The sequence below is a fragment of the Mycobacterium sp. DHQP2018-32-09 genome, assembly GCF_058148405.1.
Window position 1 is genome coordinate 1 of record NZ_JBYVYK010000029.1, and the last position, 57,405, is coordinate 57,405.

At 67.8% G+C, this 57,405-nt stretch carries 51 protein-coding genes and 3 pseudogenes (1 of these 54 only partly in view); 36 read left to right on the plus strand and 18 right to left on the minus strand.

The window, feature by feature from the left end:
- From AC30CM_RS15340 to AC30CM_RS15365, 6 genes and pseudogenes are all read left to right on the plus strand, one after another.
- Window positions 1-194 (plus strand): annotated as a pseudogene (locus AC30CM_RS15340) (4-hydroxy-2-oxovalerate aldolase); the annotation flags it as partial.
- Between the two features lie 26 nt (window positions 195-220).
- Entirely contained in the window at window positions 221-736 is a 516-nt protein-coding gene (locus tag AC30CM_RS15345) for an SRPBCC domain-containing protein (RefSeq protein WP_490117755.1), read from the plus strand.
- Window positions 737-792: 56 nt separating this feature from the next.
- A complete protein-coding gene (locus AC30CM_RS15350; RefSeq protein ID WP_490117756.1) occupies window positions 793-1,647 on the plus strand; it encodes a mycofactocin-coupled SDR family oxidoreductase in 855 nt (284 codons plus the stop codon).
- A gap of 138 nt (window positions 1,648-1,785) precedes the next feature.
- On the plus strand, window positions 1,786-2,913 hold the full coding sequence (locus AC30CM_RS15355) for a hypothetical protein (RefSeq protein ID WP_490117757.1): 1,128 nt from the start codon (window positions 1,786-1,788) through the stop codon (window positions 2,911-2,913).
- Window positions 2,914-2,917: 4 nt separating this feature from the next.
- Window positions 2,918-3,700 carry an SDR family oxidoreductase gene (locus AC30CM_RS15360; protein ID WP_490117758.1) on the plus strand — a complete coding sequence of 261 codons (783 nt, stop codon included), beginning with the start codon at window positions 2,918-2,920 and terminating at the stop codon, window positions 3,698-3,700.
- Entirely contained in the window at window positions 3,697-4,842 is a 1,146-nt protein-coding gene (locus AC30CM_RS15365) for a sulfotransferase family protein (protein ID WP_490117759.1), read from the plus strand. Before AC30CM_RS15360 ends, AC30CM_RS15365 begins: the two co-directional genes overlap by 4 nt.
- Before the next feature lie 22 nt (window positions 4,843-4,864).
- Here the strand turns inward: AC30CM_RS15365 and AC30CM_RS15370 are convergent, their stop codons facing one another.
- From AC30CM_RS15370 to AC30CM_RS15385, 4 genes are read right to left on the minus strand one after another with little or no spacing between them, the layout of a single operon-like run.
- On the minus strand, window positions 4,865-5,731 hold the full coding sequence (locus AC30CM_RS15370) for an SDR family oxidoreductase (protein WP_490117760.1): 867 nt from the start codon (window positions 5,729-5,731) through the stop codon (window positions 4,865-4,867).
- Window positions 5,732-5,768: 37 nt separating this feature from the next.
- Window positions 5,769-6,602 (minus strand): mycofactocin-coupled SDR family oxidoreductase, encoded by an 834-nt coding sequence (locus tag AC30CM_RS15375; protein WP_490117761.1) that lies wholly within the window; start codon window positions 6,600-6,602, stop codon window positions 5,769-5,771.
- Complete coding sequence (locus AC30CM_RS15380) at window positions 6,599-7,441, minus strand: mycofactocin-coupled SDR family oxidoreductase (RefSeq protein WP_490117762.1); 843 nt, start codon at window positions 7,439-7,441, stop codon at window positions 6,599-6,601. The genes AC30CM_RS15375 and AC30CM_RS15380 overlap by 4 nt, the downstream gene beginning before the upstream one ends.
- The gene (locus AC30CM_RS15385; RefSeq protein WP_490117816.1) at window positions 7,441-9,060 is read right to left on the minus strand and encodes a flavin-containing monooxygenase; all 1,620 of its coding nucleotides are present in this window, start codon (window positions 9,058-9,060) and stop codon (window positions 7,441-7,443) included. The genes AC30CM_RS15380 and AC30CM_RS15385 overlap by 1 nt, the downstream gene beginning before the upstream one ends.
- Window positions 9,061-9,231: 171 nt before the next feature.
- On the opposite strand from AC30CM_RS15385, the gene AC30CM_RS15390 reads away from it, so the two are divergent.
- The 6 genes from AC30CM_RS15390 to AC30CM_RS15415 all read left to right on the plus strand — a co-directional run bounded on the left by AC30CM_RS15390 (window position 9,232) and on the right by AC30CM_RS15415 (window position 15,980).
- Window positions 9,232-10,311, plus strand: coding sequence for a 2Fe-2S iron-sulfur cluster-binding protein (locus tag AC30CM_RS15390; protein ID WP_490117763.1), 1,080 nt, complete (start codon window positions 9,232-9,234; stop codon window positions 10,309-10,311).
- A 98-nt stretch (window positions 10,312-10,409) separates the two neighbouring features.
- A complete protein-coding gene (locus AC30CM_RS15395; RefSeq protein WP_490117764.1) occupies window positions 10,410-11,591 on the plus strand; it encodes an acyl-CoA dehydrogenase family protein in 1,182 nt (393 codons plus the stop codon).
- Between the two features lie 31 nt (window positions 11,592-11,622).
- Window positions 11,623-12,531 carry a biphenyl-2,3-diol 1,2-dioxygenase gene (gene bphC, locus AC30CM_RS15400; RefSeq protein ID WP_490117765.1) on the plus strand — a complete coding sequence of 303 codons (909 nt, stop codon included), beginning with the start codon at window positions 11,623-11,625 and terminating at the stop codon, window positions 12,529-12,531.
- Window positions 12,528-13,997 (plus strand): FAD-dependent oxidoreductase, encoded by a 1,470-nt coding sequence (locus AC30CM_RS15405; protein WP_490117766.1) that lies wholly within the window; start codon window positions 12,528-12,530, stop codon window positions 13,995-13,997. Before bphC ends, AC30CM_RS15405 begins: the two co-directional genes overlap by 4 nt.
- Window positions 13,998-14,187: 190 nt before the next feature.
- Entirely contained in the window at window positions 14,188-15,042 is an 855-nt protein-coding gene (locus AC30CM_RS15410; RefSeq protein ID WP_490117817.1) for an IclR family transcriptional regulator, read from the plus strand.
- Window positions 15,043-15,053: 11 nt separating this feature from the next.
- Complete coding sequence (locus AC30CM_RS15415) at window positions 15,054-15,980, plus strand: alpha/beta hydrolase (RefSeq protein ID WP_490117818.1); 927 nt, start codon at window positions 15,054-15,056, stop codon at window positions 15,978-15,980.
- Here AC30CM_RS15415 and AC30CM_RS15420 read toward each other — a convergent pair.
- On the minus strand, window positions 15,957-17,195 hold the full coding sequence (locus AC30CM_RS15420) for an NADH:flavin oxidoreductase (RefSeq protein WP_490117767.1): 1,239 nt from the start codon (window positions 17,193-17,195) through the stop codon (window positions 15,957-15,959). The two genes, AC30CM_RS15415 and AC30CM_RS15420, sit on opposite strands and share 24 nt — an antisense overlap.
- Window positions 17,196-17,295: 100 nt before the next feature.
- On the opposite strand from AC30CM_RS15420, the gene AC30CM_RS15425 reads away from it, so the two are divergent.
- Window positions 17,296-18,279, plus strand: coding sequence for a Dabb family protein (locus AC30CM_RS15425; protein ID WP_490117768.1), 984 nt, complete (start codon window positions 17,296-17,298; stop codon window positions 18,277-18,279).
- 25 nt (window positions 18,280-18,304) lie between these two features.
- Here AC30CM_RS15425 and AC30CM_RS15430 read toward each other — a convergent pair whose 3' ends face one another.
- Together AC30CM_RS15430 and AC30CM_RS15435 are read right to left on the minus strand one after the other, a co-directional pair.
- Window positions 18,305-19,192 (minus strand): SDR family NAD(P)-dependent oxidoreductase, encoded by an 888-nt coding sequence (locus AC30CM_RS15430; RefSeq protein ID WP_490117769.1) that lies wholly within the window; start codon window positions 19,190-19,192, stop codon window positions 18,305-18,307.
- Window positions 19,189-21,114, minus strand: a complete 1,926-nt coding sequence (locus AC30CM_RS15435) for a flavin-containing monooxygenase (RefSeq protein ID WP_490117770.1) — start codon at window positions 21,112-21,114, stop codon at window positions 19,189-19,191. Before AC30CM_RS15435 ends, AC30CM_RS15430 begins: the two co-directional genes overlap by 4 nt.
- A 102-nt stretch (window positions 21,115-21,216) precedes the next feature.
- On the opposite strand from AC30CM_RS15435, the gene AC30CM_RS15440 reads away from it, so the two are divergent.
- From AC30CM_RS15440 to AC30CM_RS15490, 11 genes are all read left to right on the plus strand, one after another.
- Window positions 21,217-22,803 (plus strand): acyl-CoA synthetase, encoded by a 1,587-nt coding sequence (locus AC30CM_RS15440; protein ID WP_490117771.1) that lies wholly within the window; start codon window positions 21,217-21,219, stop codon window positions 22,801-22,803.
- 14 nt (window positions 22,804-22,817) lie between these two features.
- Complete coding sequence (locus AC30CM_RS15445) at window positions 22,818-23,939, plus strand: zinc-binding dehydrogenase (RefSeq protein WP_490117772.1); 1,122 nt, start codon at window positions 22,818-22,820, stop codon at window positions 23,937-23,939.
- A 2-nt stretch (window positions 23,940-23,941) separates the two neighbouring features.
- Window positions 23,942-25,366, plus strand: a complete 1,425-nt coding sequence (locus tag AC30CM_RS15450) for an aldehyde dehydrogenase family protein (RefSeq protein WP_490117773.1) — start codon at window positions 23,942-23,944, stop codon at window positions 25,364-25,366.
- Complete coding sequence (locus tag AC30CM_RS15455) at window positions 25,363-26,139, plus strand: crotonase/enoyl-CoA hydratase family protein (protein WP_490117774.1); 777 nt, start codon at window positions 25,363-25,365, stop codon at window positions 26,137-26,139. The genes AC30CM_RS15450 and AC30CM_RS15455 overlap by 4 nt, the downstream gene beginning before the upstream one ends.
- Window positions 26,136-27,290 (plus strand): acyl-CoA dehydrogenase family protein, encoded by a 1,155-nt coding sequence (locus AC30CM_RS15460; protein WP_490117775.1) that lies wholly within the window; start codon window positions 26,136-26,138, stop codon window positions 27,288-27,290. Before AC30CM_RS15455 ends, AC30CM_RS15460 begins: the two co-directional genes overlap by 4 nt.
- Window positions 27,287-28,351, plus strand: a complete 1,065-nt coding sequence (locus AC30CM_RS15465; protein WP_490117776.1) for an acyl-CoA dehydrogenase family protein — start codon at window positions 27,287-27,289, stop codon at window positions 28,349-28,351. Before AC30CM_RS15460 ends, AC30CM_RS15465 begins: the two co-directional genes overlap by 4 nt.
- Before the next feature lie 78 nt (window positions 28,352-28,429).
- Window positions 28,430-28,921, plus strand: coding sequence for a nuclear transport factor 2 family protein (locus AC30CM_RS15470; RefSeq protein WP_490117777.1), 492 nt, complete (start codon window positions 28,430-28,432; stop codon window positions 28,919-28,921).
- Window positions 28,918-29,781 carry an SDR family NAD(P)-dependent oxidoreductase gene (locus AC30CM_RS15475; RefSeq protein ID WP_490117778.1) on the plus strand — a complete coding sequence of 288 codons (864 nt, stop codon included), beginning with the start codon at window positions 28,918-28,920 and terminating at the stop codon, window positions 29,779-29,781. The genes AC30CM_RS15470 and AC30CM_RS15475 overlap by 4 nt, the downstream gene beginning before the upstream one ends.
- A gap of 1 nt (window position 29,782) precedes the next feature.
- Complete coding sequence (locus tag AC30CM_RS15480; RefSeq protein ID WP_490117779.1) at window positions 29,783-30,820, plus strand: alpha/beta hydrolase; 1,038 nt, start codon at window positions 29,783-29,785, stop codon at window positions 30,818-30,820.
- Complete coding sequence (locus tag AC30CM_RS15485) at window positions 30,810-31,886, plus strand: hypothetical protein (RefSeq protein WP_490117780.1); 1,077 nt, start codon at window positions 30,810-30,812, stop codon at window positions 31,884-31,886. Before AC30CM_RS15480 ends, AC30CM_RS15485 begins: the two co-directional genes overlap by 11 nt.
- Before the next feature lie 18 nt (window positions 31,887-31,904).
- The gene (locus tag AC30CM_RS15490; RefSeq protein ID WP_490117781.1) at window positions 31,905-32,687 is read left to right on the plus strand and encodes an SDR family NAD(P)-dependent oxidoreductase; all 783 of its coding nucleotides are present in this window, start codon (window positions 31,905-31,907) and stop codon (window positions 32,685-32,687) included.
- A 102-nt stretch (window positions 32,688-32,789) separates the two neighbouring features.
- On the opposite strand, the gene AC30CM_RS15495 is transcribed toward AC30CM_RS15490, so the two are convergent.
- On the minus strand, window positions 32,790-33,722 hold the full coding sequence (locus AC30CM_RS15495; RefSeq protein ID WP_490117782.1) for a hypothetical protein: 933 nt from the start codon (window positions 33,720-33,722) through the stop codon (window positions 32,790-32,792).
- A gap of 252 nt (window positions 33,723-33,974) precedes the next feature.
- On the opposite strand from AC30CM_RS15495, the gene AC30CM_RS15500 reads away from it, so the two are divergent.
- Window positions 33,975-34,586: a TetR/AcrR family transcriptional regulator gene (locus AC30CM_RS15500; RefSeq protein ID WP_490117783.1), complete on the plus strand. Its 612-nt coding sequence runs from the start codon at window positions 33,975-33,977 to the stop codon at window positions 34,584-34,586.
- A 51-nt stretch (window positions 34,587-34,637) separates the two neighbouring features.
- On the opposite strand, the gene AC30CM_RS15505 is transcribed toward AC30CM_RS15500, so the two are convergent.
- Both AC30CM_RS15505 and AC30CM_RS15510 read right to left on the minus strand, forming a co-directional pair.
- Window positions 34,638-34,949, minus strand: a complete 312-nt coding sequence (locus AC30CM_RS15505) for a ferredoxin (RefSeq protein WP_490117784.1) — start codon at window positions 34,947-34,949, stop codon at window positions 34,638-34,640.
- Window positions 34,946-36,094: a 3-ketosteroid-9-alpha-monooxygenase, oxygenase component gene (locus AC30CM_RS15510; RefSeq protein ID WP_490117785.1), complete on the minus strand. Its 1,149-nt coding sequence runs from the start codon at window positions 36,092-36,094 to the stop codon at window positions 34,946-34,948. The genes AC30CM_RS15505 and AC30CM_RS15510 overlap by 4 nt, the downstream gene beginning before the upstream one ends.
- Window positions 36,095-36,226: 132 nt before the next feature.
- Here AC30CM_RS15510 and AC30CM_RS15515 point away from each other — a divergent pair, with 132 nt between their 5' ends.
- Complete coding sequence (locus tag AC30CM_RS15515) at window positions 36,227-37,945, plus strand: 3-ketosteroid-delta-1-dehydrogenase (RefSeq protein WP_490117786.1); 1,719 nt, start codon at window positions 36,227-36,229, stop codon at window positions 37,943-37,945.
- A gap of 31 nt (window positions 37,946-37,976) precedes the next feature.
- Here AC30CM_RS15515 and AC30CM_RS15520 read toward each other — a convergent pair whose 3' ends face one another.
- Window positions 37,977-38,642, minus strand: coding sequence for a helix-turn-helix transcriptional regulator (locus AC30CM_RS15520; RefSeq protein ID WP_490117787.1), 666 nt, complete (start codon window positions 38,640-38,642; stop codon window positions 37,977-37,979).
- 125 nt (window positions 38,643-38,767) lie between these two features.
- Between AC30CM_RS15520 and AC30CM_RS15525 the strand changes: the two genes are divergently transcribed.
- From AC30CM_RS15525 to AC30CM_RS15535, 3 genes are read left to right on the plus strand one after another with little or no spacing between them, the layout of a single operon-like run.
- Window positions 38,768-39,316: a flavin reductase family protein gene (locus AC30CM_RS15525; protein WP_490117788.1), complete on the plus strand. Its 549-nt coding sequence runs from the start codon at window positions 38,768-38,770 to the stop codon at window positions 39,314-39,316.
- Window positions 39,313-39,966, plus strand: a complete 654-nt coding sequence (locus AC30CM_RS15530) for a PaaI family thioesterase (protein ID WP_490117789.1) — start codon at window positions 39,313-39,315, stop codon at window positions 39,964-39,966. Before AC30CM_RS15525 ends, AC30CM_RS15530 begins: the two co-directional genes overlap by 4 nt.
- Complete coding sequence (locus AC30CM_RS15535; protein WP_490117790.1) at window positions 39,956-40,603, plus strand: TetR/AcrR family transcriptional regulator; 648 nt, start codon at window positions 39,956-39,958, stop codon at window positions 40,601-40,603. The genes AC30CM_RS15530 and AC30CM_RS15535 overlap by 11 nt, the downstream gene beginning before the upstream one ends.
- A gap of 74 nt (window positions 40,604-40,677) precedes the next feature.
- Here the strand turns inward: AC30CM_RS15535 and AC30CM_RS15540 are convergent.
- A pseudogene (locus AC30CM_RS15540) lies at window positions 40,678-41,361 on the minus strand (aldo/keto reductase); the annotation flags it as partial.
- A 170-nt stretch (window positions 41,362-41,531) separates the two neighbouring features.
- Here AC30CM_RS15540 and AC30CM_RS15545 point away from each other — a divergent pair.
- The 6 genes and pseudogenes from AC30CM_RS15545 to AC30CM_RS15570 all read left to right on the plus strand — a co-directional run.
- Window positions 41,532-42,884: an ABC transporter substrate-binding protein gene (locus tag AC30CM_RS15545; protein WP_490117791.1), complete on the plus strand. Its 1,353-nt coding sequence runs from the start codon at window positions 41,532-41,534 to the stop codon at window positions 42,882-42,884.
- Complete coding sequence (locus AC30CM_RS15550; protein ID WP_490117792.1) at window positions 42,881-43,750, plus strand: carbohydrate ABC transporter permease; 870 nt, start codon at window positions 42,881-42,883, stop codon at window positions 43,748-43,750. Before AC30CM_RS15545 ends, AC30CM_RS15550 begins: the two co-directional genes overlap by 4 nt.
- Window positions 43,747-44,538, plus strand: coding sequence for a carbohydrate ABC transporter permease (locus tag AC30CM_RS15555; protein ID WP_490117793.1), 792 nt, complete (start codon window positions 43,747-43,749; stop codon window positions 44,536-44,538). The genes AC30CM_RS15550 and AC30CM_RS15555 overlap by 4 nt, the downstream gene beginning before the upstream one ends.
- Window positions 44,535-45,590 carry an ABC transporter ATP-binding protein gene (locus tag AC30CM_RS15560; RefSeq protein WP_490117794.1) on the plus strand — a complete coding sequence of 352 codons (1,056 nt, stop codon included), beginning with the start codon at window positions 44,535-44,537 and terminating at the stop codon, window positions 45,588-45,590. The genes AC30CM_RS15555 and AC30CM_RS15560 overlap by 4 nt, the downstream gene beginning before the upstream one ends.
- A 258-nt stretch (window positions 45,591-45,848) precedes the next feature.
- Complete coding sequence (locus AC30CM_RS15565; protein ID WP_490117795.1) at window positions 45,849-47,033, plus strand: acyl-CoA dehydrogenase family protein; 1,185 nt, start codon at window positions 45,849-45,851, stop codon at window positions 47,031-47,033.
- Window positions 47,034-47,155: 122 nt separating this feature from the next.
- Window positions 47,156-47,662 (plus strand): annotated as a pseudogene (locus AC30CM_RS15570) (SDR family oxidoreductase); the annotation flags it as partial.
- Between the two features lie 50 nt (window positions 47,663-47,712).
- On the opposite strand, the gene AC30CM_RS15575 reads toward AC30CM_RS15570, so the two are convergent.
- Window positions 47,713-48,663, minus strand: coding sequence for an acyl-CoA thioesterase (locus tag AC30CM_RS15575; RefSeq protein ID WP_490117819.1), 951 nt, complete (start codon window positions 48,661-48,663; stop codon window positions 47,713-47,715).
- A 120-nt stretch (window positions 48,664-48,783) separates the two neighbouring features.
- Between AC30CM_RS15575 and AC30CM_RS15580 the strand changes: the two genes are divergently transcribed.
- Window positions 48,784-50,925: an acetate--CoA ligase family protein gene (locus tag AC30CM_RS15580; protein ID WP_490117796.1), complete on the plus strand. Its 2,142-nt coding sequence runs from the start codon at window positions 48,784-48,786 to the stop codon at window positions 50,923-50,925.
- Between the two features lie 202 nt (window positions 50,926-51,127).
- On the opposite strand, the gene AC30CM_RS15585 is transcribed toward AC30CM_RS15580, so the two are convergent.
- From AC30CM_RS15585 to AC30CM_RS15605, 5 genes are all read right to left on the minus strand, one after another.
- Window positions 51,128-53,182, minus strand: a complete 2,055-nt coding sequence (locus AC30CM_RS15585) for a 3-hydroxyacyl-CoA dehydrogenase NAD-binding domain-containing protein (protein WP_490117797.1) — start codon at window positions 53,180-53,182, stop codon at window positions 51,128-51,130.
- Window positions 53,179-54,348 (minus strand): acyl-CoA dehydrogenase family protein, encoded by a 1,170-nt coding sequence (locus tag AC30CM_RS15590; RefSeq protein WP_490117798.1) that lies wholly within the window; start codon window positions 54,346-54,348, stop codon window positions 53,179-53,181. The genes AC30CM_RS15585 and AC30CM_RS15590 overlap by 4 nt, the downstream gene beginning before the upstream one ends.
- A 68-nt stretch (window positions 54,349-54,416) precedes the next feature.
- Window positions 54,417-55,571, minus strand: a complete 1,155-nt coding sequence (locus AC30CM_RS15595; protein ID WP_490117799.1) for an ABC transporter substrate-binding protein — start codon at window positions 55,569-55,571, stop codon at window positions 54,417-54,419.
- A 49-nt stretch (window positions 55,572-55,620) separates the two neighbouring features.
- Window positions 55,621-57,378: an ABC transporter permease gene (locus AC30CM_RS15600; RefSeq protein WP_490117800.1), complete on the minus strand. Its 1,758-nt coding sequence runs from the start codon at window positions 57,376-57,378 to the stop codon at window positions 55,621-55,623.
- Window positions 57,375-57,405 carry the final stretch of an ABC transporter ATP-binding protein gene (locus AC30CM_RS15605; protein WP_490117801.1) on the minus strand. The gene runs 1,094 nt beyond the window's last position, so 31 of the gene's 1,125 nt are visible here — the last part of the coding sequence; its start codon lies beyond the right edge, outside the window; the stop codon is at window positions 57,375-57,377. The genes AC30CM_RS15600 and AC30CM_RS15605 overlap by 4 nt, the downstream gene beginning before the upstream one ends.

The window sequence follows — 57,405 nt, forward strand, 5'->3', positions numbered from 1 at the left end:
GCTATTCGGGGGTGTACTCCAGCTTCCTCAAACACGCCATCCGCCAGTCCGAACGCTACGGCGTGCCCGCCCATCAGCTGCTGCACCGCGCCGGGCAACGCAAACTCATCGGCGGCCAAGAAGACCAGCTCATCGACATCGCACTCGAGATCACACGCGAACAAGACGCCGCCGCCCGGACGGCCGGCGCATAGGTACGACGACCAAGCGGAGGCCTTCGATGTCCGAACCGTTCATCCCCGACTACGACCCGGCGACACTCGTCCGGTCGGTCACGGTCGCGATCGCCGCGCCGAGCAGCGTCGTGTGGGACGTCCTCACCGATCTCGACCACTACCCCGAGTGGAACCCCTTCTGTTTGTCGGCGACGTCGACTCTGGAGATGGGTGCGCCGGTGGAGATGGTGCTCGCCGACTACACGGGCGCCGGCGGTACGTTTCCCAACACCGAGTACGTGTGTGCCGTGGTGCCCGAACGACTCTTGTCCTGGGAACTCCGCGCAACCCCCGAATCACCCTATGCCGCACGGCGTGACCAGGTCATCGAACCCTGCTCCGACGGGACGTGTCGGTACTACTCCACGGACGCCTTCCTCGGCGAATTCGCTCACGACATCATGGCCGAAACGGGCGATTGGGTCAGGCGCGCGTTCGACGACACGGCGGTGGCACTCAAACGCCACGCCGAATCCGTCCATGCCGCGCGCACGGCATCCCACACCCGACCGCGCCAGTAGCGCTCGCTCGCAACCGTTGTCGCTGCGGCCAATCGACCAGGAGAAGGACCCGACTCATGACCACGACCAAACCGTTGGACGGGCGCGTCGCGTTGGTGACCGGAGCCGCCCGCGGCCAGGGGCGCGCTCACGCGGTCCGTCTCGCCAACGACGGCGCCGACATCATCGCAACGGACGTCTGCGGGCCGGTCTCCGACAGCATCACCTACCCGTCGGCGACCTCGGCGCACCTTGCCGAGACGGTTCACGAGGTCGAAGCCACCGGTCGCGAGATCCTCGCGCGGGAAGTCGACGTCCGCGACCTGGCCGCCCAACAGCAGGTGGTTGCCGAGGGCATCGAACGGTTCGGACGACTCGACGTCCTCGTGGTCAATGCCGGGGTCCTGAGCTGGGGACGCTTGTTCGAGATGGCAGAAGAGCAGTGGGACACCGTCATCGACGTCAACCTGTCCGGCGCGTGGAAGACCGTGCGCGCGGCGGTCCCCGCGATGATCGAGGCGGGCAATGGGGGCTCCGTCATCATGGTGAGTTCCGTCGCCGGCCTCAAAGCCACCCCCGGCAACGGCCACTACTCCGCGGCCAAGCATGGCATGGTCGGACTCACCAATGCCCTGGCCCTGGAGGTCGGCGAATTCGGCATCCGCGTCAACTCGATCCATCCCTACTCCATCGACACTCCGATGATCGAGCCCGAAGCGATGACCGAGATCTTCACCAAGCACCCGAACTACCTTCACAGCTTCGCACCCATGCCCCTGCAGCCGCCGAGACGACGTGCCGACGGAGCGGCCGACCCGGGCTTCATGACACCCGAAGACGTCGCCGACGTGGTCGCATGGCTCGCGAGTGACGCGTCGGCCTCCATCTCGGGTTCGCAGCTCGCCATCGACCGCGGAGTGATGAAGTACTAGCTGCCACGGCCATCTCGACACTGCTCGGCGCTGCGGATGCCGAATCATGAGTGAAAAGACCAGGATTACCAACAAACCGTACCGCTGAGTGGACATCGCTGCGGCACATCGACCAGGACGCCTCCTAGCATCGCGAACATGCTTTCCGATCCCCTCGCACGCGCGATCGCCGCAGCCGAAGAATTGATCGCAACCGCACCTCATGTCGAGAACGAAGCCGACCTCCTCGAAGGTCTTCGGTACCTGGCCGGAGGCATCGCCGGCTGCACACACGTCGCGTTCAACCAGCATCCGGACCACCCGTTTCTGCTGTCGGGCACCGGGCCCTTCACCAAGATGGGACTCGACAACCCGGATACGCTCTACTTCGGCACCAAGATGGAAGGTGGCCGCGAATACGTCGTCACCGGCTCCCGGGGGACGACCACCGACCTCAGTTTCCAGTACCTCGCGGGCGAGTACACCGCAGACTCCGTACCCGAAAGCGAAGTCGCCTTCGACGACCGCGAACTCGACATCGCCCCGGACGGCAGTTTCGAATGGCGGTTCGTGCCCAAGAGGTCCGGGCAACTGGTGATCCGCGAGGTCTACGACGACTGGTCGCAGCGACGGGGATCGCTGGCCGTGCACCGAACCGATACCGTCGGCACGGCTCCGCCACCGCCGAGCCGAGACGACGTGCAGAAGCAGTTCCAAAGCGCCGCAAACGAACTCGTCAACCGGGTGCGCACCTGGCTCCAGTTCCCCAAGTGGTTCTACCTCAACCTTCCGGTCAACACCCTGGTGGCGCCACGCTCCACGCCCGGCGGATTGACCACGCAGTACTCCTCTGCGGGCCACTACGACATCCGCGAGGACCAGGCGCTGGTCATCTCGCTGCCGGCCAACGACGCCCCCTACCAGGGCTTTCAGCTAGGTAGCCTGTGGTACATCTCGCTGGACTACGTCAACCACCAAACCTCCCTGAACGGCGCTCAGACGCAGATCGACCCAGATGGCATGATTCGAATCGTCGTCGCCGAGAAGAATCCGGGGGTGACGAACTGGGTCGAAACACTGGGCCACATGCGCGGCTATCTGCAATTCCGGTGGCAGCGGCTGTCACGGGAGATGACGGCGGCCGACGGTCCCAGCGTCGAGGTGGTCGATGTCGCCGCGGTGCCCGACGCGCTCCCCTTCTACGAGGCCAACAAGATCTCCGAAGAGGCGTGGCGGCAGCGAATTGCTCTGCGGCAGCGGCAAATCGGCCAAAGGATGTTGGGCTGATCAGATGACCGGACTGCTGGATGACGCCGTCGTCGTGATCACCGGGGTGGGCCCCGGGTTGGGTACGACGCTTGCGCGTCGATGCGCCGACGAGGGCGCCAACCTGGTACTCGTCGCGCGTACCGCCTCCCGCATCGAGGAATTGACAAGTGACATCAGCGCTTCGGGGGGCCGGGCGCTGGCCGTGCCCACGGACATCACCGTCGAGGCCGACGTCGCCAACCTGGCTCAGACCGCTTTGGCCACCTACGGCAGGGTCGACGGGTTGATCAACAACGCATTCACGTACCCGTCGATGAAGCCGTTCTCCGGCACCGACTTCTCCCACATCAGGGATTCGTTCGAGCTGACCGTTCTGGGCGCGTTGCGGACCACGCAGGCGTTCACGACCGCGCTGGCCGAGTCTCGCGGCTCGATCGTCAACCTCAGTTCGATGGTCGTTCGACATTCCGACCCGACGTACGGCCCGTACAAGTTGGCGAAGTCGGCACTGCTGGCGATGTCACAGTCACTGGCAAGCGAACTCGGACCGTTGGGGATTCGGGTGAATTCGGTCGCTCCCGGATACATCTGGGGCCAGGTCCTCAGGGACTACTTCGCGCAGCAAGCCCTCGAGGCGGGGTGCTCGATCGACGACGTCTACGACGCCGCCGCGGCAGGGTCGGACTTGAAGCGGTTGGTGACCGAAGACGACGTCGCCTCGGCGATTCTCTTCCTGATCAGCAACATGGCCGGCGGGATCACCGGCCAAACCCTTGACGTGAACTGTGGGGAGTACAAATCATGACGACGAGAACCGACGTGGGCACGGTGGCGGACCTCTGCGCCGAGGCGATCGAGAGAGCCGGTCACGACGACTTCGGCAGCGATGAGGACGACTTTCGCGGCGCGTTGGACGTGCTGCTCGACTCCTACCGCAGAGAAGCGGATTTCACTCCGCTGGGCGCTACCATGACGCGGCACTACCTCCTCGGCGGGCTGGTCGCACGGCTGCTCAGCGAGGCCGCGTGGAAGCGCCATCCGGCGTCGGCGGACGTCGCGATAGAGCGTCCGATCTTCGTCACCGGCCTGCCTCGGACCGGCACCACCGCACTGCACCGCCTGCTCGGCGCCGATCCCGCCCACCAGGGGCTCGAGCTGTGGCTCGCGGAGTACCCCCAACCCCGTCCTGCCCGCGAAGAGTGGGAGTCCTACCCCGAATATCTGCGCTTGCGTGACTACTACGCGAAGGCGCACCGGGAGGATCCCGACTTCCTGGGGTTGCACTACATCGCCGAAGACGTTCTCGAAGAGTGCTGGCAGCTGCTCCGCCAATCCGTCCGTTCCGTGTCCTACGAGTCCCTGGCGCACGTTCCCAGTTATGCCCGGTGGCTCGAGAATCAGGATTGGACGCCGTCGTATCGTCGGCACCGTCGCAATCTTGCGCTGATCGGCCTCAACGAGCCGGAGAAGCGCTGGGTCCTCAAGAATCCCAGTCACCTGTTCTCCCTGGACGCCATCCTCACGGTGTACCCGGACGCACTGATCGTGCAGTGCCACCGACCCCCGGAGACCCTGCTCGCGTCGATGTGTTCACTCGCCCAACACTCCACCGAAGGGTGGTCCAACACCTTCGTCGGCGCGCAGATCGGCGAGGACGTCCTCCGAACATGGTCCACGGCAATGCAATCGTTCAACGAAGCGCGCGCCTCGTATGACCCCGAACAGTTCTTCGACGTCGACTACTTCGACTTCGTGGCGGACCCCGTCGCGACCGCTCACGGTGTGTATCGACACTTCGGATTGCCACTGACCGACGACGCCATACGGGCCATCGAACGCGCCTCCTTGGAAGGCAAGGAGGGCCCCGGTGCTCCCCGGCACCGCTATTCGCTGGCCGACTACGGATTGACCCCCGAACGGGTCGGCGCACACTTCCCGAAGGCGTGACAGCGCCTCGGCGGAGCAGCGGTCAACGGTATCGGCTGGCCGACTTGGAGAAGACGGCCAGCCGGTACAGGTATCGCGGGATCGCCGCCGCGGGGACCCGTCGGGGCCAGTGATCGGCGCGGAAGTACGCGTCCGACCCGCCGTCGACGAAGATGACGCTGCCACAGAGGAAGTCTGCGTCGTCGGACAGCATGAACCGAATCCAGGCAGCGAGGTGAGCGGGATCACCGAAGCCGCCGACGGGCACCGGAAACGTCCTCACCGCCTTGGCCTGTCGTGGCGTCGCCAGCTGCTCGCCCAGCAGCGGCGTGTCGATGGCCCCGGGCGCGATCGCGTTGAGCCGGATCCCGGCACCCGCCCACGCCGGCTGCACCGCCGTGCGGCGGACCCACCGCATGACGGCGATCTTGGACGCACCATAGGCCATGGCCGGTGCCGTCGAGCCGAACATCCGGACCGCGCGGAGCGCGGCGGCCAGATCGCCGCCCAGCAGGGCACGCACGGCGCGACGAGGCACCATCGGCATCGTCGTCGCCGAATTGCTGCCCACCACGACGACCTTGGCAGAGCCGGCAGCCTCGAGCGCGGGCCGCCAGGCCCGTACGAGTTCCACGACGCCGAAGTAGTTGACCGACAAGATGGCCGGGGCGCTGTCCTTCCCGGGTCGTGGCCCCACGCCGGCGGCCAGCACGGCGCCGTCGAGGCGCCCCCCGGCCGCCGACGCCACTGCCCCCGCGGCATGGACGCGCCCGTGCCGAGTGGACAGGTCGGCGACGATGTCGGCCTCGTGTCGATCGACCGTGATGACGCGATGCCCGTCTTCGCGAAGCCGTTGCGCCACGGCACGGCCCATGCCGGACGCGGCTCCGGTCACTGCATAGACTCCCACCACGCAACCTCTCTTCTCACGATGCCGGCGCGGGCGCTCAGCGTTGGGTGGCGCCGGCGTCGATGGGTATACAGGCTGCGGTGATGAACCGCGCCTCGTCGGAGGCCAGGAACACGCTGGCGTTGGCGACGTCGACCGGGTCGACCCACGGCACCGGCAGCAGGTTCATGCGGATCGCGGCTGCGGCGAACTCGGCACGATCCGGTGCGTGGTCGAGGTCGGGACGAAAGGCGGTGCGGACGGCGTCGTTCTGGATCAGAGGGGTATCGACGTTGGTGGGATGAACCGTGTTGACCCGCACCGAATATGGCGCCAAATCGTGGGCGAGGCTGCGCATGAGACCCACGACGCCGTGCTTGGCGGCGGTGTAGTGTGCGACGCCGGCCAGCCCACGCGATCCGGCGATCGAACTGACCAGCACGATCGATCCGCCACCGCGTTCGATGAGATGGGGCGCGGCGACTGCGCAGGTGTTCCAGACCCCGGTGAGGTTGACGTCGAGCATGGTGCGCCAGGTCGCATCCGACATGGCCACGGCCGGGGCACGAGACGTGATTCCTGCAGTGGCGCAGACGATGTCGAGACCACCGAAGCGCAATACCCCGCGGCCTGCGGCACCTTCCAGGGCGTCGGCGTCGCGCACGTCGACGACGCCCGTGGTGACGAGACCTCCTGCCTCCTCGACGAGGCGAGCCGTCTCGTGCAGGTCGGCCCGCGTGCTCGGCGGTACGCGCACGGTGTCGACGGGCCCGCACAGGTCCAGGGCGATCACGTTCGCGCCCTCCTCGGCGAAGCGCACGGCTTGGGCGCGCCCGATGCCGCGTGCCGCCCCGGTGATGAGCGCTACCTTGCCCTCCAGCCGCCCCGTCATACCGTGGTCTTCTGCGTCAGGCCCGCGTCGACGACCAGCTGCGCGCCGGTGATGTAGCGCGCTTCGTCGGAGGCGAGGAACACCGCGGCATTGGCCACGTCGACGCACTGCACCCACGGCACGGGGAGCAGATTGCGAGCGGTGAGCACTTCGGCGGCGTCGGCCTCGGTCGGGTCGGGCAGATCGGGTCGCAACCGTGTGAACGTCTCGGGGTTGCGCACCATCGGGGTGGCGACGGCACCGGGATGCACGGTGTTGACGCGGATGCGCTGCGGCCCGAGTTCGTTGGCCAGCGTGCGCGCCAGCCCCACCACGGCGTGCTTGCTGGCGGTGTAGTGGGCGCTTCCCGCGGTGCCGCGTATCCCGTTGGTGGAGCTGATGATCACGATGGCACCGCCACCATCGCCGCCATCACCACCATCACCGCTGGCCCCACCGTTCCCGATGTGCGGCACGCCCGCTCTGACGGTGTGCCACACCCCGGTGAGGTTGACGTCGAGGGTGCGCTGCCAATCTCGCGCGCTGATCTGCCATGCCGGTCCGCCGACGGTGTGGATGCCGGCGTTTGCGACGATGACGTCGAGTCGGCCCAACTCGGCCACTCCGGCGTCGATGACAGAGGTGACCTCGTCGAGGTCACTGACGTCGGCCAGGGCGGTGACCGCACGTCGGCCACGGTGGACCACCCCGGCCGCGGTCTCCCGCAGCCCGTCGGCGGCCTCGGGGCGATCTAGTGCCAGTACGTTGGCACCGGCGTCGGCGAACCGTTCGCAGTGCACGCGTCCCGTGCCGCCGCCCGCCCCGGTGACGAGGACCACCTTCCCCCGCAGACCGGACATCACGGTGCCCTGAGCAGCTCGAATCCCTTGTACCCGGCCGCGGCAACGTCGCGGCAGATGTCGAGGTACGTGCCGAAGCCACCGATGAAGAGCATGAACTGCCGTGGCTTGCCCGGCACGTTGGCGCCCATGTACCAGGAGTTGGCTCGGGTGAATAGGGTCGCCTCGGCGCGCTGCGCGCATTCGGCGACCCAGTTGTCGACCGCCTCGGGCGTTGCTTCGATCGCCGAATAACCCCCGCTGTCGAGGTAAGCGATGGCCTCCGCGATCCAGTTCACGTGCGCCTCGGCGTGCAGCACCATGTTGGCAAGCACCGCAGGCGCCCCCGGACCCGATACGAGGAACAGGTTGGGGAATCCGTCGGTGCCCAGCCCCAGGTACGTGCGCGGGCCGCCGGACCAATCGTCGACCAGCTTCCGTCCGCCGCGGCCGATGATGTCGATCTTGGCGAGCGTGCCGGTCATCGCATCGAAACCGGTCGCCAGGACCAACGCGTCGATGTCGTAATGCCGCTGTGAGGTGGTGATGCCGGTCGGATCGATCGACTGGATGGGCGTCCTGCGAACGCTGACGAGGGTGACGTTCGGCCGATTGAAGGTCTGGAAGTAGTTGGTGTCGGTGCAGATCCGCTTGGTTCCGATGGGATGGTCGGTGGGGATCAGCAGTTCGGCGACGTCGGCATCGTCGATGACTGCGCGGATCTTCTCCTCGTAGAACCTCCGGGCCTCCTCGTTGGCCTCCAGGGAGGTCATCTGGTCGCTGAAGGTCTTCGAGAACAGCACTCCGCCGAGTTCCCAACGTTTTTCGAAGGCCGCGCGACGCTCCTCCGGCGTCGCTTCCATGGTCAGCTTCGGGTGCGCGACGTGCGGCGAGCCCCCGCCGCTGCGCCAGGACATCTGGCGACGCTGCGCGTAGTTCGCCTTGATGTCGGCGACCTCGTCAGCGGTCAGGGGTCGGTTTCCGGCAGGCACGCTGTAGTTGGGAGTGCGCTGAAAGACGTAGAGGTGCTCGGCCTGCTCGGCGATGATCGGAATCGACTGAATACCAGAGGATCCGGTGCCGATGACCGCGACGCGCTTGCCGGTGAAGTCGACGTCGTCGTGCGGCCAGTGCGCGGTGTGGTAGATCTCGCCGGCGAACGTGTCCAGCCCCGGGAAGTCCGGCGTCATCGCCGCCGACAGCGGTCCGGTGGCCATCACGACGAACCGGGCATCGACCACTTCACCGGTGTCGGTGGTGACCGTCCACGTCAGCGTGGACTCGTCGAGCACCGCGCTCGTGACCCGGGCGTCGAAGGTGATGCCGTCTCGCAGGCCGAGTTCGTCGGCGACCCAGTTGATGTAGGCCAGGATCTCGCGCTGGGTGGCGTACTTCTCCGACCACGTCCACCGCTGCTGCAGGTCCTCGGAGAACGAGTAGCAGTAGTCGACGCTCTCCACGTCGCAGCGGGCGCCCGGGTAGCGGTTGTAGTACCAGGTGCCGCCGACATCGGGGGCGGCTTCGAAGACCCGAACCGACAGGCCTTGCCCGCGCAACTGGTGTAGCGCGTACAGGCCGCCGAACCCGGCACCCACCACCACGACGTCTACTACAACGGGATCCACTACAACGGGGTCCACTACCCCGGCGTCCGCGGGTGTCCTCGATCCACTGCTCACGCGCCGAACGGTAGGTGTTCACCGCCGGTGTGCCCGCCTGCCCTCCCGGTCACCGGACGCCCCGCCCGAACCTCCCGGCCATCGGACCGGTCGGGTTGGCGCGTGCCGCGACGAGCGTCAGAATCTGCGGCCATGACCGACGTCGAAACCGGCACCGAAATCGTCGGTGCGGGCCGTGGTGTGCTGGTGCGGGTGGCCGAGGTCATCGACGAGAGCGCCGATGCCCGGTCGCTGGTGTTCACCATCCCGGACGACGAACGTGACCGATTCGGCTACCGGCCCGGACAATTCCTGACGCTGCGGGTGCCCAGCGACCAGACCGGGTCGGTGGCCCGCTGCTACTCGCTGGCAAGCTCTCCGCACACCGATGCCGCGCCGAAGGTGACCGTGAAGCGCACCATCGACGGCTATGCATCGAACTGGTTGTGCGACAACGTGTCCGCAGGTGACGTCATCGAGGTGCTCCCCCCGTCGGGCGCGTTCACCCCGCACGACCTCGACGCCGACCACCTGCTGTGGGCCGCCGGCAGCGGCATCACCCCGGTGATCTCGATCCTGAAGTCGGTACTGGCTGCCGGCACCGGGCGCGTGGTGCTGTGCTACGCCAACCGCGACGACGCCTCGGTGATCTTCGCCACCGAGCTGCGCGAACTGGCGGCCCGTTACGCCGGCCGGCTGACGGTGCTGCACTGGCTGGAGTCGCTGCAGGGGCTGCCAACCCGCGCCCAGATGAGCGGTTTCGTGCACACCGTGTTCGCCGGATCCCCCGCCTTCGAATCCTTCGTCTGCGGTCCCGCCCCGTTCATGGCCGTGGTCAAGGAGTCCCTGAGCCAGGCCGGGGTGCCGCGCGAGCGCATCCATCTGGAGGTCTTCCAATCGCTCTCCGGCGACCCGTTCACCGACGACGGCGCCGCGGCGGCGGCGGTCGCCGACGACGGCGACGCCGCGACCGTGCACGTCGACCTCGACGGACACGCACACCAGTTGCGGTGGCCGCGGCGCGCCACGCTGGTCGAGACGATGCTCGCCGCCGGGCTCGACGTGCCCTACTCCTGCCGTGAAGGCCAATGCGGGTCGTGCGCAGCGACGCTGGTGCGCGGCCAGGTCGACATGGCGAGCTGCGACATCCTCGAACCGGATGACATCGCCGACGGGTTGATCCTGGGCTGTCAGGCGCGACCGCTGTCCGACGACCTTCACGTCGAATTCTGACCTCACCCATCGAGGTTCCGCTGACCGGGAATTCCGAGCGCCGCCCTGCACATGGCAAGACACCATTACCGACAGCCAGCGAGGAAGAGGACCACGAGATGACCGACCGGGTAATCGACCGGGTGCACGAGCACGCCGAACAGCTCCGCACCGAAGGTGCGCATGCCGAGAAGATCGGCAAGCTCACCGACGAGACGGTCAAGCTCATGAAGTCCGCGGGCAACATCCGCCTGCTGCAGCCGACCGCCCACGGCGGCCTGCAGGTGCACCCGCGGGAGTTCGCCGAGACCGTGATGGCCACCGCGGCCCTGGATCCGGCGGCCGGCTGGATCAACGGGGTGGTGGGCGTGCACCCCTACCAATTGGCCTATGCGGACCCGCGGGTGGCTGCCGAGATCTGGGCGGACGACGTCGACACCTGGGTCGCCTCGCCTTACGCCCCGCAGGGCGTCGCCGTACCGGTCGACGGCGGCTACGTCTTCAACGGCCGCTGGCAGTTCAGTTCCGGCACCGATCACTGCGACTGGATCTTCCTCGGCGCCATGATCGGTGACACCGAGGGCAAGCCCTTGATGCCGCCGCAGATGCTGCACATGATCCTGCCGCGCGCGGATTACGAGATCGTCGAGGATTCCTGGAACGTCGTCGGACTGCGGGGCACCGGTTCCAAGGACGTCATCGTCAAGGACGCCTTCGTGCCGTCCTATCGCACGATGGACGCGATGAAGGTCATGGACGGCACCGCGCAGCGCGAGGCCGGCATGACCGACACGCTCTACCTGATGCCCTGGTCCACGATGTTCCCCCTGGGCATCAGCGCGGCGACCATCGGCATCGCCGAGGGCGCGCTGGCCGCCGCGCTGGACTACCAGCGCCAACGGGTCAACTCCAGCGGCGTGGCGATCAAGGACGATCCCTACGTCATGTATGCCATCGGTGAGGCCGCCGCCGACATCAATGCCGCCCGCCAGGAACTGCTGGCCAACGCCGACCGCATCTACGACATGGTCGACTCCGGCCGCGAGGTGTCGTTCGAGGACCGCGCCGCCGGACGGCGCACGCAGGTTCGCGCGGTGTGGCGCGCGGTGTCGGCCGTCGACGAGATCTTCGCGCGGTGCGGCGGCAACGCCGCGCGGATGGACAAGCCGCTGCAACGGTTCTGGCGTGACGTGCACGTCGGTCAGGCGCACGCCATCCACGTCCCCGGCACCGTCTATCACGCCTCGGCACTGAGTTCGCTGGGCGTCGACCCGCAGGGTCCGCTGCGGGCCATGATCTGAGAGGACCTGAGAGCACATCGTGAGCAGGAGCATGGGACTGATCAAGGGCCTCGGCTACGTCACCGTGGCGGCGACCGACATCGACCGCTGGCGCCAATTCGCCTTCGAGGTACTGGGTTTCGCACGCGGCGACGGCCCCGACGAGACGGCCCTGTACCTGCGCATGGACGAGCGCGCCGCCCGCATCATCGTCGTGCCGGGGGACGTCGACAAGATCGTCACCGTCGGGTGGGAGGTCCGCGACCACGCCGACCTCGAACACCTCAAGGCGGCTCTCGACGCCGCCGGCGTGCCCTACGAGCAGCTGTCCTTGGACGAGGCCGACGCGCGACGGGTCGAGGAGGTCATCGCGTTCAAGGATCCCGCGGGCACGTCGCTGGAGGTGTTCCACGGCGCGGTGCTGGACCACTCCCCCGTGGTCACCCCGTTCGGTGCGCGGTTCGTCACCGGCGGGCAGGGATTGGGTCACGTGGTGCTACCCGCCCTCGACGTCAACGGTGTGTTCGAGTTCTACACCGAGATACTGGGTTTCAGGTCTCGCGGCGCGTTCCGCGTTCCGGTACCCCCGGAATTCGGGCCGGTGCGCGTGCGGTTCATGGGCGTCAACCAGCGCCACCACAGCTTGGCCATCTGCCCCGCGCAGACGGTGCGCGACCCCGGCCTCATCCACCTGATGGTCGAGGTCGACACGCTCGACGCCGTCGGTCAGGCGCTCGACCGGGTCAACGCCGAAGGATTCCAGCTGTCCTCGACGCTGGGACGGCACACCAACGACAAGATGGTGTCCTTCTACGTACGCGCCCCCGGCGACTGGGACATCGAGTTCGGCACCGAGGGCATGCTCGTGGACGAGGAGCACTACACCGCCGAGGAAATCACCGCCGACAGCTACTGGGGTCATCAGTGGGTGTCCGATCTCCCCGCCGCCATGCGCCCGTGAACATCGGCGATCGAGACGTCGCGCCGATCCCCGCCGCTACGGTCACCTCCTGGGATCATCACGCCGACGTGGTGATCGCCGGATATGGCGTCGCGGGCGCAGCGGCCGCCGTGGAGGCCGCCCGCACGGGCGCCGAGGTCCTGGTGCTCGAGCGCAGCGGATCCTGGGGTGGCGCGGCGGCGATGGCAGGCGGCTTCATCTACCTCGGCGGCGGCACCCCGATCCAGGAAGCATGTGGCTTCGCCGATTCGGTGGACAACATGGCCGCATACCTCACTGCCGCGATGGGCCCGGGCGCCGATGAGCACCGGATCGCGGACTACTGCGCCGGCAGTGTCGCCCACTTCGAATGGCTGACGGGCTGTGGCGTTCCGTTCAAGGCCGAGTTCTTCGATCAGCCCGGCTGGGAGCCCATGGGCGACGAAGGGTTGATGTACAGCGGCGGAGAGAACTCACACCCGTTCAACACCATCGCCGACCCCGCGCCGCGCGGCCACGTACCGCAGATGCAGAACAAGCGGCAAGGGGAATCCAGCGCCGGCTACATGCTGATGAAAGGCCTCGTCGAGACGGCCACCGCTGCGGGCGCCCACGCGTTGTACGACGTGCGCGTGCAGGCGCTCGTCGTCGAAGCGGACGGCCGCGTGGTCGGTGTGCGGGCCCGCCGCTACGGCACGACCATCGACATCCGCGCGCGGCGTGGTGTGGTCCTGGCCACCGGCAGCTTCGCCTATGACGACGACATGGTGGCGCGGTACGCGCCCCGCATCGCCGGCCGTCCGGCCGCCTCCATCGAGCAGCACGACGGGCGAGCCATCCGGATGGCCCAGGCGCTCGGCGCCGACCTCGCGCACATGGACGCCACGGAGGTGGCGCTGTTCATCGATCCGCAGCAACTGGTGCGCGGGGTGTTGGTCAACGAACGGGGCCAACGCTTCGTCGCCGAGGACACCTACCCCGGCCGGGTCGGACAGCTCACCCTCTACCACCAGAACAACACCGCGTTCCTCATCCTCGACGAGACCGCGCAGGCCGACGCGATGGCCTCGCCCTCGCCGCAGCTGATGATGCGCCCACCGACGTGGGTGTGCGAATCGGTCGCCGAACTCGAGGCCGAGATCGAGTTGCCGCCAGGCTCACTGCAATCCACCATCGCCGCCTACAACGCCGGCGCAGCCGAGGGGCACGATCCGCTGCTCCACAAGAAGTCGAGATGGCTGCGCCCCCTGGGGTCTCCGATTGCCGCGGTCGACCTGCGCGAATCCACCGGCGGCTTCACCCTCGGTGGGCTGCACACCACGCTGCGTGGCGAAGTCCTGCACGTCGGCGGGAGTCCGATCCCCGGCCTCTACGCGGCAGGGCGCTGCTCCGCCGGCCTGGCGGCCTGGGGCTACGCCAGCGGCATCTCCCTCGGCGACGGCAGCTTCTACGGACGCCGGGCAGGACGCGCCGCGGCACACGCCTGACACCCCGGCGCCTGCCTCCCAGGTCGGACCCCCTCACGGCGGGGTGGCCTGGCGTCGCCCGCTGCCCACGTCACGTCACTTCCGTTCGACCATGTGACAGCGCCCACACCCTTGTGCTACAAAGAGGCATATTACTAATAGGCATATGTCGTACCGACATGCGCCGCGAGCACAGGAGGCCCTCGTGACAATGACTGTCGAGAAGGCGAACGAAACCCCCAGCGCGGTCATCGACCGGATCTCCCTCGTTCTCGACGCCTTCGAAGGACCTGGACGGCTGACCCTGGCGCAGATCGTGCGTCGCACCGGGTTGCCGCGCTCCTCGGCACACCGCATGCTCGAACGCCTGGTCGCGCTGCGATGGCTGCGTCGCGACGGCCGCGACTACGAACTGGGCATGCGGCTCGTCGAATTGGGCTCGCTGGCCTTGCATCAGGACCGCATCCACCGCGCCGCGATTCCGTTGCTCCGCGATCTGCACCGGGCCACCGGGTTGGTGGTGCACCTCGCCGTGCTCGACGGCTCCGACGTGGTCTACCTCGAGAAGATCGGCGATCACATGGCCGCGGCCATCCCCACGCGGGTGGGCGGACGGCAACCCGCGCACTGTACGGCCGTCGGCAAGGCCATCCTCGCCGACGACGACAATGCCACCGTCGACGCCACCGTCGACCTGTCGGCACGCAAGACCCGCTACTCCATCGCGACCGCCACCCAGCTGGCGACCGAACTCGCCAAGGTGCGTGCCCATGGCATCGCCGTGGAGCGCGAGGAATCCCTGCCCGGTTTCGGGTGCGTCGCCGCACCGATCGGACCCGCCGGGCAAGCCGTGGCCGCGGTGTCGGTGTGCGGGCCGCTCAGTCGCATGACCTTCGACCACCGCATGGTCGCGCCGGTGCGCATGACGGCGATGGGCATCTGGCGCAACGCCGAAGACGGGCCGGACCGGGTCGCGCCCACCCTGCAGCCGCTGCGGCCGCTGCGCTGCGGGCCCACACCGCGGCCGATGGAGGCGCGCCACACGACCACACAGCTCCCGGCGTGACACAGCATCACGTGACGCTCGATCCGCAGGTCGCCGCGATCATCGACACCCTCGACGCGGGCTTCCCGCCGGTGCACGAGATGACGGGCGCCCGAGCCCGCGCCCAGATCCGCGCCCGCTTCGTCCCCAACCCGACACCGGAGCCGGTCGACGTCGTCGAAGACCACGCGGTCGACGTCGACGGGGGCCTCGTCGACGTCCGCGTCTACCGGCCCCACGCCGGCGCGGGGCCGTTGCCACTCATCGTTTACGCCCACGGTGGCGGGTTCGTGTTCTGCGACCTCGACAGTCACGACGGCCTGTGCCGCAGTCTGGCCAATCTCGTTCCCGCGATGGTCGTTTCGGTCGCCTACCGCCTGGCCCCCGAACATCGGTGGCCGATCGCCGCCGAGGACGTCTACACCGCCACCGAATGGGCGGTCGCCCACGCCGCCGACTTCGGCGCCGACGCGGCGCGCGTCGCCGTCGGCGGGGACAGCGCCGGCGGCAACCTCGCCGCGGTGACCGCCCTGATGGCCCGAGACCGCGGTGGCCCAGCGCTGGCGGCTCAGCTGTTGCTCTATCCGGTCATCGCCGCGGACTTCGACACGCCCTCCTACCGGGCGTTCGGCCGCGGCTTCTACAACCCGCGCCCGGCGCTGCAGTGGTACTGGGACCAGTACGTGCCCGCCGACGACGATCGCACCCACCCCTACGCCTCTCCCCTGGGCGCCGAACTCGACGGCCTTCCCCCGGCGGTGGTGGTCCTCGCCGGGCACGACCCGCTGCACGACGAGGGCAACGCCTACGCCGATGCGTTGTCCTCGGCGGGCGTGCCGGTGACCCGCTGCGCGTTCGACGGCGGCATCCACGGCTTCATGACCATGCCGATGCTCGACATCGCCCACGACGCCCGCCGTCAGGCCAGCGAGGCCCTACGACAGGTGCTCGAGCGGTAGCACCGTCGGCGTCGGCTCGCGGTCGCGCGTCGCCACCTGCCCGTAGCGCTGGTCGGGGTCGAGGACGCAGTGCGTCCGCTCGAACACGGTGACCATGCACTTGTTGTTGTGGTTGCAGCGACTGCGGGACGCCGGCTCGGCCATCATCGTCTGCACGCGGTCGGGTTCGCGCAGCAACGCCCGACCGATGGCGAAGAAGTCGAATCCCTCGGCCATACCGGTCATCAGGTGCGCGCGTTCGGTGATGCCCCCCAGCAGGATCAACTTCGTCCTCGTCATCAGCGGCACGAATTGGCGTGCGGCATCGAGCATGTACAGATCGTGGTAGGGGTAGTCGCCCATCACCCGCTTGCCCACCAGCCGAACGGCCGGACGCAGCGCCGTCGGCATCACCTCGGCGAACTCCCTCACCGGCGCATCACCGCGGAACAGGTACATCGGCTTGTACACCGACGACCCCTGGGTGAGTTCGAGCGCGTCGAGGGTCGCGTCGGCGTCGAGCAGCTGGGCCGTGCGCAAGGCCTCGTCGATCCAGATGCTTCCCGGCACACCGTCGTCCATGTCGAGCTTGGCGATCACCGCGATCTGGTCACCGACGACGGCGCGCACGTGTTGGGCGATCTCGCGCACCAAGCGGGACCGGTTGTCGATCGACCCGCCGTAGGAGTCCTTGCGCCGGTTGATCAGCGGGCTGAGGAACGAGCTGGGCAGATAGAGGTGCCCGAAGTGCAGCTCGACGGCATCGAAGCCGGCATCGATCGCGACCTGGGCTGCCGCGCCGAATTGCCGGATGACGGTTCGGATCTCCTCGACGGTGATGGCCCGGCAGTACGCCATCGAGGTGGGGTTGACGAACCGGCTGGGAGCCACTGCGGTGACGCCGGTGAGCTTGCGGGGCGCGACCACCCCGGCATGACCGAGTTGCGCCGAAATGGCTGCGCCGGCGTCGTGCACGGCAGCGGTCAGCCTGCGAAGGCCCGGTATGGCCGCCGCACTCATGACGATCTGCCCGGGGGCGCTGGCCGCCTGAGGTGACACGCAACAGTACGCGACCGTGGTCATGCCGACTCCACCCTCGGCGAAGCTGCGGTGGAAGGCGATCAAGTCGTCGGTCACCGCACCGTCCGGCGAGCGGCCCTCCGACGTCGCGGCCTTGATGACCCGGTTGCGCAGTGTCACCGGACCCAACTGGGCTGGGCTGAACGGATCGCTCATCGCATCACCATCGCCCCGACCCCGGCGGACATCAACGGGGCTCTCCCGGTGGTCGGGAACGCCGTCACGGCAGTACTGCTGCCGGCCATAACCTCGCGGCATGGGTGAGGTAATCGTCATCGACCGGGTGACCACCGCCCCCGGATGTGCCCGCGCGTTCATCGACGCCTACCTCGACGGTTACGCCCCCGGAGCGCGGAGGCGCGGGATGACCCTCCGCGACGTGCTGGTGAGCCCCCCGATCTGGTTCCCCGACCGCACCAACGTCGTCACCATCACCTGGACGCTGCCCAGCCCGCTGGCGTGGTGGCAGATGACCTGGCAGGGTCGTCCCGATCCGGCGGTGGGCCAATGGTGGTCCAGCGTCACGGAACTCGTCGTCGACCGTACCCGCAGCGTGGCGACCGGAGCCGACGACGTCGACGATTCCCCCGTCGACGCTGCGGCACCCTTCGTCGCCTCGGTCGGCCATGCCGTTGCGATGACCCGCTTGCTCGACGTCGCCGAATCCGACCGCGACCGGGTCATCGCCGAGCTACGCGTCGCCGCGGCGCGCAGCGGGGCCTCGACGAGCCTGGTGGCCCCCACCCTGCCGGGATCCCGCAACGGTGGCGACGTGCTGGTGCACCTGCGATTCGACGACGAGCAGGCGGCAGCTCAAAGCGATTTCGACACGGCGCTGGTCGATCCCGCGATCTCCCGGGTCAACGGCGCCACCTATCGCGGCACCGCGGTCCGCAGAACCGCCGGCACCGTGTACCGCGCTCTGCTGTTGCGGGTCTCGCCAGTTGCCGACCCCGAGGCGGTAGCCCGGTTCGAGGACGAGCTGGTGTTGATGACGTCGTTCGTTCCGACGATCGTCGCCTGGCAGTTGACCCGCGTGGACGATGCAGTCGGTGCCACGGCATGGACGCACGTGTTCGAGCAGGAATTCACCGACGTGGACGGTCTCGTGGGTCCCTACCTCATGCACCCCGTGCACTGGGCGGTCGTCGACCGGTGGTTCGATCCCGAGACCACCGACGTGATCGTCCGCGATCGGGTGTGCCACGCCTTCTGTGAGCTGACCGCCCCGGTGCTCTAGGAGCGCCCCGTCGTGGCTGAGCCGCTCAGAGCCCGGCGGCGAGGATGTTCGGGTTGGCCGCGGGCGGCGGCGCCAGCGGCGCCAACACCGTGCCGCCGTCCAGGGAGTGTACCGGCAGGTTCTGTGACCACGGGTAGTGCAGGCTGAACGCCACCAGCCCCGTGCGAACCTCGGCCGGAAGGTGGCACATCGCCAGCACGGTCTCGGCCAGGTACTCCACCGGTTCGGTGGGAAAGCCCTCGGGTATCAGCGATGCCGCACCCGGGGTGCGCACCGCCGTGGAGGGCCCCACGCAGTTGACCGCGATGTTGGCGTCGAGCAGCTCGGCGGCCACGCCCTGGGTGAAGCGATGCAACGCCGCCTTGCACGACGCGTAGACGACGTCGCCTGCGGTCTTGTTGTAGTCGCGGTAGGGACGGACCGGCGCGACGCCGGTCACCGAGCCGATGTTGACGATCCAGCCCGCGCCCTGACGACGCATGTGCGGGACCGCGGCCTGCGTCAACGCGAACGGCGTCGTCAGGTAGTGGGCGACCGTGCGGTCGAACGTCGAACGCGACATGTGCTCGACCACGGAGTAGTCGGCGAAGCCGGCGTTGTTGACCACGATGTCGATGCGCCCCGTGCAAGCCACCACCGATTCGATCAGTCCGGCGCGCGCCTCGTCGTCCTCGAGGTCGGCGGCCACACCGAACGCCGAGCCGCCCGCTTCCTCGATGAGCGCGATCGTCTCCTCGATGGTGCCGGGTATCGCCTCGGCGACCCCGGCGCGCACCGAGGCCGAGGGCTGGTGGGACCTGGCCGTGACCGCGACGGTCGCGCCTTCGGCGGCCAACCGCTGCGCGACCGCCCGTCCGATGCCGCGGCTGCTGCCGGTCACCAATGCGGTTCGGCCCGTGAGCATTCCGGTCATCGCAGGACGAAATCCGACTCGACGGGCGCGCGGTGCTGCTGCCAGAGGTCGACCAGCCGGTACGGGGTCGCGACGACGACGCGGCCGGACTGCGACCGGTAGTAGGTGTGGGCATTGGGCGTGTGACACCACACGGTGCCCTGCATCGCCTCGTCGATGCCGGCCACGTAGTCGGAGAACGCGCTCTCGGTGACCTCCATCGTCGTCGCACCGCGCAAGGCCATCAGCTGCAGGCATTCGATGATGTAGTGCGCCAACACCTCCATGGAGAAGTTCGCACCGGCGCCGTGCCCGGGACTGTAGTTGGGCGCCGAGGTGATGAACAGATTCGGGAATCCGGGCACGGTGCCGCCGCGGTACGCGCGGGGGCTGTCACCCCACACCTCGGCCAACGTCGTGCCGTCACGGCCACGGATGTCCACCGTGGACAGGAAGTCGAGGTGGTACCCGGTGGCGTAGATGATGACGTCCAGGTCGATCTGACGGCCATCGGAGGTCACGATGCCCGCGGCGTTGACCCGGGCGGGTTCGCTGGCTTCGACGTCGACGTGGTCACGGGTCAACGCCCGGTAGTAACCGCCCGGGTCGCGGATGATGCGCTTGCCGTACGGCGCGAAGTCCGGGGTGACCTTGCGGGCCAATTCCGTTCCTGCGCCGAAGGTCTGGTCGATGTAGTTCAGGCACATCTGAAGCAGGACGTCGTTGGCCGGGTTGATGGACAGGTGGGTCTTGGACCACTCGGGGTCTTGCAGGATGATCGGGTAGTTGTTGTCGGCGGTACCCCAGTAGGACTTCACCCGGTGCCACATGGCGTAGTACGGCAACACTCGGCCCAGGTAACGGCGGTGTTCGGGAACCTCGTCGGACAGTCGCTTGCGTGGCGCCACCCAGTGGGGTTGACGCTGGAACACCGTCAGGTGCTCCACCTGATCGACACACGCATCGACGATCTGCACCGCCGTGCAGCCCGCGCCGATGATCGCAACCCGCTTTCCGGTCAGGTCCAGGTCGGGGTCCCACTGGGCCGAGTGCACGCTGATGCCACCGAAGCTCTCGCGGCCCTCGATGTCGGGGAAGCGGGGGCGGTTGAGATATCCGGCCGCGGTCACCACCACCCGGGCGTGGTCCACCGACCGGGTGCCGTCGGCGCGGCGCGAGCGGATCTCCCAATGTCGTTGCTGCTCGTCCCAGTGCAGGGCCTCCACCTCGGTGCCGAACCGGATGTGCCGGCGCAGGTCGTGCTTGTCGGCCAACGCCACCAGGTAGGCCTGGTACTCCGCGCCTTGCGGGTAGTAGTTCGACCACTCGGGGTTCACCTCGCGCGACAGCGAGTAGTAGGCCGACGGGGTGTCCACGCCGATGCCGGGATAGGTGGTGGTCAACCAGGTGCCACCCACTTCCTCGTTGCGGTCGAAGACGGTGAAGGCCACGCCCTCCTCGGCAGCGGCCAGGGCGACCGCGATACCGGCCAGGCCGGCGCCGATGATCGCCACGGTGGTGGTCTGGGGAATCGGCGTCGTGCGCGGCAACGTGGGCGCCGAGGGCCGGAACCCGCCCTGCTCGAGCAGCAGATCGACCTGCTCGTCGTCGACCTCGCCGCCGAGCGCCACGGGCAACAGCCGAGCGAAGAATGCCCGGTCGTCGGGGGCGGGGGCGTCGACGGGCCGCTCGGCGCTCAGCGCGGCGATGACGTCGTCGGCCAACGCCTGCGCGGTCTGCGGATCGGTCTTGCCGGCCCGCTCGGGCGGGTCCGGTTCGTAGGTGATCTTGGCTGCGTACCGGTCGACCACCCCGGCATCGCCGGTCAGCTGCGCCAGCACCGCCACCAACACACCTGGATCGGCCTGCAGCAAGTAGCCGCGCAGGACGTCGGGATCCGCTGTGCTGTCTGCCGGTGACGACGATTGCGTGGTGGCGGTCATGGTGGCGAGTATCGGAGCAGCGATCCGCCGATGGTGACGCCCTGTCTACTGAGCGGGAGACGAACCACCGCTGCGCGACGTCGCACGCCTACGCTGCGGCGCATGCACCACGACGACCTCGCCGCCGTCATCGCCCGAGCCCGCAGCCACGGCCTCGCCGACGTCCCTCGCCGTTCGGCGCGCAAGCAACCCGACAAGACCGCCATCATCGACGGCGAGGTCGTGCTGTCGTTCGCCGAGTTCGATCATTGGGTCGACCGAGCCGCTGCGGCGTTGCGCGACAACGGACTCGGTCCTGGTGACCGGTTGGCGTTGTTGTCGCGCAACTGCTGGCAGTACGCGGTGTTGACGTTCGCCACGGCCCGCGCCGGCGTGGTGCTGGTACCGATCAACTTCATGCTCACCGCCGAGGAGATCGGTTACATCCTCGGCCACAGCCAGGCTCGCGGGTTCGTCGTCGAAGCCGACCTCGTCGCGGTCGCCGAACACGCGATGGCCCTGAGCGGCGACATCGCCTGCCGCGCGGCCCTGGTGCTTCCCGGTCAGGTCTGCTCGCCAGGCTGGTCGGACTTCGCCGACTGGTTGCGCACCACCAGCGCGGTGCCCGATCACCACCTCGACGACGACCAGTTGGTGCGGATCATGTACACCAGCGGTACCGAATCCCGCCCCAAGGGCGTGATGCACAGCAGCCGCAGCTTGATGTGGCAGTACATCAGCACCATCGTGGCCGGCTCGATGTCCGGCGACGACGTCGAAGTGCATTCGCTGCCGCTCTATCACTGTGCCCAACTGGACAACTTCCTGGCCACCGACCTGTACCTGGGGGCGACGAGCATCATCCTCCCCCGCCCCGATCCCGGGCTGGTGTTGCGAACCATCGAGCGGTACGGCGTCACGAACTACTTCGCGCCCCCGACGGTGTGGATCAGCCTGTTGCGCAGCCCGATCTTCGACGACGTCGATCTCTCAAGCCTGCGCAAGGGCTACTACGGCGCCTCGCCGATGCCCACCGAGATCCTCCACGAGATGCGCCACCGCCTCCCGCAACTGCGGCTGTGGAACTTCTACGGACAAACGGAGATGGCGCCACTGGCGTCGGCGCTGGGCCCCGACGAGCAGGACGCTCACGCCGGCTCGGCCGGCCGGCCGGTGGTCAACGTCGAAACGGTCATACTCGACGAGGCCGACACCCCCGTGGCGCGCGGCACGGTCGGCGAGATCGCCCACCGCAGCCCGCATCTCATGCTCGGCTACCTCGATGACGCCGACAAGACCGCGCAGGCGTTCTCCGGGGGCTGGTTTCACTCCGGAGATCTCGGCTTCTACGACGACCATGGACTACTGCACGTCGTCGACCGCAAGAAGGACATGATCAAGACCGGTGGGGAGAACGTCGCCAGCCGAGAGGTCGAAGAAGTGCTCTACCGCCACAACGGCATTCAGGAAGCAGCCGTCTTCGCGCTACCACACCCCCTGTGGGTGGAGGCGGTGGTCGCCGCGGTGGTCCCGCGTGCCGGCACCGCGTTGACCGAAGACGACGTGGTGGCCCACTGCCGCGAACACCTCGCCGGCTTCAAGACTCCCAAACACGTGTTCTTCGTCGACGACCTGCCGAAGAACCCCAGCGGCAAGCTGCTCAAACGCGATCTGCGGCAGCGGTTCACCCTTCATCCCACCGTCAACTGAAAGGCCACGCCAGCGTGTACACCGGCCGCATCGCCCGCTTCGACGAACCCGGCAAACCATTCCAGATCCACACCGTCAGCCTGCCCGAAGTCGGACCCGGAGAGATCTTGATCCGCGTGCTCCGCGCCAACGTCTGCGGGTCCGACGTACACGCCTGGCACGGCACGTTCGCCACCCGCGGACTCGGAGGCCACCTGCCCACGGTCCTCGGCCACGAGATGATCGGCGCCGTGGAAGCGCTCGGTGAGGGGGTGCACACCGACTCCAATGGCGCTCCCCTCGCCGCGGGCACCCGGGTCGTGTTTCCGTACTTCTACGGCTGCCACACCTGTCGCAACTGCCTGGCCGGTAGGCGCAACGCCTGCCTGAACCTGACGATGGCCATGCTCGGACGCGCCGACGAGCCGCCGTACTTCGTCGGCGGCTACGCCGACTACTACCTCCTGCCCGCGGGTGCGGTGGTCTACACCGTCCCCGACAGCGTCGGCGACGACGTCGCTGCCGGCGCCAATTGCGCGCTGTCACAGGTCATGTACGGCCTGGAACGCGTCGACATGACACTCGGCGAGCACGTCGTGGTGCAGGGAGCGGGGGCGCTCGGGCTCTACGCCATCGCGGTCGCCAAGGCACGCGGTGCCGCACAGGTCATCGCCATCGACGCCGTCCCCGAACGGCTGGAACTGGCCGCCGCATTCGGTGCGGACACCGTGATCGACCTCAACGAGGTGACCACGCCCCGGGAGCGGGCGAAGGCGGTTCGCGCGCTCACCGGCGGTCACGGTGCCGACGTGGTCGTCGAAGTCGTCGGCCACCCCTCGGCCATCGAGGAGGGGCTGCAGATGCTCGGGCAGTTCGGCCGCTACGTCGAGATCGGCAACATCAACGTCGGGCAGACCTTCGCCTTCGATCCGTCCCGGTTCGTGTTCTCCAACAAGACGATGGTCGGGGTGTCGCTGTACGACCCCGCGGTGCTGTCGCGGGCACTGACCTTCCTCGAACGGCATCAGGATCGGCTGCCACTGCACCGTCTCGCCGCCGCTTGCTATCCGCTCGCCGACATCAACGACGCGTTCGCCGCCGCCGAGGGCAAGCGCGACGTGCGCGCCAGCATCGTCCCCCACCCGACAGAAGGATGACCATGCCCACCTACGAGCGCTCCACGCTGTTCATCGACGGCCGGTGGGTCTCACCGGCCGGCAGCGGCGTCATCGACGTCGTCGATCCGGCCACCGAGAAGGTCATCGGCCACGTACCCAACGGCGGCACCGCCGACGTCGATGCCGCCGTGGCGGCGGCCCGGCGGGCCTTCGACCCCACCATCACCGTCGCCGAGCGGCGCGATCGCCTGCATCGCGTGATCGATGCCCTCGAGAAGCGCCTGCCCGACATCGCCGAGTTGATCACCGCCGAGATGGGCGCCCCGGTCCGCATCGCCCAGACCGCACAGACCCAGGTGCCGCTGGCGGTGGCCAAGGGCATCGCCGACGTGGTGGACGCCTTCGACTTCGAGGAGCGCATCGGCAATTCGCTGGTGCTGCGCGAACCCTACGGTGTCGTCGCGGCCATCACGCCGTGGAACTATCCGCTGTATCAGGTGGTGGCCAAGGTCGTTCCGGCCATCGCCGCCGGATGTACCGTGGTGCTCAAGCCCAGCAACGAAGCACCCCTGTCGGTATTCGAGTTCGTCGCGGCGTGCCACGAAGCCGGCCTGCCCCCGGGGGTGCTCAACGTCGTCTCCGGCCCCGGCCGGGTCATCGGCGAGCGACTGGCCGTACACCCCGACGTCGACTTCGTCTCGTTCACGGGAAGCACCGAGGTCGGAACCCGAGTCGGCGAGCTGGCGGGCCAGTCGATCACCAAGGTCGCGTTGGAACTGGGGGGCAAGTCGGCCAACGTCATCCTCGACGGCGCCGACCTGACGACCGCGGTCAAGGTGGGGGTCGGCAACGCGTTCCTCAACGGCGGGCAGACGTGCATGGCCTGGACCCGAATGGTCGTCCCACGGTCCCGCTACGGCGAGGCGCTGGACCTCGTCGAGACCGCCGTGGCCCGCTACACCGTGGGTGACCCGTGGGATCCGGCCACGCGCATCGGCCCGTCGGCCTCCCGGTCGCAGTTCGACACCGTCCGCGGGTTCATCGAGCGGGCGGAGAACGACGGTGCGCGACTGGTCGTCGGCGGCGGCGAACCCCTGCGCGACGTCGGATTCTTCCTCGCCCCCACCGTGTTCGCCGACGTCGACCCGGCATCCGAACTCGGTCAGGAGGAAGTCTTCGGGCCCGTGCTGGCGGTCATCCCCTACACCGACCACGACGACGCCCTGCGGATCGCCAACGCGACGCCCTACGGGCTGTCGGGCGCCGTGTGGGCCGCCGACGACGACACCGCGATCGCCTTCGCCCGCCGCGTGCAGACCGGCCAGCTCGACATCAACGGCGGCGCCTACAACCCGCTGGCCCCGTTCGGGGGCTACAAGAAGTCGGGCATCGGCCGCGAACTCGGCCGCTTCGGGTTCGAGGAATACCTGCAGACCAAGTCCCTCCAACTGACTGGACGCCGATGAGTACGCCCCTTCGCGTCGACACCGACGGCTCGGTCCAGGTGTGGACCATCGATGCGCCAGAGATGGGCAACGCCATCACCGCAACCGACGTGATCACCGGTTTCGAGACACTCGTCGACGCGGCCAACCAGGACGACGGCATTCGTGCGGTCATCCTCACCGGTGCCGGAAGGATCTTCTCCGCCGGCGGCAACGTCAAGGAGATGGCCGACCGCCGAGGCATGTTCGGCCTGGACCCCATCCAGCAGCGCCGCGCGTACATCGACGGCATCCAACGCATCCCCCGCGCCCTGGGCCGGCTCGAGGTGCCGATCATCGCCGCCGTCAACGGGGCCGCCATCGGCGCGGGTTGCGATCTGGCGATGATGTGCGACATCCGAATCGCCTCGCAGCGCGCATCGTTCGCCGAGAGCTTCGTCACCCTCGGCCTGATCCCCGGCGACGGTGGCACCTGGTTCCTGCCCCGTGCCATCGGCTACGCTCGCGCCGCCGAACTGACCTTCACCGGCGAACGCATCGACGCCGACCTCGCACTGCAATGGGGCATGGTCAGCAGGGTCGTCGCGCCCGACGAACTGCTCTCGGAAGCGCGAGCATTGGCCGACCGGATCGCCGTCAACCCGCCACACGCCCTACGGATGGCCAAACGGCTGTTGCAGGAATCGATGAGCGGCTCGCTGGAATCCACGCTGGCCATGGCCGCGGCGATGCAGCCGTTGGCCCATCACGATGCCGAGCACGACCAGCGAATCGCCAAGTGGAGGACGTCATGACGGCCGCACGGTTGCGTCTGGTGCCCCCGTCGCAGCCCGACTACGCCGCCGAGGAACTGCGCGTCGAGGTCCGCGCCTTCCTCGCCGAGCAACTCGCCGCAGGCGCGTTCACACCGTCGGTCGACTCGTGGTTGTGCGGATGGGACGAAGCGTTCACCGCGGCGCTCGCGCGGCGCGGTTGGCTCGGGATGACGGTGCCCCCGCGTTACGGGGGACACGGCCGCACCTTTGGTGAGCGCTTCGTCGTCACCGAGGAGCTGCTGGCCGCCGGTGCACCGGTGGCCGCACACTGGATCGCCGACCGCCAGATCGTCCCGTCGCTGCTGAAATACGGTACGGAGAAACAGAAGTCCCACTATCTGCCGCTGATCGTGGCCGGCGAGTGCTTCTTCGGAATTGGCATGAGCGAACCGGATTCGGGCTCGGACCTGGCCAGCGTGCGGACGCGGGCAGTGCCCGTCGACGGCGGTTGGTCCCTCACCGGCACCAAGGTGTGGACCTCGGGAGCACACCGGGCACACGCGTTCATCGTACTGGCCCGCACGGCCCCTGCCGATCCCGCGCACCGTCACGATGGGCTGAGCCAGTTCATCGTCGACCTGCACGGCCCTGGGGTAGAGGTACGACCCATCGTGTCGATGAACGGGCAACACCACTTCAACGAGGTCATCCTCGACGCCGCGTTCGTTCCCGACGCCCGGGTGTTCGGCCAGATCGGCCACGGCTGGACTCAGGTCACCTCTGAACTGGCCTTCGAGCGCAGCGGCCCGGAACGGTTCCTGTCGACCTTCCCGCTGCTGAGCCGCGCGCTCGATCACCCGGCGACACGGTCCGCGACCGGCGATGCCGAAGTGGGCCGGCTGGTTGCACGGGTTGCCGGCTTGCACCACCTGTCCACCGCCGTCGCCGGATCGCTGCAGCGCGGCGAGCCCGCCGACGTCCCGGCCGCCGTCGTCAAGGTGCTCGGCACCACCGTCGAAGGTGACATCGCGGACTTCGCCGACCGTCGAACCAGTGACGACGTCTCCAGCACGACGGAGTGGACCGCCCTGGTGGCGTCCGCGGTCGATCAGCGCCCCGGCTTCACGCTGCGGGGCGGCACCAACGAGGTACTGCGCGGACTCATCGCGCGGGGATTGGGCATGAGATGACCAGCACGGACCTACGGGTGGGGGCCGAGCCCACGGTCGACGCCGACCTCGTCGACATGATGAACTCCGTGTTCACCGACCACGCGGCTGGCCGCGCGATCCCGGCCGCCGGTGAACGCGTCGGCGTCGATCGCATGCTGTGGCAACGCCTCGACGAACTCGGACTGGTCGCGCTGACCACCCCCGAGCGATGCGGCGGAAGCGGCGCGGGGTGGTGGGAGTCGGTCGAACTCCTCACCGCCGCAGTGCGCCACGGCGTACGGCTGCCGTTGGCCGAGCACGACCTGTTGGCGTGCTGGGTGCTCGGTGCCACCGGTCACGCCGTCGACGACGCGATCCGCACCATCCACGTGGTGGGCCGCGACGACGCCACGCAGCGACCGACGCCGTGGGCCGGCGAGGTGGACCGCATCGTGCTGGTGTGGTTCGACGGGGACCGCCATCGCCTCGCCGACCTCGAGGCGTCGCGGATGTCGGTGCGGCCGGGTCACAACCTGATCGGCGAACCGCGAGACGTTCTCACCGTCGACACCGGCACGCTCGAAGGCGATGTCGTGCCATCGGAGGTGGTGGACCGACTCGCCCGCAAGTTCGCGCTGGTGCGTGCGATCCAGGTGTGCGCGGCGGTGGACCGCGCGGTGGAGATGTCCATCGGCCACGTCGCGTCGCGCACACAGTTCGGGCGGCCACTGGCCAAGTTCCAGGCCATCCAGAATCTGGTGGCCGACGCGGCCGCCGAGGCCGCGCTGGCCCGCGCCGCCACGGAGGCTGCCCTCACCACCGCCATCCGCACCGACTGGGCGGCGGCACACCTGGACTTCCAGATCGCCACCGCACGGTCGTGCGCGGGACACGCCGCCTCGGTCGTCAGCCGCAACGCCCACCAGGTGCACGGCGCGATCGGCACCACCCGCGAACACCGCCTGCACGAGGTCACGCGCGCCGCCCTGGCGTGGCGTTCGGAGTACGGTTCGGTGCGCTCCTGGGACGAACGAGTCGCCGCCACCGCCGCCGCCGCGGGCGGGAAAGGACTGTGGCCGTTGATCACCGGCGGCGACTAGCGAACGGCGCGGCGGGTGTTCCGCTGACCGGTCACCAGCGCTGTTACCGAGGCCACATCGCGGGTTGACTGACCCGTCATGAGCAACGAGATCACGCTGTCAGAGGTTCAGGAGTTCATCGCCGGGTTCTGGTACCACTACGACGAGGGCCACTTCGACGAGCTGGCCACGCGCATCGGCGACGAGATGCGCTACCGGAGCCGTTCGCTGTCGGGGAACTGCCCCTTCGAGCACCTGCTGGCCGCCGATCTCAACGGTGGCGCGCAGACCCTCGCCTGGCTCATCGAGCACCGCAACGAGAACCCCTACCCGTGTCGGCACCACGCCACCAACGTGTTTCGCATCGGCACCGACGGCGACACCACCCACGTCCGCTTCAACCTATACGTCAACCAGATCACCAACCACGTTCCCTTCGGCGTCTCCAGCGGCGTCGCCGACGTGGGCATCCACCGCGCGGGGGACGGCCTGGTCTTCACGTCGATGACCGTGTTGCTCGACGCCGATGACTCGATTCCGTTCGCCGAGCACGCGGCACGGGCAACGCCGGCCGGAACGCAGTCCGCATGACCGCGCGCCAGACGTTCGGCGGTGGCATCGCCGTCATCACCGGCGCCGGTGCAGGCATCGGCGCGGGCCTGGCCCGCCACGCGAGCCGGCTCGGCATGACCACCGTGCTCGTCGACGTCGACGCCGCAGCCATCGCAGCGCTGCGCGGTGAATTGAAGGCGGCAGGCGGCTCGGCGGTCGACCGGGTCTGCGACGTCCGTGACGCCGAGGCCGTGCAGGCCCTTGCCGACGAGGTGTACCGCGAGCTGGGACCCGTGCGCCTCCTGGTCAACAACGCCGGCATCGAGCAATTCGGCTATCTGTGGGACACCCCCGTCGACAACTGGCGACGCGTCGTCGACGTGAACGTCAACGGCGTCTTCCACGGCATCCGGGCGTTCCTGCCGCACATGATCGCCGGCGACACTCCCGCGTGGGTGTGGAACCTGTCCTCGATCGGCGGGGTCGCGGTCGTGCCGCTGCAGGCGGCCTACATCACCAGCAAGCACGCCGTCCTCGCGCTCACCGAATGCCTGCACCTGGAGGTGCAGGCGGCGGGATACTCCGATCGACTCCACGTGCAGGCGGTGCTGCCGGGCGCCGTCGTGTCCAACATCTTCGAGTCCGCCGGCGGTGTCGACGGCGGCGACACCGGCGCCGCCGAGAGCCAGCGCGCGGCCATGCTCGAGATCAAGGCCGCCGCCATGGATCCCCTGGCGGCGGCCGAAGTGGTGTTCGACCAAGCCGCCGAGGGGCGGTTCTACCTCATCACCCAGCCGGACTACGTCGGCTCGGCAATGACCGAACGCGCCCGCGTCCTCACCAGTCAAGAGGCTCCGCGGCTCCGGACCGAACGTCGCTTCGATCCCACCCACACCTGACATGGCCTCTCCCCGACTGGATCCCGATGCCGCAGCGCGGCTCGCCTCGTTCGGCGCACCGGTGCCGATGCGAACCCGCGGGCTCAGCGCCGTGCGCGCGGGCATCGAATCCGCTCCACGTCCGCCCATGCCGCCGATGGCCCACATCGAAGACCTGACCGCACCCGGGCCCGCCGGGCGGCCCATTCCCATCCGGCTCCACCGGCCCACCAGCGCGGTCCGAACCCCGGTCCTCGTGTACTTCCACGGCGGTGGGCTGGTGATGGGATCGAATCACTCGTTCGAACCTCTGGCGCGCGAGCTGGCCCGGGCCAGCGGCGCCGCCGTTGCCGCGGTCGACTACCGGTTGGCACCGGAGTCCCCGCCACCGGCGCAGTTCGACGACGCCTATGCCGCCACCGAATGGGTTGCCGCCCAAGCTGATCGCCTCGGCGTCGACGCCGATCGGCTCGCGGTCGTCGGCGACAGCGCCGGTGGATCGCTGGCGGCAGCGGTCGCCCTGGCGGCCCGCGATCACGGCGGGCCCGCGATCGCGGTGCAGGTCTTGCTCTATCCAGGCCTCGACCGCGACATGGGCGCCCGGTCGATCACCGCCATGCCGGATGCGCCCATGCTGGCCCACGACGACATCGTGTTCATGCACGAGACCGTCGACCGCGGCGCCATCCCACACTCGCCCTATCAGGTTCCCGCGCACGCCACCGACGTGAGCGGCCTGCCACCCGCGGTCGTCGTCACCGCCGAATGCGACCCGATCCGCGACTGGGGTGAACGCTACGCCGAGCGTCTCCGCGACGCCGGGGTGCAGACCACCCTTACCCGCTATCCCGGCATGTACCACGGGTTCTTGATGCGCTCGGACGCCACGGCGCGCGGTCGTCTGGCCATCGCCGAGATCGGTGCGCTGCTGCGCGCGAAGTTCGACAACGCCATCGACTTCGCCGCGTGTCCCGATGACCGGACGTCCGCCACGTCGTCGACGTTGGCGCTACCCACAATCGACAACCACATCACCGAAGGAGAACGACATGCTGACTGACGAGCGCCGACTCGAACTGTCCGACGTGCTGCGGCCCGTCGCGCCACCGTACGAGATCACCGACGTCTACACCGCAGACCAACGGGAACGCCTCTTCGACGTGGTGCGCACCCAAGGGCCCTGGAAGCTGATCATCGCCCAGCACTTCGCGTCGGCCGACGAACTGATGGCGACCATGAGCGGCGCCTTCCCCGAGGGCTTCGAGCCCACGCTGGATCTGTTCCTCACCCCGACCTTCCGTGGCTACCTCGCCAACTACGGCACGGTGCTCTACCCCGAACTGCACGACTGCTTCTACAACGCCGCGTTCCTCGAGCACGCCAAGCGGTACTGGAACGCCGAGTACGCCAAGCCCGAGTTGATGTTGTTCAACATCAACGGCCCGTGCGCCAACCGCGATCCGGGCCACCTGGACTCCCCCAGCTTCCGCGGCGTTCGCCACGAGAACGCCCCCACCTGGCTGTGCAGCGTGATGGGCAAGTCGGGGCTGTTCACCGACTACCTGATCAAGATGGCCCAGGTCATCACCTGGTTCTCACTCGACGAACAGTCGGGCTTCACCTACTGGCCCGAAGGCCCGCTCAAGCCACCCGGACGGGTGCTGCCGCCGATCAACAACCGCGGCGTCGTCGTCCAGAACGAGATGATGGTGCACCGCGGCGAGGCCAACGGTCCACTGGAACAACAGGTTCCGGCCGGCCTGGCCTTCGACACGGTGTTCACCGGCGACCCCGCCGACCGCGACTCGTGGCTGCTGAAGAACGGTGATGACGTCATTGGCCGTCACCACACCGACGAGTTGCGGTTCTTGGTGCACTGGTCGGCAGAGGTCTTCGCCGACTACGACGAACTCAAGAAGAACATGGACGGCTCGGACGATCTCACCATCGACAAGGCCATCGACATGCTCGTCGACAACCTGGCCAAGCAGGGGGTGGCGCTCGACATTCCGGCGAACCCGCTGCACGACCCCGCGTTCATCGGTGCGCTCAACGCCGCCTACGACATCGGCGCGCCCACCACCTATCCGGAAGCAGCCCCGCTGAGCGCATTCCAGCTGGCATAGGACGAAAGGCTCCCCACCGTGCAGCGTTTCACCGATCGACGCGTCATCGTCACCGGTGCCGGCTCGGGCATCGGCGCGGCCACCACCGCACGACTGCTCGACGAAGGCGCCACCGTCGTGGCCTTCGACATCTCCACCGAAGGCTTGGACGCGACCGCGGCCGCCGCCGCCGAGGCGGGCACCGACAAGCAGTTGACCACCGCGGTGCTCGACATCTCTGCCGAAGACGACGTCGTCACCGCCGTCGACACCGCGGTGGCCAACCTGGGCGGGCTCGACGTGCTGGTCAACGTCGCGGCGCTGCAGACCTGTTCGCACACGCACGAAACCAGCCTGGCCGACTGGAACCGGACGCTGGCGGTCAACCTGACCGGCACCTTCCTGATGACTCGTCAGTCCCTGCCGGCGCTGCTGTCCTGCGGACGTGGCGTGGTGGTCAACTTCACCTCGACCGCCGCGACATTCGCCCACCCGTACATGGCCGCGTATGCGGCCAGCAAGGGTGGCATCCTCAGCTTCACCCATTCGCTGGCCCTCGAGTACTCCAAGCAGGGCCTGCGTGCGGTGAACATCCAGCCCGGTGGCGTGGCGACGGCGCTGGCCAACAGCACCCTGGACAAGATGCCCGAGGGGTACGACCTCGGCCTGTGGGCCAAGCAAACCCCGCTGTTGCACGGCCGCGACAACGCCATCCTGGGCGATCCCAGCGCCGTCGCGTCGGTCATCGCGATGGTGGCGTCCGACGACGGCGCGTTCATCACCGGCACCGAGATCCGCGTCGACGGGGGCGCGCACGCATGACCACTTCGGAGTGCGGCCAATCGGGGCTCAGCGCCGACCGGTCGACGCTGAGCCGACGCCGCGTCGGTCGGGCGGATGTCCGCCTGACCGACGCAGCCCAGCTCACTTCGACACCGTCACGTCCATCAGCGGAATGCGCTCCATGGCGGACTTGCGTGGGTCGGGGGCCGCAGCGGCGGCGGCGTGATTCTCCTCGCCACGCGTGTAGGTCCACACGCAGAACGGCTCGCCCTTGGCGAACGTGAAGTCCTTGGGCGGCAAGTTGATGGCCAGCTTGCAGCCCGGGAAGAACGGTGCCGAGATGCGTTGCTCGAACGTGCAGTTCATCCACGCCCGCGCCGGTGGGTACAGACCTTCGTCGGTGTACTTCTGCAGCACCTCGCACCGCCGCATGTTGAGCACGACGTGGTCGGGGTTGTAGACGATGTACTCTCCGCCGTAGCCCAGGGTGCCGTCGATGCTCAACACGGCGAGCTTGAGGAAGTCGACGACGTGCACCGGCTCGATCTTGAAGACCTTGGCCAGCTTCGGGTACTGGTAGTCGATGATCAGCTGGTACATGTCGGGCAGCCCAAGCCAGACTTCTTCCTCGGGGATGATCTTCGTCCACTGATCGATGAAGTAGTTGTGGCCCTTCAGGTACTGATCCCAGTAGGTCTTGATCAACCGGATCAAGGCGGGCTTGTTGAGGTCTTCGGTCTGGACGTCGAAGGGGATCGCTTGATATTGCGCGTTCTTCCAGTCCCATCCCGGCGGCGCAAGGTAGCGACCCATGGGCAGCACCTGGCGCATACCCGCCCGGGAGACCTCGGCCGCTACGTCCATCGCAGCGTTGATGCCGACCTTCTCCGAATAGATCTTGACGTGCGCGTAGGGCATGAAGTTCAGCACGTCCTCGAAGACGCGCGCCAAACCAAGGAGGAAGTCGCGAGAGAAGTCTTGGATGTTGCCAACCTTCCCCATGAAGTCGTGGGTGTAGTCGTCGTAGTTCAATTCCTCGGTCGCGGTGGTCGATTCCTCGGGGGCACTGGTCATCGTGACTCCAATCTGGGCGCCGGCATCGGGTGGGGGGCCGCGGTCGCGGGCTGTCACGCACACGGCCACCCCGAGAGAGGTGGATGTCAGAAACTGCCGCAATGTCAGATTCTGACAGTGGAGACTGTAGGCGGTCTGCGCTGGTCGCCGGTGGGGCGTTCCCGCTCAACGGGACGTCGACGACCACGACGGCTCAAGTCCGACATCGGGTGGATAGGATTGGCGGGCTGGTCGCCGAGGAGGGCTGTGTTGATGACGGTGGAAGGCAGGCCGGCGACGTTGACCGCGCGACGGGCCGACGAGCTGCGCCTGGCCATCGCGTTGGCCGCCCGCGACATCTTCCTGGCTGCCGGGTCCACCTCGGCGACGGTGGAACGGATCTGTGAGGCCGTCGGCATTGCGCCGCGGACGTTTCACCGCCACTTCCCCGTCAAGGAGGACGTGGTCCTTCCGTTGTTCCGACGGTTCGGCACGTTGAGTCTCGACGTGCTGGCCGAAGCAGACGTCGACGACGATGCCGTCGCGACGTTGGTGGAAGCGTTCAGCACGGAAGTGCCCCGGCGGGGACGGATGGACGTCGACCGCGCATTCCTGGCCCTGGTGATCAACGATCCCCAGTACCGGCTGCGCTGGCTGGACTGGGGTCAAGACCTCGTCGAGCCGATCACCGACTTCCTCGATCGCCGTTTCGACCTGGACGGCGAACCGCATGTTCGCGAATTACCTGCGCACTTGATCATCCAAGCGTGCCGGTACGCGTACGTCGGCTGGGCCGACGATGGCGACTTCCCGCGCCTGCGAGCCACCTTGTCGTCGGCGATGCGCATGATCACCGGATCCCTGAAACCCCTCGATCGTCGCTGACCCACCCCGGCGGCTCATCCATCTCAGGCCGGTTCGGTCATCGCGGTGGGCTCAGTGAGAGTCGACGGTCGGGGAAAGGTGAGGCACCGACGGTTCGGTGTCGACGACCGGCAGGGCGCCGCTGCGGACCGCTTCGGTGATCGACTCTGCGAGCGCAGCGCACGCCAGGAACAACCCGCCGCCGTAGCGATTCAATTGCGATGCCTGCCAACGTTCCTGGCACTGCCCCGACGCCTCTGCCGTCCACTGCACACTCGTCTGATTCCAGCTGCTCTTGCGGGCCTCGACGCACGCGCCGCACCGCCGGCACACCACCGGCACCATCGGCGCGTCGGCCAGCCGGATGTCGGGACGGGCGGTCATCCGGCCGACGCCGACGTCGCGGCCGAGCGCGCGGCTATGTTGGCCTCCACTTCCTTCATCCACGCCTCGTTGGGCCGGGTGGTGTCGAGTTCGAATTCGAACCGGTCCACCATGTCGGGTGTCACGTCGGCGGCGTCGACGTAGAACTGCTCGTACCAGCGCCGCAACTGATAGACCGGGCCGTCCTCCTCCACCAGGAGCGGATTGTCGATACGCGTCTTGTTGCGCCAGATCTCGACGTCCTGCTCGAAGCCCATCTTGACGAAGTCACCCAGTGCGACGGCGGTTTGCACTGCCAGGTCGTCGGGCATGAACGCGTTCTTCTCCACTACGATGCCGTATTGCAGGACGAAGGAATTCGCGTCGATCGGGTAGTGGCAGTTGATCAGGACGGTGCGCTGATCGAACTCCGGGTAGTGGTAGGTCAGGTCGTCGATCATGAACGAGGGGCCGTGGTAGGACGCCAACGACGTGGTGCCCAGGATCCTCGAACCCTCGGGGTCACCGAGGTCCGGGCGGCCGCCGCTCTTCATGTACTGGGTGGCGACGTGGCCTTCGAAGATGTTCTTGAAGTGGGTGGGCAACGAGCCGTGGATGTAGAAGAAGTGCGCCATGTCCACGACGTTGTCGATGACCTCACGGCAATTGGTGTGCACCACGGTGCTGTACCAGTGCCAATCGGTCCAGGCATCGCTGGTCGCACCCTCGATGCGCGGGATGGTGACGTCTGCAGGCGGCGCCTTGCGCTCGGGGTCGTTCCACACGAACAGCATCCCGTCCTGCTGCAGCGTGGGCCAGGACGCCGTGCGGGCCAATCGCGGGGTGCGCTTGCTGTAGGGCACCGACTTGCAGCGCCCGTCGCCGCCCCAGCGCCAGTCGTGGAACGGGCACGCGATCTCGTTGCCCTTGACGGCCCCCTGCGAGAGGTCGCCACCCATGTGCCGGCAGTATCCGTCGAGAACGTTGATGGCGCCGTCCTCGCCCGCGAAGACCACCAGCTTCTGCCCGAAGGCATTGATCTGGTGTGGTCGGCCGTCGGCGAAGTCGCGGGTCAACCCCAAGCAGTGCCATCCCCGCGCGAACCTCGTCGGGGCCGAGCCGGCCTCGATGAGCCGGATGTCGTCGGCGTCAGCGTGCGTCGTCATCGTGTGCCGTCCTTCGATCGTGTGGGCTGCTGACGTCCATCCAACTGCCCGACGGCGCCGATGACAGGTCGGCGTTCCGCTCACCAGGACACCGGAACTCGCGTCGGCGCAACCGCGCCTATCGTCGCCTCCGTGACCGCCCCCCGCCACCAGACCATCCCGGCCGGCTTGACCATCTCCGACACCGAGGTCGACCTGTTGGTCGTCGGGTCGGGCACCGGTCTGGCCGCGGCCCTCGCGGCTCGCGAGCAAGGACTTTCGGTGCTCGTCGTCGAGAAGTCCGCCGTCGTCGGCGGCTCCACGGCGCGCTCGGGTGGGGCGCTGTGGCTCCCGGCCAGTCGCGTGATCGCCGAAGGCGGCGGCGTCGACCCGTCGGCCCGCGCCGAGACCTATCTGCATGCAGTGGTCGGCGATTCCGCGCCGGCCTCGCGCTCGACGGCGTACCTGGAGCAGCTGCCCGCGACCGTCGACATGCTGCGCCGCACCACGCCGATGAAGTTGTTCTGGGCCAAGGAGTACTCGGACTACCACCCCGAGGCGGCGGGCGGATCGGCGGCCGGACGCACCTGCGAATGCCGGCCGTTGGACACGGCCGTGTTGGGACAGTACCGCTCGGCTCTGCGGCCCGGAATCATGGAGGTGAGCATCCCCATGCCCACCACCGGCGCCGACTACCGGTGGCTGAACCTCATGAGCCGCGTTCCCCGCAAGGGCATTCCGACCATCGCCAAGCGGCTCGCACAGGGCGTCGGCGGACTGCTCCTGGGTCGGCGTTACGCCGCGGGGGGCCAGGCACTGGCCGCGGGATTGTTCGCCGGCGCCATCCGCGCGGGCATCCCCATCTGGCTCGACACGACGCTGACGTCGCTGACCACCGATGACGGTCGGGTCACCGGCGCCAAGGTCGAACACCGCGGCGCCGGCTACACCATCACCGCGCGGCGCGGCGTCGTGCTCGCCGCCGGCGGCTTCGACCACGACATGGCCATGCGGCACGAGTTCCAATCAGAAAGCCTGGGTGAGCATTTGAGTCTGGGAGCGGAGACCAACACCGGTGACGCCATCCGCATCGGGCAGGACGTCGGTGCGGGAATCGACTCGATGGACCAGTCGTGGTGGTTCCCCGCGGTCGCACCGCTGCCGGACGCCGCGCCGGCGGTCCTACTGGCCGAACGGTCCCTGCCAGGATCGTTCATCGTCGACCAGCACGGTCGGCGGTTCGCCAACGAATCGTCGGACTACATGAGCTTCGGGCAACGAATCCTGGCACTGGAGAACGCCGGAACACCGGTCGAGACGATGTGGATGGTCTTCGATCAGCAGTACCGCAACAGCTACGTGTTCGCCGCCGAACTGTTCCCGCGGATGCCCATACCGCAGCGCTGGTACGACGCGGGGATCGCCGTTCGCTCCGACGACTTCGGGGACTTGGCCGCCAAGATGGGCGTACCCGTCGACGATCTCTGCGCGACCGTAGCCCGGTTCAACGAGAATGCCTCCGCTGGGCAGGATCTCGACTTCCAGCGTGGCCGCAGCGCCTACGATCGGTACTACGGCGACCCCACCGTCACCCCCAATCCGAATCTGCGTCCGTTGATGAAGGGCCCGTTCTACGCAGTGAAGATGGTGCTCAGCGACTTGGGAACCTGTGGCGGTCTACGAGCCGACGACCACGCCCGGGTGCTACGCGAGGACGGCACGGTCATCGATGGGCTCTACGCCATCGGGAACACCGCGGCCAACGCCTTCGGGCACACCTATCCCGGTGCCGGCGCGACCATCGCCCAGGGGCTGGTGTACGGCTACATCGCCGCACTGGACGCCGCACGTCGACGGCTCGCCCCGGTCTGAGACGTGGGGGGCGTGGCCGCGTCCGACTGGCCTAGTCGGCGTCCTCGGCTTCGACCCGCTTCTCGATCTCGTACCAGGACGTCGGCTCCGGCCACGGAATCTTGGCGCCCTCACCAACTTTCGGGAACTTCGCTTCCGCCTCGTCGAGGTCCTTGATGAGCTTGAGGGTCAGCTCCCGCTCGGAGGTGTAGTAGTGGTCCGCCCAATCCAGCGCGATCTTGGCGTAGGCCCACGTGGGTTCGGCGGCGGCCCACCGTGCCTCCGTGGCGGCGTCGCGCTGCATCTGATCGACGTAGGCGACGTGTTCCTGGAGCAGTTCCTTGAGCGCAGTGGGATCGCTGAGGTGGCCCAGCGCGATCCGCAGGACCGCAGGATGCTTCAACGACGGCGGTTCCAGCGGCGCTTCCCGCGCCCACCGGGTGGCTGCGTCCAGGCCGCTCTGGGTGATCTTGTACAGCCGGCGAGCGCGAGTGCCGTTGTTCTCGACCCTCGACGTCAGGAGGCCCAGCTTCTCGAGCTTCTTCAGCTCCGAGTAGATCTGGCTGTAGGCCGGGCTGCCGTAGAAGAACCGCATGCTCCAGTCGGTCCACTTGCGGATGTCATACCCGGACAGTTCGTGCTCGTAGGACAGCAACCCCAACAGGGCCCAGCTGGTCGCGGCCAGCTGCGGCTTGCCCGTTGATGCGGAGTCCGTCACGCAGCCAAGGGTAACAACCCAGGTCACCGCACCTTGCACGATCAACCCGCTGGATGGGACGGGCCGTTGCACGTGCGTGCCGGAAGTCGCGATCCTGAGGCACACGACCTACCGAAAGGGACGGCATGACGATGGGTTTCGACGACCACGCCGCCGCAGCCAGGGCCACGCCCACGCGACCGGAAGCCAAGGACATGCGGGCGGTTCTCGGGCACTTCTGCACAGGCGTTGCCGTGATCACCGGGCACGACGGCGTCAACCCGGTGGGTTTCACGTGCCAATCGGTGACCTCGGTGTCCCTCGACCCGCCGTACGTGTCGTTCTGCCCGGCCCTGTCCTCCACGAGCTGGCCGATGATCCGCGACACGGGCCGGATGTGCATCAACGTCCTGGCCGACGATCAGGAAGCCGTCTGCGCACGGTTCGCCCGCCGATCCGACGACAAGTTCGCCAGCGTCGAGTGGAGTCCCGCAGGCAATGGGGCCCCTCGCATCCACGGGGCGCTGGCCACCATCGAGGCCGACCTGGAGTTCGAGCACGGTGCCGGTGATCACACCATCGTCATCGCCCACGTCACGGCGCTGCAGGCGCACGACGGCAAGCCGCTGCTGTTCTACCGCGGCGACTATGGGCGCTTCGCCGACCGACCGGGTGATCCAGTGGCGGCGACGTGACCGCAGCCGGCGACCACGTCCCGGAATCGCTCTACGCCGAGTTCACCGATTCGGTGCGCCGGCTGGTCGACGTGACCATCCGCAGCCAGGCCGGGCCCGACGTCTTCGCCGCAGCGCGAGCCCGGATCGACGCGGTGACCGACGAGTTGAGCCGCGACGTGATCGCCGGCTCCTTCGGCATCCGGCCGGCACCCGACGGCACCTCCCGCGCCTGGGGCAACGTCGTGATGGGACTGCGCAACCCCGTGGCCCCACCGCTGATCGTCCACCACGACGCCGACGGCCGCGTCTGGGCCGACGTGACGCTGGGCGCGGCGTACGAGGGCCCGGCGGGCCACGTGCACGGCGGCATCTGCGCCCTGCTGCTCGACCACGTCCTGGGCGCCACCGCGCACCAGCCGGGACGACCGGCGGTCACCGGGACCCTCACCGTCCGTTACGAAGCGGGCACCCCGCTCGGCCCGCTGCACGCCGAGGCGCGCGTCGACCGCGTGGAGGGATCCAAGACCTTCGCCGTGGGACACCTCGGCACCGCGGCCGGCGTGACCGTTCGCGCGCACGGGGTGTTCTTCCATCCCGACCCAGAGCGCCCGCTGAACGATCAATCGACTCGTCACCACGTCGGAAAGGGCCCATCCCGTGCCTCCTAGCCTCGTCGCACCGCGGCTGTCGGACCAACGGACGTTGACGGCCAAGCAAGCCGCACGTCGCAGGCGCATCGTCGCCGCGGCCACCCGCCTGGCCGCGCGCGGCTACAATCATTGCCACATGCGCGCGGTCGCGGCGGCCGCAGGCGTCGCCGCGAGCACCGTCTATCTGCACTTTCCCTCCAAGGACGACCTCTTGCTGGCGTGTCTGCGCCAATGGCTGTGCGACGTCGAGATGGCGCCCTCGCCACACGGAATCGACCGCGCTCCCCACGCAGGTCTTTTGGCCGTGGCGGCACGACTCATGGGTGCACTCGCCCAGGTCCCGAGGCTCTCCGACGCCATGGTCCGGCCCTACCTGTACGCGTGCGGCGGGGCGGCCGAAGGAGCCGACGCGGTGCGCGGCCAGGTGATCCGGATGTTCCTGGACGGGATGGGCGTGGATCACGCCGAGACGTACCGTCCGCTCGCGGAACTGTTCACCGACGTCTGCATGACGAACGTCCCCGCGATCGCGCAGCGACGGACATCGGTCGACCAGCTGATGCTGCGCCTCGCCCGCGCGACGGCCGTCATCGCCGACGTCGACACCCACCGCCTCCCGGCGACCAACACCGGTCGGCCCACGCCGTTGTCGTGAGCCGTCCGGACGCCGTTGCACGCCAGGCCAACTCGCGGATCGCGCGTACCCGTCGCCCGTCAGCGTCGGGAACGTCATAGGTCATCGCCGGCGCCCAGTCCGTTCGCCGTGGGTGCGACCTCGTCGAGCGCGGCGAGTTGTTCTGGGCTGAAGTGGATCTCGCCGGCAGCCACGTTCTGCTCCAGGTGCGCCACCGACGTCGTTCCGGCGATCAGGAGGACGTTGGGAGACCTCGCCAGCAGCCACGCCAGTCCGATCTGCGCGCCGGTCACCCCCAGTTCGCGCGCGATTCGTCGAACCACGGTGTCGTCGGCGACCTTGGGGACGCCGGGCAACGCCGACCCGAGCGGGAAGTACGGAACCCAGGCGATGCCTCGCTCGGCGCAGAAGGCCAGTTCGTCGTCGTGGACGCGATCGAGCACGTTGTAGACGTTCTGCACACACACGATACCGGCGGGAAGCGCACGCCTCACCGTCGCCAGGTTCACGTTGCTGATCCCGATGGCACCGATCTTGCCCTCGTCGCGCAGCGCGATCATCTCGGCGAGTTGGTCGTCGATGGCGACGACCTGGTCGCCCTCGGCGATCAGTCCGGGTCCCATGTCTGCGCGGCGCAGGTTGACCACGGGGATCCGTTCCAGACCGAGGCCGTTCAGGTCCAGTTCGACGGCGGCGCGCAGATCGGCCGGGCGCTGCGCCAGCGACAGCCGCTCGGCTCCGGTCGAGGATCGCGCTCCGACCTTGCTGACGATCACCAGAGCTGCAAGGGGTTGCCAGCGACCTCGATGCTGCGCCCGGTCGATGGCGCGCCAACATCGTCGGCGCGTAGATCCGTGTCGGTCCCCGCTCCAGGCCGACTGGTGGCGCCTTCTTGTTCACCACGAGTCAAACCATCGCCGGGTTCGCCACGTGTCCATACCGTCCCAGCGTGACCTCCCCTGCCTTCACCCGGCGCCGCGCGCTGCAACTCCTCGGCCTGGCGGGCCTCGGCGCTGCCGTCGCACCCGGCCTGGCCGCCTGCGGCTCCAGCGGCAGTACCTCCGCGCTGCCTTCGACGGCGCCGACGAGCGGACGTTTCGAGGGCGTGACGCTGAAGCTGCTCGTCAACCAGCCCCATGTGACGTCCTTCCGCGACGTCCTCGCACCGAAGTGGGAGGAAGCCACCGGCGGGACGCTCGAGGTGACGGCGAGCCCGTACGACCAGCTCACCAGCAAGCAGATCCTCGACGTGCAAAGCGGCACGAACGAATTCGACGTCTTCGACTACTTCTACTTCGGCCTCGGCGACCTGGTCGACGCCGGCGCGCTCACCGACCTCACCGAGTGGATCGGCGCCAACGACAAGGCAATCGGTACGTCGGGCTATCTGAAGTCGATCTACGATCCCTACACCCTGCTCGACGGCAAGCGTTACGGGCTGCCCTACGACGGCGACGTCCACATCCTGTTCTACAACGCCGAACTGCTCGACACGTATCGGCTCACCCCACCGAGGACCTGGGACGACTACGACGAGATCGCCGCCAAGATCACCACCGACGCCAAGGGCAGCGCCTACGGCGCGATCGTCTCCGGCCAGCAGGTCCCGATGATTCTCGGCTGCTCGTACGTCAATCGGCTCACCGGCTACGGCGGCAACCTCGTCGATGCCGACGGCAAGCCGCAACTCACCTCCGACGCCTCCAAGGCCGCGCTGCAGCACCTCGTGAAGGTCAACCCCGTCGCCCTGCCCACCCCGTTGCAGGTCGGCTTCGACCAAGCAAACACCGCCTTCCTCACCGGGCAAGGCGCCCTCCTCGACACCTGGACCGACATGGCCCTGCGTGCCGAGGACCCCACCGCCTCCAAGATCGCCGGCAAGTGGGGTGCGGTATCGCTGCCCGTCGGCGGCACGAACACCACGCCGCGCACCGCACTCGACGCCGGGTTCGGCCTCGGGATCTCACCGGGTACCAAGAATCAGGACGCCGCCGCGGCGTTCATCGCCTGGGCCACCGCCGCCCCACAGAACCTCCTCGTCTCGTCCACCGCCGGCGCCGGCATCGACCCCGCGCGCGGTGAGGTGCTCGAGTCGCCCGGCTACGCCAAGGTCGTCACCAAGGCCATCGAGCCGATTCGGGATGGCCTCAACGGTGACCCCCTGGTCTGGCCGAAAGCGGCCGGGTCACCCAAGCTCTTGCAAGACCTCGTCGATCAGCTCGCGCTCGCCATAGACGGCACCCAAACCGTCGATCAGTCGCTCGAGAACGCCCAGAACGCCTGGAACAAAGCCCTCACGTGATCCGCCGCGTCCCGCTGTGGCTGGCAGGTCCGGCCATCGCCGGGCTGGCGCTGTTCCTCGTCTACCCGACGGCGTACCTGCTCGCGCTCGCCCTCACGAAGTCCTCACTGGCCCAACCACTGTCCCGCTTCACCGGTTTCGACAACGTCGCGACGGCATTCGCCTCTCCGGCCTTCACCCCGTCGCTGTGGAAGTCGACGCTGTTCGCCGTCATCGTTGCCGTGCTCACCACCCTGCTCGGACTGGCACTGGCACTCCTACTGCGCCGTCGTGGCGGTGGGTTCGGGGTTCTCGGAGCGCTGTTCCTGCTGCCGTTGGTCACCGCGCCGGTCCTCGTGGGCATCGCCTGGAAGCTGCTGCTCTCCCCCGTCGGCGGCGGACTGGCCGGACTGTTCGACACCGTTGGACTGCAGGGGTTCAACCCGCTGGGCTCCGGAATCGGCGCCTTCACGGTGCTGCTGCTCATCCACGTCTGGCAGTGGACGCCGTTCGCCGCCCTGATCGCCTTCGCCGCGCTCGGCGTCGTCCGGCAGGAACTGCTGGAGTCGGCCCGGATCGACGGCGCCAACCCATGGCGGACGTTCACCACCGTCACCTGGCCCGCCATCGCGCCAACGATGTGGGCGGTCGCCGTCCTCGAACTCGTCATCGGTTACAAGGTGTTCGACTCGATCGTCGTGATCACCGCCGGCGGACCGGGCTTCTCCACGGCATTGTCTCCCTACGTCGTCTATCAGACCGGTCTGCGGGGCAGCTTCGACATGGGTACCGCCGCCGCGCAGACGCTGGTGTTCGCGTTCGTCGTCGGTACCGTCGCCACCGTCGTCACCGCCCTGCGGGCGCGAGCGGTGAAGGCCGACACGTGAGGACCCGCGTCGTGCTCGGCTTCGCCGCGGTGCTCGCACTCATTCCGATTGGCTATCTGCTGTCGCTGGCGCTGCGCCCCCAGGACGACGTGCTCAACGCGAGCTTGTTCCCGACGGAGTTGACGTTGTCGAACTTCGTCAAGGTCTTCGACACCATCGAGTTGTCGACGATGTTGCAGAACTCCTGGGTCTCGGCAGTCGGCGCGGCCGTTCTCGCCGTGGTGATCGCCGCGCCCGCAGCGTATTTCACGGCCCGGCACGTCAGGGGTGAGCGACTGCTGACCGTGCTGCTGGCCAGCTACTGCGCCCCGCCGATCGTTGCGGTGATTCCCCTGTTCTTCCTGTTGCGCTACGTCGGGCTGACCAACGACGTCGGCGGGCTGATCGTCGTCAACGGCATCGCGAACGTGCCGGTGGCGGCATGGCTGCTCGACGGCTTCGTCCGCCGCATCCCGATCGAGATCGACGAGGCCGCCGTCATCGACGGCCTCTCCGTCGCCGCGACGTTCCGCAAGGTGGTGCTGCCGCTGCTGTGGCCGGGCATCGTCGCTGCCCTGCTCGTCGTGTTCTTCCTGTCCTACAACGACTTCCTGTTCGCCGTCTACCTCGCCGTGACGAAGGAGAGCCAGACCTTGACCGTCGGCCTGTCCCTGTTCCAGGGTGACCGCAACGTCCAATTCGGCCAACAGGCCGCCGCGGGACTGCTGGGTGTCGCACCGGTCTACGTGCTCGCGCTCGCCGCGCAGCGCTACCTCGTCGGCGGTCTCACCACCGGAGCGACGAAGTGAGCGCCGTCGAGCTGGCAGGCATCACGAAGCGCTACGGCGCCAACGCGGTCGTCGACGACCTCACTCTGAGCCTGCCCGAAGGCTCACTGACGGTGCTCGTCGGCCCGTCGGGGTGCGGTAAGTCGACGACGCTGAGGATCGTCGCGGGGCTGGAGCAGGCTGACGCCGGCACCGTGTCCATCGGCGGCAAGGACGTCAGCAGGTCCTCACCGCGGGAACGGGACGTCGCGATGGTGTTTCAGAACTACGCCCTGTACCCACATCTCACCGTCGTGCGAAACATCGCGTTCCCGCTGCTGAACTCCGGCGTGGCCAAGTCCGACGCCGTGACACGTGCTCGGGAGGCGGCGGAACGGGTCGGCATCACCGCGCTACTGGACCGCAAACCGAGGCAGCTGTCGGGCGGTCAACAGCAGCGGGTCGCGATCGCGCGAGCGCTGGTACGGACACCGTCGGTATTCCTGTTCGACGAGCCGCTGTCGAACCTCGACGCGAAGTTGCGAGTCGAACTCCGTTCGGAAATCCGCCGTTTGCAACAGGACTCGGGTATCACCGCGCTGTACGTCACGCACGACCAGGAGGAGGCGATGACGATCGCCGATCAGCTCGTCGTCCTGAACTCCGGCCGCGTGGCCCAGATCGGAACGCCCGAGGAACTGTACCGGCGTCCGGCCAACACCTTCGTGGCCGGGTTCATCGGCTCGCCGAGTGCGAACCTCCTCACCGGCACGCTGCGCAACGGTGTGTTCACGGCGGACGGGGTGCGGTTCGCCCTCGCGGGCTCGCACGGTGACGTGACACTCGGCGTGCGACCGGAGGACCTGATCGTCACACCGCTCGACACCGGCGACGGCGTCGTCGAACTGGTCGAGCTGCTCGGTCCGCGATACGCGCTGATCGTCGGGGTCGGCGGACACCGATTGACCGCGGTGGTCGAAGCCGCGACGGTCGCGGGATGGGGCAGGACGCCGGCTCCGGGCGACACCGTGGCCATCGACATCCGGCACGACCATGCGCACCTGTTCGACGGTTCCGGGACGCGGATCGCGTGATCACCCGGGGGCGCGTCGCCCGCTACGACCGATTCTCGCGTCGACGAGCAGCGCACGACGGAGATCGCGTTCCCGCGTCCCCTCCGCGATCTGCGCGAGGACGGGTGAGAAGTGGTCGCGTGCGCGCCGCAGACGATTCTCGGGCAGGGTTTCGGTCACGATGACGGATCGAACCGCGAGCAGCCGGGTCGTACCCGGCTTCGACTCTCACAGAAAAGAACTCGGGCCTCGTCGACGCGCTGCTCCTAGAGTGGCGCGATGCCACGTACCCCTTGGACGAATACGCAGACAGACGACGCGCATTGGGATGCCGCGGCCAACGAACTGGGCCGCAGGCTCGCCGTCGACGCCCTCCAGCGTGATCGCGCCAACGTCCAACCCGAGGAGGAACTCAAACTCCTCAAGGAATCCGGCCTACCCAACCTGCTCATTCCGACCGAGTTCGGCGGCCACGGCGGTCACTGGTCGACGGGTCTGCGCGCCGTCCGCATCCTCGCCCGCCATGACGCGTCGATCGCCCAGCTCCTCGGCTACCACTACGCCAACGTCGCGAGCATCGTCTTCTTCGGCGACGCGTCGCGATGGGAGCACTGGTTCACGGCCTCGGCGCGCGGGGACTGGCTGTGGGGTGATGCGGTGAACCCCGTCGACCCGGACCTGGTCCTCACGCCCGACGGCGACGGTTACCGGCTCAACGGCCGCAAGCGCTTCGCCACCGGCGCATCGACTGGCGACGTCACGCTGGTGATGGCGAGCGACGGTACCCGGGTGCTGGCGCACGTGGTCGACCACGGTCGCGACGGCGTCGAGTTCACCGGCGACTGGGATGCGCTGGGCCAACGGCTGTCGGCAAGCGGCAGCGTCGAGTATCACGACGTTCGCGTCGAACCTGGCGACGTCCTCGGCGAGGTCGGCGAGGAGCCGTACTCGACGCTCGTCACACCCGCCGTACAACTCGGCTTCGCGAATCTCTATCTCGGCATCGCCGAGGGTGCGTTGCAGCGGGCGCGGGACCTGACGCTGAACCGCCGCGGCGCCTGGCTGCTCAGCAGCGCCGAACACTACTCGCGAGACCCCTTCGTGCAGCGTGCCTTCGGCGAACTGTTGGCCCGCACTGCGGCGGTGGAGGCGCTCGCCGACAAGTGGGGGCCGCTGTTCGACGCCGTCATCGCCCGCGGTGCCGACGTCACCGCAGAAGACCGTGCCGAGGTCGAGATCGGCATCGCGAAGCTGAAGATCGTCGCCTCCGAGACCGGGCTCGAAGTCGCCCAGCGCGTGTTCGAGGTCACCGGCGCCAGTTCGGCGCGCAGTGAGGTCGGGCTCGACATCTACTGGCGCAACGTCCGCACCCACTCGCTGCACGACCCCGTCGACTACAAGAAGTTAGAAGTCGGCGCGAACTACCTGACCGGTGACGTGCAGCCGATCACGCTCTATACCTAGCGGTCTCGACGACAGCCCCTGGCATCCGAGCCGGCGTAGGCGCCTCCCAGCTCGGCGATGGCGCCCAGCCTGCTTCACACCGATGGTTGACGTGGCCCCCAGGGAGGGCCACCATGACTCCCGTGCGCTATGTCGTTACCGGCGGTACCGGGTTCATTGGTCGCCGGGTGATCACGCGGCTGCTCGCCACGCCCGACGCCGAGGTGTGGGTGCTGGTGCGCCGGGGGTCGCTCGGCCGGTTCGAGCAGCTGGCCGTCGACTGGGGTCCGCGGGTCCGGCCGCTGGTCGGTGACCTGACCGCCCCGGACCTGGGGCTGTCCGAGGGCGACGTCGACGGCACCCGCGCGGTGGCCGAGTTCGCCACGCGGCGGGACGCCACGCTGCACCACGTCTCCTCGATCGCGGTCGCCGGCGACTACGACGGCATCTACACCGAAGACGACTTCGACGTCGGCCAGGACCTGCCCACGCCCTACCACCAGACCAAGTTCGAGGCCGAGCGCGTGGTGCGCTCCACCCCCGGGTTGCGGTACCGCGTCTACCGGCCCGCCGTCGTCGTCGGCGACTCCCGGACCGGCGAGATGGACAAGATCGACGGGCCCTACTACTTCTTTCCCGTGCTCGCCCGCCCCGGTGCCACCTCCCCACGCGCGCGCATCATTCCCATCACTCCAGACGGTCAAGATCGTCGAGCCTGCAGCGGTCGCAGGAGGAGCCCGTGCTGGGCAACCGAGGCGACCGGGCGTCGATCCGCGTCGAAGATCGTGCCGCGGGCGAAACCGCTGTGCGCACCGCTGTATGGTGAATCCTGCACGTAGAGGAGCCATTGCGGCGCACGCACGTCCGCGTGGAACCACAGGGCGTGGTCGACGCTGGTAACCGGCCATTCCGTGGGATCACCCAGCTCGCCCCGGGCCTTGGCGATCACCGGCAGCAGCGATCGATCCGAGGCGAACGCGAGGATCGCCCGATGCGCGTTCTGGTCGGCGGTCCCGGGATCATCGGCACGAAACCAGAAACACCGCGCTCCGGTTGATTCCGCCGACAGGACATGGTCGTCGACGTAGCGGATGTCCAAGGGGCGCGACGCGGTGCGCCAGTCCGCCCGGGTCGGAAGTTTGATTCCGTCCGCGGGCAGACCCAGTCTGCGGCGCTCGTCAAGGGACGGAAGACCGTCGGGATCGGGAACACGTGGAGCTGGTACATGCACCGCCTGGTCCTCGTCGACGGCGGGCGTCGCGAAGATCAGTTGGACCGTGGCCAATTCCCGGCCGTCCTGGGTGACGCTCACCGCGCGTACCGACAGCGATCGTCCGTCGCGAACCGCGATCACCCGGTAACGCAAACCGCGACCCGCGACGCCGGTCCTCAGGAAGTAGGCGTGCAGCGAGCACACGGCACGGTGGTCGCCCACCGTTGCCGCGGCCGACAGGACGGCCTGCCCGACCAGGTGGCCGCCAAAGACGCGCTGGTCGAATCCGTCGATGGGGCGGCCCTCGAAGCACGCTCCGTCCCCGTCAACCGGCAGCACACTCAGACGTGCGATCAGCGGTGACCGATTGATCTGCCCAACACACGAGCTGTCATCCCCCTCACGCGCCCTTTCACTCCGTCTACCTCGAACTCCCATAGACAGCACTCTATAGAGTATGTAGGGTTGACGACAGCGGCAGCGTCGACGTGATCCAGCCATCACCCCGCTTCCGGTGCGAATCAGAGTCAGAGTTGCCCTGTTCAGGAGTTGAAACCGATGAGTTCATCAGTGTCCACGCGACCGTTTGCCGAGTCGTTGATCAACCCGCCGACCGTCGCCATCGTCGGCGCCTCCAACGACCCCCGTAAGACGACGGCCCGTCCACAACAGTTCCTGTCGCAGGCCGGATTTCAGGGCACGGCGTACTTCATCAACCCCTCCCGGGACACCGTGCAGGGCGAAAAGGCGTGGCCGAGCCTGACCTCCCTACCGGAGGTCCCCGATCACGTCTACATCATGACCGGCGCGGAGGCTGCCATCGAAGCGGTGCGCGAGTGCGCTCGGCTGGGCGTCCCGGTGGCCACCGTGCTGTCCTCGGGATTCGCCGAGGAGGGTCCGGTCGGGCAGGAACGGGAAGATCGACTACGTGCTGCGGCGGCCGAAGGACCGACGCGGGTGATCGGGCCGAGCAGCCTGGGCGTCGTGAATCCCCGTACCGGTGTAATGCTCACCGGCAACGCCGCTTTCGGCGAACCCGACATTCCGACCGGCGGCATCTTCGTCGCGTCCCAGTCCGGTAGCGTCATCGGCTCTCTCGTCAGCCGAGCCCGCGGCCGCGGTATCGGTTTCGCAGGGCTGGTGTCGACCGGCGGCGAAGCGGATCTGTCCCTGGGCGCGCTGTGCACGGCGATGCTCTCCGATCCCGGAGTCACCTCGTTCGCGCTGTTCCTCGAATCACTGCGGCACTCCCAGGATCTTGCGACGTTCGCCCGCGCCGCGGCCGAGGCAGGGAAACCAGTCGCGGTGTACAAACTGGGTCGCTCTGATGAGGCCGCCGCGCTGTCGGTGTCCCATACCGGCGCGCTGGCCGGCGAGGACAGTGAGTCCGAAGCATTCTTTCGGTCCTGCGGGTTCGCCCGGGTTTACAACTTCGAATCTCTCGTCGAGGCACCGGCGCTGCTCGAGTGCATCCCGACGTCCTCGACCCCTCGCCCGCGGGTCGGCGTGGTCACCACCACCGGCGGAGGGGCGGCGATCATGGTCGACCAGCTTGCCCTGCGGGGCATGACGATCGCCGGCCCCAGCGAGCAGCTGGTCGCCGACATGGCCGCGGCCAGCGTGGACATCCCGCACAGCTTGATCGCCGATCTCGGCCTGGCCGGAGCGCGTCACGACATCGTGACCAGCGCGCTGACCTTGATGCAAGACAGCGGCGAGTTCGACGTCATCGTGTTCGTCATCGGATCCTCCGCCAGGCTCAATCCTGAATTGGCCGTTCAGGCGATCTCCGAACGGGGCACTCACGGAATTCCGATCGTGGCATTCGCACTACCCGAGGCCCCCGCAGCCGCAGAGCTGCTCAACCGCTCCGGTGTGCCCGCGTTCCGGACGCCGGAGTCCTGTGCCGACGTCGTGGCAGCCGCATTCGCACGCCAGGACGCGACCATCACCGATGGTGCGCAGTGGGCAACGCTGGCCAGCGCACCGGCCCGCGTCCTCGACGAGAAAGCCTCGGCAGAACTGCTGGGCGCTCTCGGCGTGCCGTTCCCGGCGTCGGCCACCGTGGACGTCGACGCGTCCGACAGCACCGTGTCGGTGCCGTTCCCCGTCGTCGTGAAGGTGCTCTCCGATCAGCTCCCGCACAAGAGCGACGTGGGTGGCGTGGTGCTCGGAGTGACCGACGAAACCGGCGTGGGTGCAGCGATCGACTCCATCGTCGAGAGCGTCCGCACACATGCCCCCGAGGTGCCGGTGGAGCGGGTGCTCGTCCAGCAGATGGCAGCCAAGGGGCTCGCCGAGGCACTGGTCGGCTACCGGGTGAGCCCGGACGTCGGCCCGATGGTCGTGCTGTCCACCGGCGGTGTGCTTGCCGAACTCTTCGCGGACATCTCCGTGCGGTTGGCGCCAGTAGACCTGGCCACTGCCCAGGAAATGATCACCGAGGTCAAGGGCCTGTCCGTCATCACCGGTTACCGCGGCCTGCCTGCGGGTGACACGACCGCGTTGGCTGCGATGATCGTCGCCATGTCGCAGCTCGCCGTCAGCCATCCTCAGGTACTCGAAGCCGAAGTGAACCCGGTCTCGGTGCAGGCCGACGGATCTGGGGTGCTCGCTCTGGATGCGTTGGTACGTATCGCAGCCTCGGCATCCGACGTGAGCACACACCCCACCGCGGAAACCGTGCTGACCAGTCACTAGCCAAGTGCCGGCTGCCATCTGCCAGACGGCCGAACTGCCGAGGGACGGATCATCGTCCCTCGGCAGTTCGCTTCTCACGAGTGCTGATCAACGCGTGCGGCACCTTGGTGCCCCGGATGGCAGAACGACACCTCGACCGCAATCAAGGTGTCGTTCAGCGTCCTTGGTGAAGGGCGAACAGCTCGGTAGAAGGCCCCTTCGACTATCCGCGTCCCAGGAACACCGCCATGTCCCCGCGGCGGAATCCGCCCCCGGTCACAGCAGCCAGTTCGTCGAGCTTGGTGCCCAGACTGGGCGCGTGAGCCCGCACCCAGGGTGTGAGACCGCCGATGTGTGCGGGAAAGCCGTAGGCGAGGGTCAGCATCAGGTCGACGTCCCCGGGCCGCTCAGCAATACCCTCCGCCAGCACCAGCGCTGCCTCGTTGACCATCGCCAAAACGGCACGCTCGGCAATATCGGTGTCCGTGAAGGGCTTTCGCTCGATACCCTTACGTCGGGCCGAAGCGAGAATCAGCTCCTCGACATCTGGGTCGACGGTCGGGGTGCGAGAGCCGGGCTCATAACGGTACCAACCGGCTCCCGCCTTCTGCCCCAGCCTGCCTTGCTCGCACAGAGTGTCGGCGACGTCGGGGTAGCGATCCCGCGGATCACGATGCGCGGCAGTGGCTTGCCGCATCCGCCACGCGATGTCCAGACCGGACATGTCCGATACGGCGAAGGGACCCATGGCGAACCCGAAACCCACCAATGCGCGGTCGATCTCGTGCGGCAGGGCGCCCTCCTCCAGCATCAGCTCACATTGCCGACGGTAGGCGTTGTAGATCCGGTTACCGATGAATCCGTCGCACACCCGGGCCACGATCGGCAGCTTGTCGAGGATCCGTGCCGCAGTGAGTGCCGTATCGAGGGCGGCCGCGCCGGTATGTGTTCCTCGCACCACTTCCAGAACGGCCGTGCGGTGGGCGGGGCTGAAGAAGTGCATGCCGACCAATCGACCAGGATCGTCCAGCGCCCCCGCCAGTACGTCGACGTCGAGATAGGACGTGTTGGTCGCCAGGACGGTGTCGGGTTCGATGGCGTGCTGGAGACGCGTCAGGAGTTCGGTCTTCACCGCGGCGTCCTCGAAGACCGCTTCGATCACCAGATCGCAGTCGGCGAGATCGCCGATCGCCGCACCGCAACTGAGCAACCCCGCCTGCCGTTGCCCGTCGTCGGTGCTGAGGCGGCCGCTCTGGACCATTCGCCCGACGTCGTCGGTCAACCGCCGCGCGGCACCCGCGGCAGCATCGGCATTCTGGTCGAGCAGCACCACCGCGACACCATGCTCGATGAAGGCGCGCGCAATCCCCGAGCCCATGGTGCCTGCCCCGATCACACCGACCCGCTGCACCGATCGTGCCGCACCGGGGCGGTTGGCCTTGGCGGCCGCGCGCCGCGCGAAGAACAGGTGCCGCAGCGCAGCGGCTTCGTCTCCCAGCCGCAACCGGGTGAACTCGCGGCGCTCGAAGTCCAGAGCCGCCGCGGGCCCGAGGGCCATCCCGTTGAGGACGGCGGCCACTGCCGCGCCGTATTGGGGACGGCCGCGGCCGCGGGACAGAACCGTGAGCGCCGCGCTGGTCACCTTGGCCTGATCCTCGTCCAGGACCGGTTCATTGCGCAGGACGCGCTTGCCGGTCATTGCGGCAGCGTGGGCGACGGCTGCGGCACGCAACGGTTCGGTGGTGACGGCGTCGACCAGGCCGCCCGCTTCGGTGACTCGGCGACGATCGCCAGAAGTGATGAGTTTCAGCGTCGCGGCGGGTCCGATGAGCCGAAGCGGGCGTTGAGTGCCACCGGCACCGGGAATCATGCCCAGCGTGATCTCCGGGAGGCCGATGACCGAACCATACGCGGCGACACGCGCGTCACATCCCAACGCGAGTTCGAGTCCACCGCCCAGTGTGGCGCCGCTGATCGCGGCGACCACCGGTTTGGGACAATCTTCGATGGTCGAAATCACCTCTGGCAGAGTTGGTCGAGGTAGCTCGCCGCCGAACTCACGCAGATCGGATCCCGAGATGAAGTTGGTGCCGGCGCCGATCAGGACGATGGCGCGGACGTCATCGTCGGCACCGGCCCGGCGGATCCCGTCGAGGAGGCCGGTACGGACCGCTGCCGAGCTGGCGTTGACCGGCGGATTGTCGATGACCAGGACCGCCACCCCATCGTCGACGTGATAGTCGACGACATCGGCGTCCCACTCGCCGGCGACGGTCATCGGCTCGGCGCCTCGGCCACGGTGGCGCGCTGGCTGAATCGCCTGCCGAAGATCTCCTCGGCGATACGGTTCTTCAAGATCTCCACCGACCCGCCGGCGATCATCCAGCCGCGGGTGCGGCGCATGCAGTACTCCACCAGGGACTCACAGCTGTAGCCCAGGGCGCCCATCGCCTGCATCGCCTCGTTGGCCGCAAAGAACCCGGCCTCGTTGGCGGCGAGCTTGGCCACCGATGTCTCGTACGCCGACGGCAGTCCGGCTTCGGCATTGCGCACAGCGCGGTCGAGCAGCAGGCTGGCGGCATCGAGCTTGACCGCGATATCGGCGAACTTCCATTGCAGGCCCTGGAACTCACTGAGAGTACGTCCGAATTGCGTGCGCTGACTGACGTGATCACGCGCCAAGGTGAACGCCAACTGCCCCAGCGCCAATGCGCGGGATGCATTGCCGATACGCTCGACGTTGAAGCCCGACATCTGCTTCTTGAATCCACCGGGACCCAGCAGGACGTTTTCCCTCGGAATCCAACAGTCGTCGAAATACAGCTGTGCCCACTGCTCCCCGCTCATGTAGGACGACGGAGCACCGAAGGTCAGGCCGGGGGTGCCGCGTTCGACGAGGACCGATCCGATGTTGCCGGTCCCCGGTCCGAAACGGACGTAGATGAGAAACAGGGTGGCATCGACGCTGTGGGTTCCCCAGATCTTGGTGCCGTTGATACGGAACCCGTCGCCATCCGCCGTGGCCGACGTGGTGAGTTCGGTAGCCGCAGAACCGGCTTCGGGCTCGCTCATACCCAGACCGATCAACGTCCGGCCGGCCAACAGATCGGGCAGGTACTTCTGCTTCTGTTCCGGGGTTCCGAACTCGGCAAAGGTGCGAATGGCACCGAAGTTGCCGGCCTGCAGGATATCGGCGCTCTTGGGGCAGACCATGGCGATCTCCCGGATGGCTGCCACGGCGTCCGCGAGAGTGGCGCCCTGGCCGCCATCGCTCTCGGCGATGGTCAGGCCAAGCAGTCCCTGCGCACCGAGCAACTGAGCGACGTCCCACGCATAATGCGGGTCGTGAGCGCGCCGGAGCGCATCGTCGGCGAGATGGCGCTTGGCGAACCCACGCACGGTTTCGGCCAGCGATTCGGTATCGGTCATGGTGGGTGCAGACATGATGAATCCTTCGGTCAGTGCCAATCGGGTCGGTACGCCGCTTCGCGCGCGCTTTCGGTAGGTGGCGGTCAGCCCATGTAGCCGAACGCCTCCTTCCACCACTGTTCGTCGCGCGCGGCGAACTCGTTGAACTGTTCCTCGGTGAACAGGTGGAACTGCGGTGAATCAGCCTTGGGCAGTTGGTATTTACCCGACTTGACCGGCTCGATGTCCGTTCGGGCCGGCACGAACCCCTGGGCGGCCGCGAATCGCTGCCCGGCCTTGGACATCGTCCAATTCATGAACACCTTTGCCGCAGGGTTTGCCACACCGTTGGCTGTCATACCCATCAGATTTTCCGAGGCCGACACGCCTTGTTCTGGGACGACCAGCGTGATGGGGGCGCCGGCCAACTCCGCAGCGAACGCATTGTTGAAACTGAGCGAGGCGATCGCGATCTCGCCGCGGGCGAGCGAGTCGACCTCGGTCGAGGTGGAATCGAAGATGCGCGGGTCCTGGCGCCCCTGGGCGACGAGGAAATCACGGCCCAGCGTTTCGATCTGGAAGTGAGCCAACGCGTTCAGCGTGCCACCAGTGGTGATGGCGACCACTCCGAGCTTGCCGAAGTACTTGGGATCGACGAGATCGTGCCAGCCGGTGGGTTGGTCGCTCTCGATGACGGCGTTGTTGAAGCCCATCGCGTTGACGAAGTAGTAACAGTTCAAGTAGGTGTCTCGCACCCCGGTGCGCTGCTCGCGCAGCAGCGCATCGAACGGTGTCTCATAGGGGGCATACACGCCTTGCGCGGCCAGTTCGCGTGCGGCGCGGGGGTCCGTGAGCCGCACGATGTCAGCGCTGAGCTTGTTGGCGCCGTGCTCGGACAGCACCCGTTCGGCCAGTTTGTTGGTGGGCAGCCGGGTCAGGTTGACATCCAAACCGGTCTCGGCGTGAAACCTTGCCGCAGTGAGGTCTTCGGCTTCCTTGCCCGTGCCGGAGTACAGGTTGACGACCTTCCCCTTGGCCGCTTCCCAGAGCGCCTCGTCGGCGATGAGTTCACCATCGATCCGCAAGCCGTCGGACGTGTCGACCTGGGCAGGCGGCAAGAGTTCGGCGGCTTGTTCGTCCTTGCCGCCTCCCGGCTTCCCGCAGGCGCTGACCACCAGCACCAACGTGACCAGTGCGGCAAGTGCCGTGATGAGGGTGTGCCGACCGGACCGCTTCTCGGCCGAAGAGTGTGTGCGCATGGTTGCCCCTTCTGGCGACTGTGCGTTACGCGGGCGGGGTGACACGTCCTCAGCCATGACCGGCACCGCCGGAGGCACCGATCTTGCGGGGCAGATAGCTGAGAACGAACATGATGGCGCAGTAGATGAGTGCCATTGCCGATGCCTCGCGCAGCGCGCCGCCGTTCTCGAACTGGTCGTAGATGGCGATGGAGAGAATCCGGGTGTCTGAGGTGTAGAGGAACAGCGGCACGGTCAGCTCTCGCATGCTGAGCATCAGCAGCATCAGGAACGTGGAAGAAACCGCCACTCGCAGGAGCGGAACCGTGATGACGCCGATGGCCCGACTACGTCGCGCCCCGAGCAGGACAGCGCTGTCCTCCAGATCCCGGTCGGTGGCCTGGATGGCCGCGGCGATGCCGCGAAAACCCTGGGGCATCTGCACGGCGATGAACCCGATGATCAGTACCCACAGCGTGCCGTACACCGGCACCGGCATGATCAACCACGTCCACAACAACCCGATACCCAGCACGATTGCGGGGATGGCCAGCGGCACCATCGAGAGTGCTTCGAGCAGGCCCCGCGCATAGGAGTTGGTGCGGTAGACGACGTAGCCGACGACGAATGCCAGCAGGGTCCCGCCGGTGGCCGCGGCAACCGAAACGATCACGCTGTTGGTGGCCGCCGTGGTGAACAAGTCGGAGCTGAACACCTGTGTGAACGAGGTGATGTCCAGCGCACCGGGTTCGGCCAGACTGCTGAATGAGGACATGTACGGTGAGGTACGGATCGCCGAGAGTGCCAGCGCCGAAAGCGGCAGGACGATCGCAAGCACGAAGTAGATCAGCGCAGCGATCAGCGCCGGCGTACGCAGTCGTCCCAAATCGAGGGTGCGCGCCTTGATGCCTTTGCCCGAGACCGTCGTATAGGACCGCTTGGACAAGATTCGGCGTTGCACCAAGGTGATCGCGATGACGGCGACGACCAGCACGACGGCGACCACCGAGGCTTCGTTGCCGCGCGAGGGCGAGGCATTCATCAATCGATAGATGAATGTCGGCAGGGTGTCGATGCGTCCCGCGGTGGCCAGCACCTGGGAGACCGGGAAGTTCTCCAGGATCAGGATGAACATCAGCAGCCCGGACCCCAGAATTGCGGGCATCGCCAACGGGGTGCTCACCGAGATGACGGTGCGCCATGGAGAGGCGCCGTGCACATTGGAAGCGTCTTCCAGATCGGGGTTCATCAGCGACATCGAGCCATGGATCAAGAGAAACGCATATGGCGCGTAGTACATCGCGAACACCAGGATGACCCCGGCATAGGAGTACGTGTTGACCGGTCCGCTCGTGCCGAGGTCACGAAAACCGACGTTGATCAGCCCGGCGCCAGGGCTCCCCAGAATCGACCAAGCCAGCGCACCCACGTAGGAGGGTAGAAACAACGGCATCAGACCGATCAGGAAGACGAAACCCTTGCACCGCACGTTGGTTCGGGCCGTGATGAATGCCAGGAACCCGCCGATGCCCAAGGCCAGGGCTGTCGCGGCGGCGGCGATGAACAACGAGTTCGCGGTGGCCGACAGAACACCGTTCTCGACCAGGACGTGCAGATTGTCCAGGGTGAGGTCGAAAGAGATGCTGCCTGGGCGCGGCACGTCGGTGCTGAATGCGGCAAGCAGGACGAAGCCTGCAGGCACCAGGATCAAGAAGCCCACGATGAACAGCAGAGGCAGGCTGATCGTCCGGGGGCGCCAGCCGATTCCGAGCCGACGTTGGGGCGCCGGAGGAGCGGAGGGCGGATCGACGGTCAGAGTGGTGGTCATGCCGCCACCAGATCGTTGGCCGCGGAT

Coding starts and splice junctions, on each gene's coding strand:
- AC30CM_RS15345 (WP_490117755.1), top strand. CDS start 221: ATGTCCGAACCGTTCATCCCCGACTACGACCCGGCGACACTCGTCCGG.
- AC30CM_RS15350 (WP_490117756.1), top strand. CDS start 793: ATGACCACGACCAAACCGTTGGACGGGCGCGTCGCGTTGGTGACCGGA.
- AC30CM_RS15355 (WP_490117757.1), top strand. CDS start 1,786: ATGCTTTCCGATCCCCTCGCACGCGCGATCGCCGCAGCCGAAGAATTG.
- AC30CM_RS15360 (WP_490117758.1), top strand. CDS start 2,918: ATGACCGGACTGCTGGATGACGCCGTCGTCGTGATCACCGGGGTGGGC.
- AC30CM_RS15365 (WP_490117759.1), top strand. CDS start 3,697: ATGACGACGAGAACCGACGTGGGCACGGTGGCGGACCTCTGCGCCGAG.
- AC30CM_RS15375 (WP_490117761.1), bottom strand. CDS start 6,602: ATGACGGGGCGGCTGGAGGGCAAGGTAGCGCTCATCACCGGGGCGGCA.
- AC30CM_RS15380 (WP_490117762.1), bottom strand. CDS start 7,441: ATGTCCGGTCTGCGGGGGAAGGTGGTCCTCGTCACCGGGGCGGGCGGC.
- AC30CM_RS15390 (WP_490117763.1), top strand. CDS start 9,232: ATGACCGACGTCGAAACCGGCACCGAAATCGTCGGTGCGGGCCGTGGT.
- AC30CM_RS15395 (WP_490117764.1), top strand. CDS start 10,410: ATGACCGACCGGGTAATCGACCGGGTGCACGAGCACGCCGAACAGCTC.
- bphC (WP_490117765.1), top strand. CDS start 11,623: ATGGGACTGATCAAGGGCCTCGGCTACGTCACCGTGGCGGCGACCGAC.
- AC30CM_RS15410 (WP_490117817.1), top strand. CDS start 14,188: ATGACTGTCGAGAAGGCGAACGAAACCCCCAGCGCGGTCATCGACCGG.
- AC30CM_RS15420 (WP_490117767.1), bottom strand. CDS start 17,195: ATGAGCGATCCGTTCAGCCCAGCCCAGTTGGGTCCGGTGACACTGCGC.
- AC30CM_RS15425 (WP_490117768.1), top strand. CDS start 17,296: ATGGGTGAGGTAATCGTCATCGACCGGGTGACCACCGCCCCCGGATGT.
- AC30CM_RS15430 (WP_490117769.1), bottom strand. CDS start 19,192: ATGACCGGAATGCTCACGGGCCGAACCGCATTGGTGACCGGCAGCAGC.
- AC30CM_RS15435 (WP_490117770.1), bottom strand. CDS start 21,114: ATGACCGCCACCACGCAATCGTCGTCACCGGCAGACAGCACAGCGGAT.
- AC30CM_RS15440 (WP_490117771.1), top strand. CDS start 21,217: ATGCACCACGACGACCTCGCCGCCGTCATCGCCCGAGCCCGCAGCCAC.
- AC30CM_RS15450 (WP_490117773.1), top strand. CDS start 23,942: ATGCCCACCTACGAGCGCTCCACGCTGTTCATCGACGGCCGGTGGGTC.
- AC30CM_RS15455 (WP_490117774.1), top strand. CDS start 25,363: ATGAGTACGCCCCTTCGCGTCGACACCGACGGCTCGGTCCAGGTGTGG.
- AC30CM_RS15460 (WP_490117775.1), top strand. CDS start 26,136: ATGACGGCCGCACGGTTGCGTCTGGTGCCCCCGTCGCAGCCCGACTAC.
- AC30CM_RS15465 (WP_490117776.1), top strand. CDS start 27,287: ATGACCAGCACGGACCTACGGGTGGGGGCCGAGCCCACGGTCGACGCC.
- AC30CM_RS15470 (WP_490117777.1), top strand. CDS start 28,430: ATGAGCAACGAGATCACGCTGTCAGAGGTTCAGGAGTTCATCGCCGGG.
- AC30CM_RS15475 (WP_490117778.1), top strand. CDS start 28,918: ATGACCGCGCGCCAGACGTTCGGCGGTGGCATCGCCGTCATCACCGGC.
- AC30CM_RS15480 (WP_490117779.1), top strand. CDS start 29,783: ATGGCCTCTCCCCGACTGGATCCCGATGCCGCAGCGCGGCTCGCCTCG.
- AC30CM_RS15485 (WP_490117780.1), top strand. CDS start 30,810: ATGCTGACTGACGAGCGCCGACTCGAACTGTCCGACGTGCTGCGGCCC.
- AC30CM_RS15495 (WP_490117782.1), bottom strand. CDS start 33,722: ATGACCAGTGCCCCCGAGGAATCGACCACCGCGACCGAGGAATTGAAC.
- AC30CM_RS15500 (WP_490117783.1), top strand. CDS start 33,975: ATGACGGTGGAAGGCAGGCCGGCGACGTTGACCGCGCGACGGGCCGAC.
- AC30CM_RS15505 (WP_490117784.1), bottom strand. CDS start 34,949: ATGACCGCCCGTCCCGACATCCGGCTGGCCGACGCGCCGATGGTGCCG.
- AC30CM_RS15510 (WP_490117785.1), bottom strand. CDS start 36,094: ATGACGACGCACGCTGACGCCGACGACATCCGGCTCATCGAGGCCGGC.
- AC30CM_RS15525 (WP_490117788.1), top strand. CDS start 38,768: ATGACGATGGGTTTCGACGACCACGCCGCCGCAGCCAGGGCCACGCCC.
- AC30CM_RS15565 (WP_490117795.1), top strand. CDS start 45,849: ATGCCACGTACCCCTTGGACGAATACGCAGACAGACGACGCGCATTGG.
- AC30CM_RS15575 (WP_490117819.1), bottom strand. CDS start 48,663: ATGGGAGTTCGAGGTAGACGGAGTGAAAGGGCGCGTGAGGGGGATGAC.
- AC30CM_RS15580 (WP_490117796.1), top strand. CDS start 48,784: ATGAGTTCATCAGTGTCCACGCGACCGTTTGCCGAGTCGTTGATCAAC.
- AC30CM_RS15585 (WP_490117797.1), bottom strand. CDS start 53,182: ATGACCGTCGCCGGCGAGTGGGACGCCGATGTCGTCGACTATCACGTC.
- AC30CM_RS15590 (WP_490117798.1), bottom strand. CDS start 54,348: ATGTCTGCACCCACCATGACCGATACCGAATCGCTGGCCGAAACCGTG.
- AC30CM_RS15595 (WP_490117799.1), bottom strand. CDS start 55,571: ATGCGCACACACTCTTCGGCCGAGAAGCGGTCCGGTCGGCACACCCTC.
- AC30CM_RS15600 (WP_490117800.1), bottom strand. CDS start 57,378: ATGACCACCACTCTGACCGTCGATCCGCCCTCCGCTCCTCCGGCGCCC.